53 protein-coding genes (2 of these 53 cut by a window edge) are annotated in these 57,671 nt (G+C 39.3%); 34 read left to right on the plus strand and 19 right to left on the minus strand.

Going from position 1 to position 57,671, the window contains the following annotated elements:
- Nucleotides 1–743 carry the 3' end of a penicillin-binding protein 1B gene (mrcB, locus tag I6E82_RS10130; protein ID WP_197117794.1) on the plus strand. The gene continues 1,600 nt to the left of window position 1, outside the view, so 743 of the gene's 2,343 nt are visible here — the last part of the coding sequence; its start codon lies off the left edge, out of view; it ends in the stop codon at nucleotides 741–743.
- 279 nt (nucleotides 744–1,022) lie between these two features.
- Here mrcB and I6E82_RS10135 read toward each other — a convergent pair whose 3' ends face one another.
- The 5 genes from I6E82_RS10135 to I6E82_RS10155 all read right to left on the minus strand — a co-directional run bounded on the left by I6E82_RS10135 (nucleotide 1,023) and on the right by I6E82_RS10155 (nucleotide 7,620).
- Nucleotides 1,023–2,864: a methyl-accepting chemotaxis protein gene (locus tag I6E82_RS10135; RefSeq protein ID WP_197117796.1), complete on the minus strand. Its 1,842-nt coding sequence runs from the start codon at nucleotides 2,862–2,864 to the stop codon at nucleotides 1,023–1,025.
- Between the two features lie 178 nt (nucleotides 2,865–3,042).
- Nucleotides 3,043–4,323, minus strand: a complete 1,281-nt coding sequence (gene hemL / locus I6E82_RS10140; RefSeq protein ID WP_197117798.1) for a glutamate-1-semialdehyde 2,1-aminomutase — start codon at nucleotides 4,321–4,323, stop codon at nucleotides 3,043–3,045.
- A 33-nt stretch (nucleotides 4,324–4,356) separates the two neighbouring features.
- Entirely contained in the window at nucleotides 4,357–5,373 is a 1,017-nt protein-coding gene (locus I6E82_RS10145; protein WP_007584862.1) for an aspartate carbamoyltransferase, read from the minus strand.
- A 114-nt stretch (nucleotides 5,374–5,487) separates the two neighbouring features.
- Nucleotides 5,488–5,922 (minus strand): CopD family protein, encoded by a 435-nt coding sequence (locus I6E82_RS10150; RefSeq protein WP_007584864.1) that lies wholly within the window; start codon nucleotides 5,920–5,922, stop codon nucleotides 5,488–5,490.
- A gap of 15 nt (nucleotides 5,923–5,937) precedes the next feature.
- Nucleotides 5,938–7,620 (minus strand): chloride channel protein, encoded by a 1,683-nt coding sequence (locus I6E82_RS10155; protein WP_007584866.1) that lies wholly within the window; start codon nucleotides 7,618–7,620, stop codon nucleotides 5,938–5,940.
- A 322-nt stretch (nucleotides 7,621–7,942) separates the two neighbouring features.
- On the opposite strand from I6E82_RS10155, the gene erpA reads away from it, so the two are divergent.
- Nucleotides 7,943–8,281: an iron-sulfur cluster insertion protein ErpA gene (gene erpA, locus I6E82_RS10160; protein ID WP_197117800.1), complete on the plus strand. Its 339-nt coding sequence runs from the start codon at nucleotides 7,943–7,945 to the stop codon at nucleotides 8,279–8,281.
- A gap of 49 nt (nucleotides 8,282–8,330) precedes the next feature.
- Here the strand turns inward: erpA and I6E82_RS10165 are convergent, their stop codons facing one another.
- On the minus strand, nucleotides 8,331–8,519 hold the full coding sequence (locus tag I6E82_RS10165; protein WP_010555198.1) for a hypothetical protein: 189 nt from the start codon (nucleotides 8,517–8,519) through the stop codon (nucleotides 8,331–8,333).
- A 452-nt stretch (nucleotides 8,520–8,971) separates the two neighbouring features.
- On the opposite strand from I6E82_RS10165, the gene I6E82_RS10170 reads away from it, so the two are divergent.
- The gene (locus I6E82_RS10170; protein ID WP_007584874.1) at nucleotides 8,972–9,211 is read left to right on the plus strand and encodes a helix-turn-helix domain-containing protein; all 240 of its coding nucleotides are present in this window, start codon (nucleotides 8,972–8,974) and stop codon (nucleotides 9,209–9,211) included.
- Nucleotides 9,212–9,281: 70 nt separating this feature from the next.
- Here the strand turns inward: I6E82_RS10170 and I6E82_RS10175 are convergent, their stop codons facing one another.
- The 4 genes from I6E82_RS10175 to I6E82_RS10190 are packed head-to-tail and all read right to left on the minus strand — an operon-like array spanning nucleotide 9,282 to nucleotide 13,038.
- Nucleotides 9,282–10,661, minus strand: coding sequence for an AmpG family muropeptide MFS transporter (locus tag I6E82_RS10175; RefSeq protein ID WP_007584875.1), 1,380 nt, complete (start codon nucleotides 10,659–10,661; stop codon nucleotides 9,282–9,284).
- 50 nt (nucleotides 10,662–10,711) lie between these two features.
- Nucleotides 10,712–11,332, minus strand: a complete 621-nt coding sequence (locus I6E82_RS10180) for a peptidylprolyl isomerase (protein ID WP_010555196.1) — start codon at nucleotides 11,330–11,332, stop codon at nucleotides 10,712–10,714.
- 2 nt (nucleotides 11,333–11,334) lie between these two features.
- Nucleotides 11,335–11,895 carry a YajG family lipoprotein gene (locus tag I6E82_RS10185; protein WP_101164209.1) on the minus strand — a complete coding sequence of 187 codons (561 nt, stop codon included), beginning with the start codon at nucleotides 11,893–11,895 and terminating at the stop codon, nucleotides 11,335–11,337.
- A complete protein-coding gene (locus I6E82_RS10190) occupies nucleotides 11,896–13,038 on the minus strand; it encodes a methyltransferase (protein WP_010555194.1) in 1,143 nt (380 codons plus the stop codon). It lies immediately after the preceding gene.
- Between the two features lie 42 nt (nucleotides 13,039–13,080).
- On the opposite strand from I6E82_RS10190, the gene I6E82_RS10195 reads away from it, so the two are divergent.
- The 17 genes from I6E82_RS10195 to cyoE all read left to right on the plus strand — a co-directional run bounded on the left by I6E82_RS10195 (nucleotide 13,081) and on the right by cyoE (nucleotide 29,718).
- A complete protein-coding gene (locus tag I6E82_RS10195) occupies nucleotides 13,081–13,692 on the plus strand; it encodes an alpha-ketoglutarate-dependent dioxygenase AlkB family protein (protein ID WP_197117802.1) in 612 nt (203 codons plus the stop codon).
- A 61-nt stretch (nucleotides 13,693–13,753) separates the two neighbouring features.
- Nucleotides 13,754–14,065, plus strand: coding sequence for a BolA family protein (locus I6E82_RS10200; RefSeq protein ID WP_197117804.1), 312 nt, complete (start codon nucleotides 13,754–13,756; stop codon nucleotides 14,063–14,065).
- A 107-nt stretch (nucleotides 14,066–14,172) separates the two neighbouring features.
- Nucleotides 14,173–15,366: an enoyl-ACP reductase FabV gene (gene fabV, locus I6E82_RS10205; protein ID WP_197117806.1), complete on the plus strand. Its 1,194-nt coding sequence runs from the start codon at nucleotides 14,173–14,175 to the stop codon at nucleotides 15,364–15,366.
- A gap of 363 nt (nucleotides 15,367–15,729) precedes the next feature.
- Nucleotides 15,730–17,073 (plus strand): Na(+)-translocating NADH-quinone reductase subunit A, encoded by a 1,344-nt coding sequence (locus I6E82_RS10210; RefSeq protein WP_010555190.1) that lies wholly within the window; start codon nucleotides 15,730–15,732, stop codon nucleotides 17,071–17,073.
- Nucleotides 17,074–17,077: 4 nt separating this feature from the next.
- Entirely contained in the window at nucleotides 17,078–18,280 is a 1,203-nt protein-coding gene (locus I6E82_RS10215; RefSeq protein WP_007584889.1) for an NADH:ubiquinone reductase (Na(+)-transporting) subunit B, read from the plus strand.
- On the plus strand, nucleotides 18,273–19,025 hold the full coding sequence (locus I6E82_RS10220; protein WP_007584890.1) for a Na(+)-translocating NADH-quinone reductase subunit C: 753 nt from the start codon (nucleotides 18,273–18,275) through the stop codon (nucleotides 19,023–19,025). The genes I6E82_RS10215 and I6E82_RS10220 overlap by 8 nt, the downstream gene beginning before the upstream one ends.
- Complete coding sequence (locus I6E82_RS10225; protein ID WP_007584891.1) at nucleotides 19,025–19,657, plus strand: NADH:ubiquinone reductase (Na(+)-transporting) subunit D; 633 nt, start codon at nucleotides 19,025–19,027, stop codon at nucleotides 19,655–19,657. The genes I6E82_RS10220 and I6E82_RS10225 overlap by 1 nt, the downstream gene beginning before the upstream one ends.
- A gap of 10 nt (nucleotides 19,658–19,667) precedes the next feature.
- Entirely contained in the window at nucleotides 19,668–20,276 is a 609-nt protein-coding gene (nqrE, locus tag I6E82_RS10230) for an NADH:ubiquinone reductase (Na(+)-transporting) subunit E (RefSeq protein ID WP_007584892.1), read from the plus strand.
- A gap of 19 nt (nucleotides 20,277–20,295) precedes the next feature.
- Nucleotides 20,296–21,525, plus strand: a complete 1,230-nt coding sequence (gene nqrF / locus I6E82_RS10235) for an NADH:ubiquinone reductase (Na(+)-transporting) subunit F (RefSeq protein ID WP_007584893.1) — start codon at nucleotides 20,296–20,298, stop codon at nucleotides 21,523–21,525.
- Nucleotides 21,526–21,634: 109 nt separating this feature from the next.
- Complete coding sequence (locus tag I6E82_RS10240; RefSeq protein ID WP_197117809.1) at nucleotides 21,635–22,666, plus strand: FAD:protein FMN transferase; 1,032 nt, start codon at nucleotides 21,635–21,637, stop codon at nucleotides 22,664–22,666.
- Nucleotides 22,667–22,767: 101 nt separating this feature from the next.
- Nucleotides 22,768–22,980, plus strand: coding sequence for a (Na+)-NQR maturation NqrM (nqrM, locus tag I6E82_RS10245; RefSeq protein WP_007376137.1), 213 nt, complete (start codon nucleotides 22,768–22,770; stop codon nucleotides 22,978–22,980).
- 1,175 nt (nucleotides 22,981–24,155) lie between these two features.
- Nucleotides 24,156–24,575, plus strand: a complete 420-nt coding sequence (locus I6E82_RS10250; RefSeq protein WP_007581161.1) for a hypothetical protein — start codon at nucleotides 24,156–24,158, stop codon at nucleotides 24,573–24,575.
- A gap of 319 nt (nucleotides 24,576–24,894) precedes the next feature.
- The gene (gene cyoA / locus I6E82_RS10255; RefSeq protein ID WP_121954119.1) at nucleotides 24,895–25,854 is read left to right on the plus strand and encodes a ubiquinol oxidase subunit II; all 960 of its coding nucleotides are present in this window, start codon (nucleotides 24,895–24,897) and stop codon (nucleotides 25,852–25,854) included.
- Nucleotides 25,855–25,856: 2 nt separating this feature from the next.
- On the plus strand, nucleotides 25,857–27,845 hold the full coding sequence (cyoB, locus tag I6E82_RS10260) for a cytochrome o ubiquinol oxidase subunit I (protein ID WP_007581166.1): 1,989 nt from the start codon (nucleotides 25,857–25,859) through the stop codon (nucleotides 27,843–27,845).
- Nucleotides 27,842–28,468: a cytochrome o ubiquinol oxidase subunit III gene (cyoC, locus tag I6E82_RS10265; protein WP_007581168.1), complete on the plus strand. Its 627-nt coding sequence runs from the start codon at nucleotides 27,842–27,844 to the stop codon at nucleotides 28,466–28,468. Before cyoB ends, cyoC begins: the two co-directional genes overlap by 4 nt.
- Nucleotides 28,468–28,824 carry a cytochrome o ubiquinol oxidase subunit IV gene (gene cyoD / locus I6E82_RS10270; RefSeq protein WP_024589276.1) on the plus strand — a complete coding sequence of 119 codons (357 nt, stop codon included), beginning with the start codon at nucleotides 28,468–28,470 and terminating at the stop codon, nucleotides 28,822–28,824. The genes cyoC and cyoD overlap by 1 nt, the downstream gene beginning before the upstream one ends.
- 9 nt (nucleotides 28,825–28,833) lie before the next feature.
- The gene (cyoE, locus tag I6E82_RS10275; RefSeq protein ID WP_007581172.1) at nucleotides 28,834–29,718 is read left to right on the plus strand and encodes a heme o synthase; all 885 of its coding nucleotides are present in this window, start codon (nucleotides 28,834–28,836) and stop codon (nucleotides 29,716–29,718) included.
- 60 nt (nucleotides 29,719–29,778) lie between these two features.
- Here cyoE and I6E82_RS10280 read toward each other — a convergent pair whose 3' ends face one another.
- Nucleotides 29,779–30,366: an FMN-binding negative transcriptional regulator gene (locus tag I6E82_RS10280; protein WP_197117811.1), complete on the minus strand. Its 588-nt coding sequence runs from the start codon at nucleotides 30,364–30,366 to the stop codon at nucleotides 29,779–29,781.
- Nucleotides 30,366–30,941: a GNAT family N-acetyltransferase gene (locus I6E82_RS10285; RefSeq protein ID WP_024589274.1), complete on the minus strand. Its 576-nt coding sequence runs from the start codon at nucleotides 30,939–30,941 to the stop codon at nucleotides 30,366–30,368. Before I6E82_RS10285 ends, I6E82_RS10280 begins: the two co-directional genes overlap by 1 nt.
- Before the next feature lie 106 nt (nucleotides 30,942–31,047).
- Here I6E82_RS10285 and pdxR point away from each other — a divergent pair, with 106 nt between their 5' ends.
- Entirely contained in the window at nucleotides 31,048–32,505 is a 1,458-nt protein-coding gene (pdxR, locus tag I6E82_RS10290) for a MocR-like pyridoxine biosynthesis transcription factor PdxR (protein WP_197117813.1), read from the plus strand.
- Here pdxR and I6E82_RS10295 read toward each other — a convergent pair whose 3' ends face one another.
- The 5 genes from I6E82_RS10295 to ettA all read right to left on the minus strand — a co-directional run bounded on the left by I6E82_RS10295 (nucleotide 32,506) and on the right by ettA (nucleotide 36,974).
- Nucleotides 32,506–33,171, minus strand: a complete 666-nt coding sequence (locus I6E82_RS10295; RefSeq protein ID WP_197117816.1) for a hypothetical protein — start codon at nucleotides 33,169–33,171, stop codon at nucleotides 32,506–32,508.
- 85 nt (nucleotides 33,172–33,256) lie between these two features.
- A complete protein-coding gene (locus tag I6E82_RS10300) occupies nucleotides 33,257–33,751 on the minus strand; it encodes a TlpA family protein disulfide reductase (RefSeq protein ID WP_197117818.1) in 495 nt (164 codons plus the stop codon).
- 62 nt (nucleotides 33,752–33,813) lie between these two features.
- On the minus strand, nucleotides 33,814–34,722 hold the full coding sequence (locus tag I6E82_RS10305) for a histone deacetylase family protein (RefSeq protein ID WP_197117820.1): 909 nt from the start codon (nucleotides 34,720–34,722) through the stop codon (nucleotides 33,814–33,816).
- 53 nt (nucleotides 34,723–34,775) lie between these two features.
- Complete coding sequence (locus I6E82_RS10310; RefSeq protein ID WP_007581201.1) at nucleotides 34,776–35,144, minus strand: PilZ domain-containing protein; 369 nt, start codon at nucleotides 35,142–35,144, stop codon at nucleotides 34,776–34,778.
- Between the two features lie 156 nt (nucleotides 35,145–35,300).
- Entirely contained in the window at nucleotides 35,301–36,974 is a 1,674-nt protein-coding gene (gene ettA / locus I6E82_RS10315) for an energy-dependent translational throttle protein EttA (RefSeq protein WP_007581203.1), read from the minus strand.
- A 333-nt stretch (nucleotides 36,975–37,307) separates the two neighbouring features.
- Here ettA and I6E82_RS10320 point away from each other — a divergent pair, with 333 nt between their 5' ends.
- The 4 genes from I6E82_RS10320 to metH all read left to right on the plus strand — a co-directional run bounded on the left by I6E82_RS10320 (nucleotide 37,308) and on the right by metH (nucleotide 42,821).
- Complete coding sequence (locus I6E82_RS10320) at nucleotides 37,308–37,955, plus strand: outer membrane beta-barrel protein (RefSeq protein ID WP_197117822.1); 648 nt, start codon at nucleotides 37,308–37,310, stop codon at nucleotides 37,953–37,955.
- A 215-nt stretch (nucleotides 37,956–38,170) separates the two neighbouring features.
- A complete protein-coding gene (locus I6E82_RS10325) occupies nucleotides 38,171–39,118 on the plus strand; it encodes a homoserine O-succinyltransferase (RefSeq protein WP_007376156.1) in 948 nt (315 codons plus the stop codon).
- Entirely contained in the window at nucleotides 39,108–40,181 is a 1,074-nt protein-coding gene (locus I6E82_RS10330) for a homocysteine S-methyltransferase family protein (RefSeq protein ID WP_008167901.1), read from the plus strand. The genes I6E82_RS10325 and I6E82_RS10330 overlap by 11 nt, the downstream gene beginning before the upstream one ends.
- Before the next feature lie 9 nt (nucleotides 40,182–40,190).
- Complete coding sequence (gene metH, locus I6E82_RS10335) at nucleotides 40,191–42,821, plus strand: methionine synthase (protein ID WP_197117824.1); 2,631 nt, start codon at nucleotides 40,191–40,193, stop codon at nucleotides 42,819–42,821.
- A 144-nt stretch (nucleotides 42,822–42,965) separates the two neighbouring features.
- On the opposite strand, the gene I6E82_RS10340 is transcribed toward metH, so the two are convergent.
- Nucleotides 42,966–43,943 (minus strand): DUF4238 domain-containing protein, encoded by a 978-nt coding sequence (locus I6E82_RS10340; RefSeq protein WP_197117826.1) that lies wholly within the window; start codon nucleotides 43,941–43,943, stop codon nucleotides 42,966–42,968.
- A 346-nt stretch (nucleotides 43,944–44,289) separates the two neighbouring features.
- On the opposite strand from I6E82_RS10340, the gene I6E82_RS10345 reads away from it, so the two are divergent.
- The 4 genes from I6E82_RS10345 (at nucleotide 44,290) to I6E82_RS10360 (ending at nucleotide 51,523) form a co-directional block, all read left to right on the plus strand.
- On the plus strand, nucleotides 44,290–45,045 hold the full coding sequence (locus tag I6E82_RS10345) for a hypothetical protein (RefSeq protein WP_197117828.1): 756 nt from the start codon (nucleotides 44,290–44,292) through the stop codon (nucleotides 45,043–45,045).
- A gap of 209 nt (nucleotides 45,046–45,254) precedes the next feature.
- Nucleotides 45,255–48,353, plus strand: a complete 3,099-nt coding sequence (locus I6E82_RS10350) for an FG-GAP repeat domain-containing protein (RefSeq protein ID WP_197117830.1) — start codon at nucleotides 45,255–45,257, stop codon at nucleotides 48,351–48,353.
- 414 nt (nucleotides 48,354–48,767) lie between these two features.
- Complete coding sequence (locus I6E82_RS10355; protein WP_165721286.1) at nucleotides 48,768–49,265, plus strand: (2Fe-2S)-binding protein; 498 nt, start codon at nucleotides 48,768–48,770, stop codon at nucleotides 49,263–49,265.
- Nucleotides 49,262–51,523 carry a xanthine dehydrogenase family protein molybdopterin-binding subunit gene (locus I6E82_RS10360; protein WP_165721287.1) on the plus strand — a complete coding sequence of 754 codons (2,262 nt, stop codon included), beginning with the start codon at nucleotides 49,262–49,264 and terminating at the stop codon, nucleotides 51,521–51,523. The genes I6E82_RS10355 and I6E82_RS10360 overlap by 4 nt, the downstream gene beginning before the upstream one ends.
- A 68-nt stretch (nucleotides 51,524–51,591) precedes the next feature.
- On the opposite strand, the gene I6E82_RS10365 is transcribed toward I6E82_RS10360, so the two are convergent.
- The gene (locus I6E82_RS10365) at nucleotides 51,592–51,789 is read right to left on the minus strand and encodes a CsbD family protein (RefSeq protein WP_007581220.1); all 198 of its coding nucleotides are present in this window, start codon (nucleotides 51,787–51,789) and stop codon (nucleotides 51,592–51,594) included.
- A gap of 280 nt (nucleotides 51,790–52,069) precedes the next feature.
- Between I6E82_RS10365 and I6E82_RS10370 the strand changes: the two genes are divergently transcribed.
- From I6E82_RS10370 to I6E82_RS10390, 5 genes are all read left to right on the plus strand, one after another.
- Complete coding sequence (locus I6E82_RS10370) at nucleotides 52,070–52,483, plus strand: group II truncated hemoglobin (protein ID WP_197117832.1); 414 nt, start codon at nucleotides 52,070–52,072, stop codon at nucleotides 52,481–52,483.
- 83 nt (nucleotides 52,484–52,566) lie between these two features.
- On the plus strand, nucleotides 52,567–54,993 hold the full coding sequence (gene hrpB / locus I6E82_RS10375) for an ATP-dependent helicase HrpB (RefSeq protein ID WP_197117834.1): 2,427 nt from the start codon (nucleotides 52,567–52,569) through the stop codon (nucleotides 54,991–54,993).
- A gap of 91 nt (nucleotides 54,994–55,084) precedes the next feature.
- Complete coding sequence (locus I6E82_RS10380; RefSeq protein WP_197117836.1) at nucleotides 55,085–55,549, plus strand: nuclear transport factor 2 family protein; 465 nt, start codon at nucleotides 55,085–55,087, stop codon at nucleotides 55,547–55,549.
- Between the two features lie 15 nt (nucleotides 55,550–55,564).
- On the plus strand, nucleotides 55,565–55,909 hold the full coding sequence (locus I6E82_RS10385) for a DUF6694 family lipoprotein (protein WP_165721291.1): 345 nt from the start codon (nucleotides 55,565–55,567) through the stop codon (nucleotides 55,907–55,909).
- Between the two features lie 397 nt (nucleotides 55,910–56,306).
- Nucleotides 56,307–57,671, plus strand: partial view of a diguanylate cyclase domain-containing protein gene (locus tag I6E82_RS10390; RefSeq protein WP_231616921.1) — the 5' portion only. 201 nt of this gene lie beyond the right edge of the window; 1,365 of the gene's 1,566 nt are visible here — the first part of the coding sequence; it begins with the start codon at nucleotides 56,307–56,309; its stop codon lies beyond the right edge, outside the window.

Raw genomic sequence — 57,671 nt, forward strand, 5'->3', positions numbered from 1 at the left:
ATTTTGATCATCAATACCGTGGTGCAATACCTCTTTATAAAGCATTTAGTAACAGTATTAATATTCCAGCGGTTAATTTAGGCCTCGATGTAGGTGTTGATAAAGTCGCGAATACACTAAAAGGATTAGGCGCTAAAGGGGCGATAAACGAATACCCATCGTTGCTTTTAGGGGCTGTTGAAATGTCGAGTTTTGAAGTTGCTCAGCTTTATACGACAATTGCTGCAGATGGCGAATATAAAAAGCTTACTGCAATTTCGGCATTAACTGACTCGGTTGGTAAAGTACTTTATAAGCATAAAGTAAATGCAGAGCCTCGTTTTGATAAATCTGCAATGTATATGACTAAATACGCGATGAAACGCGTAACGAAAGACGGCACTGCTAAACGCTTAAATTTACACTTCCCATCAATCCAACTTGCAGGCAAAACTGGCACTAGTAACGATTTACGTGATAGTTGGTTTGCAGGCTTTGATCAAAATACAGTGACGGTAGCTTGGCTTGGTCGAGACGACAACAAAAGCACGGGTTTAACGGGCAGCGTAGGTGCATTAGAAGCATATATTCGCTACTTAAAGCCACTTAATCCACAAGCAATAGCCGATACGCGTCCACCATCAATACGCTGGGCATTTGTAAATGAGCAAACGGGTAAGCAGGCACCACCAGGATGTGGCAAGGTGATTCAGCTACCGCTTAGAGCGAGTGAGTTCGAGCCAAGACCACAATGTATTCGTTAATTTAAGATTACTTTAAACAACAAAGCCGCTTATTTAGCGGCTTTGTTGTTTAAAGTATCGTTAGCGTAATTATACCAATCCGTAATAATACTTAATCAATTTGAGGGGTTAAATCTGACGTTAACTACGTTAAAAATTTCTGATATACAACTGCATGGATGCAGGAGGTAGAGCAATGCAGGAGCAATTGCCGAGAACAGCTAAATAACGAAATTTTTGCCTTGTTATCGACACGATTTTCTTCCCTCAAAATAGATCACTTAATTAAGCGAATTGGTATTAAGATTTAAAAAATTGCATTGATTTGGTTAAATCATTAGATAAGCGACTTAGCTGCTGTGCATCTTGCAGCGTTGATTGAGCTGATGTTAGCGTTTGATCTGCTAAATTACTCACCTCTTGCGAATCATTCAATGCCTGTGTTGTCGCATTTGACTGCTGTTTAACACGCTCTGCAATAACTTCACCTTGATGTTTAATGTCGCCCATACTTTGCTCTGCGCTTTGCAATACTTCATTGGTTTGATTGGCTGCTTTTACTGATTGCTCCATTTTTTCAACACTTGAGCGCATTTTTTGCTGAGTGTCGTCAGATGCTTGTTGTAAGGAGCTAATAATTTGATGTATTTCTTGGGTTTGTGTTTGTGTACGCTGAGCAAGAGTTCTTACTTCATCAGCTACAACGGCAAAGCCTCGACCATGTTCGCCAGCTCGTGCAGCTTCAATAGCGGCATTGAGTGCAAGCAAGTTTGTTTGATCGGCTATCTCACTAATACCTTTACTTACTTTGCTAATTTCTTGGCTATCTTGTGCTAGCTTATCGAGCGCTTGTTGGCTCTCTGCAAATTCAATTTGTAGATCTTGCATATATTTAGCAAGCTCCATTGTATTGTCTGAACCTTGCTTTACATGCGCAGCAGCATCTTGCGCAGTAAGCGTTGCTTGATGCGCTGACTCTTCAACAGCAAGTGCGTTTTGAGCCATTTCGCTGAGTGCATTATAAATGGCATTTACTCGGATTTGCTGTTTTGAAACATCATTGCTTGTTTGGCTACTCGCATGTGATAGCGATTTAGTTGCGCCGCATAGCTCTTCTGTACTTGCTTTAACATCAAATAATAAATGTGAAAATGCATTAAGTAATGCATTGTAGCGCGATGCAATAATTCCCATTTCATCATTAGTACTCGAATCGATAGTGGCATTTAAGTCGCCATTCGCGGCTCTGTTAGCGGCATCAGCAAAGCGATTAATAGTATCAACAACTGCAAAATAAAAACCAATCATTAAATAAAATGCAAATAACAAACTAATCAATGAAGCGGCTAAAACAAGATTTCGAGTCCACTGTTGAGTTTGCAGTTTTGCTTCAATAAGGCTCTCAAGCGTTGGAATACTCTTACTAACAAGTTGATTAATACTGCTGTGAACATTGTTTGTTAGTTTAGTAAATTCTGATTGAGTTAACAAAATATCGTCTGGCTCAAGTAGTTTTTCATCTATCGCTTTTTTAAATGCGCCAACAGCACTGTGTAAATTATCTAACGAGGGCATGAGCGCTTTATTTACTGATTTATCTGCATTGGTGGCTACATTGAGTATTTTATCGAGTTGTTTTTCGTATAAAGGAAGTGACTTACTAAAATTTGAAAGTGCTATAAACGTATCTGGCGTAAAACGATTACTTGCCAAAACAGTGTTTGCGCTTTGCGCTGTCGAGTTTATTTGCATTATAAGTGCAGGAATTGGCGTGACTAAAGAGCGGTTTACATAAGCACTAGCTAACTGACTATCTAATGCTAAGTTAGACTGAATAGAAACAAGTTCAAGTACATCATTTGCTTGATCGTCTTTTATATCAAAACCGAGTGAGCGAGCTATTTTTATATTTTGATTTGCTTCCCCCTGCATTTGATTTGAGAGTATTGACCTGTAGCCTTTTAAACCTTGTTGCTGCATTTTTGAAACAGCGATACTTTCACTTAATAATGAGATTAAAAAAAACAAACTAAGTGCAAGAGGAACGAGTAAAATTCCAAACATTAAGCTGATTTTAGTTTTGTATTTTAAATTTGCCATTAGCTGGATAGCGGGAAAAGAAAATTGGCGTAATCCTGACATAAGGCTCTCTTGTATTTTTGTAATTAGGGTAAAGGTGAATAGACCTTGTTATGCTTAATTATCATTCATTTATAGTACTTTACAAATAAAAAAAGCCCTTTTGGGCTTTTTTCAATCTTTAGTCTTAATTACACACTGTAAAAACAAGCGCTTATAAAATATAAAAAGTAATTTTAACTTAAAGTTTAGCAAACGAGCGTTCTGCTGCCGCTATTGTTTCTTTTACTTCTTGCTCAGTATGCGCAGCACATACAAAACCAGCTTCAAATGCTGATGGAGCAAGGTACACACCTTCTTCAAGCATAAGGTGGAAAAAACGTTTGAAGCGCTCTAGGTCGCATTCAGTAGCTTGTTTGTATGTCGTTACTTTTTCAGCATCAGTAAAAAAGAATCCATACATGCCGCCAGCATAATTAGTTGTTAATGCAATGCCTGCTTTTTTAGCGCCAGCTTCAAAGCCTTCACAAATTGCTTTAGACGTTGCTTCTAACTTATCGTGTAGACCTGGCTCACATAATAGCTCAAGTGATTTTAAACCTGCAGCCATCGCAATAGGGTTGCCAGAAAGAGTACCCGCTTGGTAAACAGGGCCCACAGGCGCAATGTAATCCATTATTTCGGTTTTACCACCAAATGCGCCAACAGGCATGCCGCCGCCAATGACTTTACCTAAACACGTAAGGTCTGGTTTAATGTTGTAATACGCTTGTGCGCCGCCAAGTGCAACACGAAAACCCGTCATTACTTCATCAAAAATAAGTACTGATTTATATTCGTCACACACATCACGCAAACCTTCTAAAAAGCCTAGCACTGGTGGAATGCAGTTCATGTTACCGGCTACTGGCTCTACAATAATACAGGCAATTTCGTCAGCATATTTTGCAAAAATAGCTTTTACTTCATCTAGGTTATTAAACGATACAGTAAGTGTATGCTTAGCAAAGTCCTCAGGAATACCAGGAGAATTAGGTACGCCCATTGTTAGTGCACCAGAGCCTGCCTTAACTAATAACGAGTCAGCATGGCCGTGGTAACAACCTTCAAATTTTAATATTTTATCGCGGCCGGTAAAGCCACGTGCTAAACGAATTGCACTCATTGTTGCTTCAGTGCCTGAGCTAACCATGCGTACTTTTTCGATTGATGGAACCAGCTCTTTTACTTTTTCAGCCATTAGTATTTCGGCTTCAGTTGGCGCGCCATAGCTAAGGCCATTTTCTACTGCTTCGTGCACGGCTTGTTTAATTGCAGGGTGGTTATGGCCCATGATCATAGGCCCCCAAGAGCCAACATAATCAATGTAACGATTACCGTCGGCATCAAATGTAAACGCGCCTTCTGCTTTTGTAATAAATAGCGGCGTACCGCCTACACCGTTAAAAGCACGAACTGGCGAGTTTACGCCACCTGGAATAGAGGCTTGAGCGCGTTCAAATAAGTCTTGGCTAATTGTCATGAAAAATCCTATAAATTGTCACTTAAAGAGGGTTTAGCTGTCGCGTTTGCGGCTAAACCAAGGTACGTCCACTTCATACTTATCGACTTTATTTTCTACGCCGAGTGTTAAAGCAAACAGTGCCATACGAATTAATACGCCATTTTGTACCTGGCGGAATATTGCTAAATTGTCGTTACTGTTTAAGTCGTTATCAAGCTCGTTGGCTTCTAAGCGACTATCACGTGGTAACGGATGCATTAATACAGAGTTAGGTTTGCAATGAGCGCTGTAAATAGATTGGCTAATTCTAAAACCGCCACGGTATTTATTTGCTTCTTCTTGTGAAGGAAAACGCTCTTCTTGAATACGTGTTTGGTAAACAATATCGGCGGCTAAATTACCTTCCATCTTGTTCACTAGCTCAATTTTGTGTCCTGCATTTTCTACGGCATCTAAAATGCTCGTTGGCATTTGTAGGCCATCAGGCGCGACCATCGAAAACTTTACGTTTTTATAATGGCACAATAGCTTTGATAGAGAATGCACTGTGCGACCATATTTTAAATCACCCACAAGCGCTATATGCATGCCATCAATATTTTGATCAAAACGGTGTAATTCACGCTCAATGGTTAATAAATCAAGTAATGCTTGAGTCGGGTGCTCATTTGGGCCGTCGCCGCCATTAATAACTGGCACAGTACAGCCATCAGCAAATTCACTTACTGAGCCTGCATCGGGGTGGCGCATAGCAACAGCATCGGCGTAAGCTGAAATAACGCGCGCGGTATCGTAAAGTGATTCACCTTTTGCAAGCGCTGAGCTTTGCATACCTGTAGTTTCACGTACACCACCGCCTAGTAAGTTAAAGGCTGTACCAAAGCTAACTCGCGTGCGAGTACTTGGTTCAAAAAACAAATTAGCTAAAATAGCGCCTTTAAGCACCGTTGTTTGCTTTTGTTTTTTAGCATAAGGCTCCATTTTTTTAGCTACTGCAAAAATACGTTCAATGCAGTCTCTGTCTAGCTGATTTACAGACAGTATATGTTCGCCTTGGAAACTTAACATGGGGTAATTCCTAATCAATCAAATGGGCGCGATAATCCATAAATGGAGCACGCAATCGCGCGTGTTATAGCAAGTATTGTAAATTGCAGCGCAGTTTAACATGCACCGAAACGCTTATAAATTAGGTTTTATTACCGCAAGTGCCACTATGATAAGCAGCGCAATAACAGGGAGCTCATTAAAAATACGGTAAAAGCGGTCTGTTTTAGTGTTTCGGTCATGTTTAAAGTCACTTAATAACTTAAAACAGTAGCCGTGGTATAGGTATAAAATAATTACCAGTACAAGTTTGTAATGTAGCCACATACTGTATTTAAACCAATCACGACCATATTCAACAATGGTTAACACACCAAATACAGCCGTTAAAACAGCAAATGGGGTTACGAAATAAAGTAACCTGCGCTCCATAACTTTAAGCATAGAGTTACATGATCTTTCTTCGCTCATTGCGTGATATACAAATAATCGAGGCAAGTAAAAAATACCGGCAAACCACGCAATCATAAAAAATATGTGGAGTGTTTTATAAATCAATAATGCGCTCATAATAGTCCTTATTGCTTAAAGTAAGCTGTTACGAATGGTTAAAATATGATGAATTTGATCCCAGCGTAATAGCCCCATAATTTGTTGATTATCTAAAAGGTTATAAACGTAAAGCGCGCCACTTCTTTTATCTTTTAGTATATCGAATGCATCGGCTAGAGTGGCTTGGCTGCTGATGCCCTGCAAGCTAATGTAATTTATATTTATTGCTTCATCAGACATTAGCGTTAAATCGTATTCAGCGAGGCGATAGCCATTTTCTTCGTCAAAAACAATCAAGGGTGTTTGGCTATCCATGGCATCAAGCGTATTTTTTATTTGCTCTTTATCGTCTGAGTAAAGCAATTTAAAGTCTTCATCCATATCATCCATTATTCCCACTTTTTGTAATGCTTCGGTAGCGGGAGATACATGGTACGGCAATCCCTGAAAATCTAATTGCTGCAAAAATATGGAGCGATTTCCAAAAAATTGTAATGCAGTTACATATGCAGTGGTTATAACTATCATCGCAGGAACGATTATTTCAGGTGATGATGTAAGCTCCATTACTGTTGTTAATGCAGCAAGTGGTGCATGCAGTGTAGCCGCTAATAATCCAGCCATACCTAAAACCCCATACGTACCCGCAATATCAGTACCCGGGCTAATATATTGAGCAAAAAAGGCCATTAATGTCCCAATTAATACACCAAGCCCAATTACAGGACCAATTAAACCACCAGGAATACCCAAACCAATAGCAAACAATGTGGCAAGTAGTTTAGCGATTAAAATGGTAGTAAGCAGCTTTACGTTATCAGGAGATTCAACCGCGATAGTAATCGCACTCATACCAGAACCCATAGCATGAGGCACCGCGTAAGCTATCAAGCTGGCAATACAGCCTGCGATTAGTAAACGAGGAAACATACTTAAAGGTTTAAATGTTTTAATAATTAGCATTAAGTTTTGGTTAAAGCTAAATGCTATAGCGCCCAGCGCCATACCGCATAATATTAAATAAGGGTAATGCCAACCACTTAATGGCGCTATTGTAATGAGTGCAAGTTCAGAGCCTTCACCAAAAACAAACTGCGTAGCGAGTGCACCAGTAACAGCAGCAAGCATTATTGGCACAAATATGTGTACTTTATATTCTCGAAGTACCACTTCCATTACAAAAATAACGGCTGCAAGTGGGGTATTAAACGAAGCGGCTATACCTGCTGCAACGCCGCAACCACTTAAAGTACGCATGGCGTTATGCGGTAAATGTAGTTTATCCGCTAAAATACTCGCACCTGTTGCGCCCATATGTACGGAAGGCCCTTCTCGGCCAACCGAAAAACCGCTAATGAGTGCAAGTGCGCCACCAACAAATTGATTAACCGTATTGTATAAAGGCATTTGCCCGTAATGGCGTTTAATACGATGAATAACAAAAGGAATGCCTAAACGGTAATGTTTAAAGCCAGTAAATGCAGCAAAGCACGCAATTAAAAATGCGGCTATTAATGGCATTAAAACGCGTTCAAGAGTGGGTAGGGTAGTAAAGTCGTCAGGTGTTTCCAAAAATAAGCTTTGAAAAAACAAAATAGTTAAGCGAAATAAAATAATAAAAAATGCAGCAATTAATCCGGCAACTACGCCTAATAAGCATAATTGTACAGATGTTTTAGGTTTTGCCAGTCGACGCCTGAGTTGCTCAAGCCACATGCATTATTTCCTCGCCGCATTTTTCAGCAGCATTTTAGCAAAAGAGTTTAGTTAAGTCCTTGTGATTTTGAATTTTTCGTAACTTATATTAACAATTTGCAGTAAAGATTAAGACCTATTTTTTATAACTAAAATTTTTAATGAATTTATAGTTTACAAGGGTCGCTTTTAGTTTGCTTAAGTATTATTTTAGTGAGCTAATGTTTAACCACTTTTTTACTAATTTATAGGTATAACTTAGAGTAAAGAGTTGTTTTACTATACTTGATTAAAACACTCGGGTATTAGATAATCACGCCATTGCGATATTGAGGGTTTTAAAATGTCTGAAGAATTACCAATTAAGTTCAGCGATGCAGCTGCTGTTCGCGTTAAACAGTTAATCGACGAAGAAGAAAATCCAGATTTAAAACTGCGTGTTTATGTAACAGGTGGTGGTTGTTCTGGTTTTCAATATGGTTTTACTTTTGATGAAAAAGCGAATCCTGGCGATTTAGAAATTGTAAAAAATGGTGTAATACTCGTTATCGATCCAATGAGCATTCAATATTTGGTTGACGGTGAAGTTGATTACACTGAAGGATTAGAAGGCGCACGCTTTTTTGTATCTAATCCTAATGCAACAACAACCTGTGGTTGTGGTGCAAGCTTTAGCGTTTAACAGCCAAACGCTAAATAGAATGAAGCCGCTTTTGCGGCTTTTTTAATGCCTACAAATCGGTTGGGGCGTATTCGGTTATTTGCATTATCAATACAAAAAACCCAAGTACAAAAGCAGAAAACGCTAAAATGTATATGAAGCCTTTTTTGCCTTGTTTAATTGGTACGCCGTTGTGGCGCAAAAAAAAGTACCAACCCAAGCACAACACAATCGGTAATAAAAAAAGAAGTCTGAACATTATTCGGCCTTTTTGGTGCTAATTATTGCTTAATCATAAACATGTGACGATAAATTGGAACAAAATTGTTATAAAAATTCATTTAAATATTTTATAACTAGAAATTAATTTATTAATACTTTTTGAGTACTTAGGTCAATATTCAGCGTTTATAAATATTCACTCGTGTTCATATTTGTACCGAGTATGTAATTAGTTATTTAACCAAAGTGTTAATAGTATATAATGTATCCAAGAATGAGACGGGCAAAATTTCATTCTCAATAAAAACAAATCTTTACCACATTATTAGCGTAGTTTTTTAGCTATATTGGTGGAGTGAGTAGCAACACATGCTTTGTTAAGCAATAGCTTGCTATTGAAAATATGGTATGACTGCTTACTTGCCTACAGCTATTGATAGAGACTACTGCTTTAATAGGTACGTCAAATCATCTAGTAGGAGATGTAAAATGATGGGCAAAACAGTTTCTTCTGAAGAAAATGCAAAGCTAACAAAGTGGCTTAAAAGTAAGCGCCACGAAAAGGGTCATACAATGCGAAGCCTAGCACAAGTGCTGGGAACGCCTCATTCGTTTATCGGCAAGATTGAAAATCAAGAACGCCGTTTAGATGTGATTGAGTTTGTTCGTTATTGTACAGCTCTAGAAGTTGATCCACATGAAGCACTTAGCTTGCTAAAAGTAGATTAACTCAAACATTGCTTAGTACACTTTAAGGGGCACTTGATAGTGCTAAGCAATATGTTAATGCAGGGATGCATTAAATATTTTTATGATAATTTTTCTCAAGCTCATATAATTTATGCCTAATCAGGTATAAAAATATCAGCGAAGGTATAACCATCAAGGCTGTTAAAACAAAGAACAGCGACCAATTTCCCATTAACCAATCATCAATTACTACACCACTGTAGCTCGAAAGTAACGTTCGTCCTAAATTCCCTAATGACGCCAGTAATGCATAGTGTGTTGCACTAAATGCTCTATCGCATAACATCGATATAAAGGCCACCATAGCGACCAGCGACCATGCTTGCGTAAACCCATCAATAACAATAGCAAAGGCATACAGTCTTAAATCAGGGCCAACTAAAGCAATCCACGAAAAGGCTAAGTTTGAGGCCGCCATCGCAATGCCACTAACAAATAAACCCTTAACAATGCCATATTTTTGATTAAATAAACTGCCAACAAAGGTAAATATGATTGTAAGTACGGCAGTACCTACCTTTGAAAATGTAGCTATATCGCTATTGCTAAAACCAATTTCTTTATAAAAAACAATCGACATTCGCCCTAAAAACGCTTCGCCTATTTTAAATAAGAAAATAAACGCAAGTAATGCCAGTGCCGTTTTAACGCCATTTTTAGTAAAAAAAGCTCTAAAGGGATCAATAACGGTTACCGCGAGCCACGCAACAGTTTTCGTAAGAGGGGTTTGTTTTGTAGAGGACAGTTTTTCAAGGTACACACGTTCAAGCTCTGCATGTACCGCTTCTCTATTTGATTCAGGTTCTTTTGCAAACAATGCTCCACTCATTAGCAGCAGCATTACAGCAGCTAAAAAGTAATAAATTTGTGGCCAGTCGAGCGAGGGGATATCAGCCATATAAAATGGAATTGCACCTAAAAGCGCATAACCTGTCCACCAACCAGACGTTGCCATAGCGGCTGCAGCTGTTGCTTTGTGAGATTCGTTTGCTTTAAGTGTATCTATTCTGAATGCATCAATAGCAATGTCTTGCGTTGCAGAAGCAATGGCAATTAACAAACAAATTGCAGCAACAATTGCTAAATTAGCTTTTAAATCAAGCCCTGCTAATAATAAGGTGCCAATAAAAATAAAGCTCTGGCAAAATAGTATCCAACTACGACGTTGGCCTAGCCATTTATATAAAATAGGGAGTTTTGTACGGTCAATGAGCGGCGACCATAAAAAATTTATACTGTAAGCGCCAAATACAATGCCGAATAGGCCAATCATGCTGCGGCTTAGCCCTTCATCCTTTAGCCAAGCCGACATAACAGAGCCAATTAATACCCACGGAAAACCGCTACTCATACCAAATATAAAAATATGGATTAAGCGTTTGTCTTTAAAGTAAGAAAAATATTCGCTAATAGAGAGAGATTTGCTCATAGGGCCTTCATTGGCTTTGATGCAGAGCAGCTAAGCTGCTCTTAAATAAATTACAGTGGAACTTGTTCAAGCATTTTAATATTTAAGATGATCACCGGTTTTTTAGGAACAAAATCGTAACCAATCTTTTCATTAAACCCTGTTTCAACAGCCATGATCTTATCAAGGGTATCGTAGCCATCCATTACATTACCAAATACTGCAAAACCCCAATCTTTCCCTGGATTTAAGTGATCATTATTATCCATGTTAAAAAAGAATTGGCGTGTTCCCGAGTGCGGTTCACGGTCTTGATACGCCATAGCAATGCTGTACATATCATTTTTTAAACCATTGCCGCTTTCATTAAAAATAGGGTCATTTTCGTGTAAGCCGTCGTAATCTTTATCGTAGCCACCACCTTGAATAACAAAGTCGCGGTCATTTTCCACATCGCGCTCAATACGATGAAAAACACTGCCTTGATAGCTCTTATCTGACACGTAAGTTAAAAAGTTATTGACCGTAATGGGTGCTTTTGAACGGTCCAGTTCAACAACAATACTGCCCATCGTTGTTACGATTTCGACGCGTGGAAAAATATTGTCTTTTTGCACAAAGCGGCCTTCTTGGGCTGCCAAGCTACTTACACTAAAAAATAGGCCTAAGCAGATTAAAAAAAGTCGTTTCATAGTTAACCTTCTAAAAATTCTATTAATTCAGGGTCAGATACAATGCGGGTAATAATTTGCTCAGTCAACTTATTGAGCTGACCTTCTATTTTTACTCGCTCGTGACTAAACGGACCTTCTAAATTAGCACTGCCTCTATACACTTTACTAAAATTACTTGAGGCGCGAATAACGCGCACGCCAAGCTCTATATGGGCTTCGCTGGTATGGCTCACTAGTTTTTCGGTTACCACCGCTTGTAGTGCATGAATATCTACTTCAAAGCGTACAGACGCTAAATTAGAAATACTGGCACCATTGCGGCTAAGGGCGCTGTCTAAAACACTTTTAACTGATTCAGTAAGGCCTTGGCTTGCAAAGGTTTTAGTTTTGTCTGATTCAATAAGTTTAAGTGTTGACGAATCGCCACGTAAATCAATTACACTGGTGCTTAAGCTACTATTTATAGTGCTTATTTGACCACTTTTATAAACAGGATTGAGTATTACTTGGCTAGGCTGATTCGCACAGCCACCAAGTATTAGTAATACACAACACCCAATTATAATGTTTGTTAATTTCATTTATAGCATTCCACTATTTTTAGTTGCACTTAGAACGACAAACTTTTTGTTTGAGCCTAATAACTTACAGTTTCCGAACATACGGTTTAATTTATCGTGATAATCTAAATGACGATTACCAATAATACGCAGCTCGCCGCCTTCTTTTAAAGTATCTTTTGCTTGTTTAAACATTTGCCAAGCAATGTGATCGGTAACAGCCTGAGCTTGGTGAAATGGAGGATTACAAAGCACCATATCCACACTGTCTCTTTCAAAGCCTGTTAAACAATCGTTTTCGATGAACTCACAGTTATCAAACTTATCGCCTAGGTTAATTTCTACATTTAACCGGGCTGACTCTACTGCCATGTAAGACTCATCAACAAAGGTAATTGATGCATTAGGGCAACGAGCAAGCGTCATTAATCCAACAACGCCGTTACCACAGCCTAAATCTATAATGCTTTTAGCTTTTGGTGTTTCTGGTAAGTAGTTAAAAAAGAAGCGCGCACCAATATCCAACGAATCACGCGAAAACACATTTGCATGATTTGTTATATTAAACTCAGTACCTTCAAGCTCCCATGTTATAGGGAAGTCTGCTGCTTTATATCCGCCTTTAGCTGTGCTTAATATAAGACGAGACTTTTTAACTGCTAGGCTTGTTGTTGTTTCACCAATAAATTGCTCAAATGATTTTATTGTTGAATTATGAATTTCTTTTGTTTTACCTGCGGCAATTACTGGCGTACCAGGTGCAAGTACTTCACTGAGTTCACTTAATTGGAACTGTAAAAAACCTACATTACGAGGGATTTTAATAAGTACTAAATCTACATCCTCTGGTAATGCCGACAAACTATCTACTTGCGTAAACTCTGCTGTAGGCAGCTTGTTTTCTTGTAAGTTATAAGCCGCAGCTTGGTGGCTAATATAAGAATCATTAACTGAACAAACCGTTAACTTATTAAAATAACAAGCAAGTGCACCAAAGCTATCGTTTAAAATAAGCAATGAGCGACAATCTGGGTGATGTTCGTTAACATAATTGATAAGGTACTCATCTGCCGAATCCCACGCTTGTAAGCTGCGGTTTTTTTGATCCAATGGAAAGCGTTCAAGAGTAAAGGTTTTATCGCCTAGCTGGGCTTGCGTCGTCATAATGGTTCGTTGATCAGTAATCTAATGTAGGTAAATTCTAACATGCAACGGCAAAACGCCAACCCCCAACAGTTACCAAATGGCTTTTCTTATCAAAGTAGGGCACTTAGTGCACAAAAAAGCCTCGATCTATTTTATTATTTGCAAAAAAACCTACGTTGGCAGCAACCCGATGTAACCGTTTATGGCAAAACGGGGCCTATTCCACGACTGCAATGTTTCATGAGTGATTTAAATATTGAATACGGCTATTCAAGTAGTAAGCAAATAGTAGAACCATGGGATGAATTGTTACTTAATATGAGAAGGCGTTTAGAGGCGCACTTAAATCAGCCTCTAAACTCATTACTCGTTAATTATTACCGAGATGGTAATGATACGATGGGATGGCACAGTGATGATGAAATAGAGCTTGGTGATAAACCAACAATTGTGTGTGTCTCTCTAGGAGCTGATCGGGTTTTAAAGTTAAAGCACAAGGCGAGCAATAAAGTAACCGACTTGAAATTACAAAGTGGCAGCTGTTTAATAATGAGCGGACATAGCCAGCGAGACTTTCAACATGCAATACCTAAGCAAACAACGCTTGCACATCCCCGAATAAGTTTAACTTACCGATTTATTAAGCACATTAAACAAAAGCAATTTAGTTAGCCAACCGCTGCGTTAAATTGTTATAGTAAGTGTATAAATTAGCTAATTAAAACGGTCTTTTATGTCAATGCAGCAACAGATCCAAGAAAAAATAAGCAACGCTATTGCGTGTAAACATTTAAACGTAATCAACGAAAGCCATATGCACAGTGCGGGCACTGAATCACACTTTAAAGTAATAGTGGTTAGCGAAGGTTTTGCGGGTAAGCGTTTATTACAACGTCATCGCGAAATTAATGAAATTTTAAAAGATGAGTTAGCAAATCATATTCATGCACTCGCTATTCATACATATACACCCGATGAGTATGCAGAGCAGGGCGGTGAAGCGCCTGATTCACCTAATTGTATGGGTGGCTCTAAAATTAGCTAAGTAATGTTTTAGAGTATTTGATGAGTGTTTAACTGATCAGATCAGTGTTTTTAGTATTAGCCTTTAAACTAGCGCTAATTTTTATTGTAAAAGATATAGGATGATCAATGGTCATTAAGCCTAAAATTCGTGGATTTATCTGCACAAACGCACACCCAGCTGGTTGTGCAGAGCATGTTCAAGAACAAATTAACTATGTAAAACAACAAGGCGCATTAAAAAGTGCACCAAAAAATGTATTAGTTATTGGCGCATCAACAGGCTACGGCTTGGCATCGCGCATTACTGCTGCGTTTGGTGGTGGTGCTAAAACATTAGGTATTTTCTTTGAAAAAGAAGGTACAGATCGTAAAACAGGTTCTGCTGGTTGGTACAATACCGCTGCTTTTCAAGAAGCTGCAGACGAAGCAGGTCTTTGGTCTAAAAATATTAATGGCGATGCGTTTTCTAACGAAATCAAGCAAAAAGCAATCGACACTATTAAAGCAGATTTGGGTAAAGTAGATTGTATTATTTACAGCCTAGCGTCTCCTCGTCGTACTGATCCAAATACAGGCGAAGTGTTCTCATCTACACTTAAGCCAATAGGTAATGCAGTAACCACTAAAAACTTAAATACATCAAAGCGTGAAATTGATGAAATTACGGTTGAAGCTGCAAATCAAGACGATATCGACAACACTATTAAAGTAATGGGTGGTGAAGATTGGGAAATGTGGATTGATGCATTAAAAGAAGCCGGTGTACTTGCCGATAACTTTAAAACTACAGCGTATACTTATATTGGTAAAGAGCTAACATGGCCAATATACGGACACGCTACTATTGGTAAAGCTAAAGAAGATTTAGACCGTGCAACGGCTGCTATTAAAGAATCGACAAAAGATTTAAATGGTGAGGCGTATGTTTCATCACTTAATGCAGTAGTGACACAAGCAAGTTCTGCTATTCCTATTATGCCGTTATATATTTCTGCTTTATTTAAAGTTATGAAAGCAGATGGCACGTATGAAGGCACCATTGAGCAAATTCACGCATTATTTAGTGAAAACCTATATGGTGAATCGCCTCGCTTTGACGACGGTGGGCATTTATTCCAAAACTATAAAGAGCTAGAAGACGATGTGCAAGCACGCGTTCAAGCTGTATGGGATAGTGTTGATACAAGCAGCATTGATGAGCTAACAGACTATGTTGGTTACCATAATGAGTTTTTACGCTTATTTGGTTTTGGTGTAGACGGTGTTGACTACGATCAAGACATAGATTCAGTTAAGCCAATTGCCAATATGATTGACTAACAGAATTTAGTTATAAAAAGCCGCAATAGCGGCTTTTTTTGTATTATGCGATTTGTTTAATTTGCGATGAAATCAGGAACGATAATTGCTTAGGCTACCACTTTGGTCTACCTTGATTTTTATTTAAATCACTTAACAAAACTAAATAAGTGTTTCTGTCGTATAATTTTCATAAATACACTCGCATAGTCATCTAAAATGATGTTAAAATCTCGACAATATGTGATGAGTTTTACTACGTTGCTTGTTTGATATTTCTAGCAAGCTGCTCTTTTGTACCTTGATATAACTTGGAATAACTCAAATGGCGACGTGGTTGATACGATTTTTCAGTTTCTTTCCTTTAATGTAATGCAAGTGCGTATGATCAATATAAAAAAAGGTCTGGATTTACCCTTAGAGGGCGCGCCACAGCAAGTTATACATGACGGTTCTGCTGTCAAACGTGTAGCTGTGCTTGGCGAAGAGTTTATCGGTATGCGTCCAACCATGCATGTTCGTGTGGATGACCAAGTCAAAAAAGGCCAGGTACTTTTTGAAGATAAAAAGAACCCAGGCGTCCTATTTACTGCTCCAGCTTCTGGCACAGTAAAAGAAATAAATCGTGGTGCTAAACGTGTGCTGCAATCTGTTGTTATTGAAGTAGCAGGCAGTGAGCAAATCACCTTTGACTCTTTCAAAGCAGACGAGCTTGCGAGCTTAGAGCGTGAAAAAGCCAAAGAAGTACTTATCCAGTCTGGTCAATGGACAGCACTTCGTGTTCGCCCATTCAGTAAAGTAGCGGCTGTGGATGCAAATCCTAGTTCTATTTTCGTGACCGCAACTGACACAAACCCATTAGCTGCAGATCCTGCAGTGATAATTGCCGAAAATGCGCAAGCATTTGAAGCGGGTCTTGCTGTTATTTCGCGTTTGACCGATGGAAAAGTATTTGTGTGTAAAAAAGCAGGTAGCCAAGTTCCTAGCTCATCTATAGCTCAAGTAGAAGTACATGAGTTTGGTGGTGTGCATCCGGCTGGCCTCGTTGGCACTCATATCCATCATCTTGATGCAGTTTCTGTTAGCAAACAAGTTTGGCATATTGGTTACCAAGACGTTATTGCGTATGGTCACCTATTCCTTACTGGTGAAATTTACACAAATCGTGTTATTTCGCTTGCAGGTCCTCGCGTTAAAAACCCACGCTTAGTGAAAACACAATTAGGTGCTTCATTGGATGATTTAGTGGCTGGTGAGCTAGAAGACGGAGATAACCGCGTTATTTCTGGTTCTGTTCTATCAGGTTCTATTTCAAACGGTGTTCATGCATTCTTAGGTCGTTACCACGTTCAAGTATCTGTTTTACTTGAAGGTCGCGAAAAAGAATTGTTTGGCTGGATTGCACCAGGTAGTGATAAATTCTCTGTAACGCGTACATTCCTTTCTCACCTTGCGCCGAGTCGTTTATTTAAAATGACAACGTCAACAGGTGGTTCAAAACGTGCCATGGTACCAATTGGTAGCTACGAGCGCGTAATGCCGCTAGATATTTTGCCTACTCTATTATTACGTGACTTAATTGCACGCGATTTAGACAGTGCAATTTCATTGGGCGCGCTTGAACTTGATGAAGAAGATTTAGCGTTATGTACCTTCGTTTGTCCAGGCAAATACGAGTATGGTTCTATCCTACGCGATTGCTTAACTACGATCGAGAAGGAAGGCTAGAGAGATGGGTTTAAAAAAATATCTAGAAGATATCGAGCCGAATTTTGAAGCCGGTGGTAAATATGAGAAGTTTTATGCACTGTATGAAGCAGCTGCAACTATTTTTTATACACCAGGCTACGTAAATAAAGGCGCGACACACGTACGCGATAATATCGACCTAAAACGCATGATGATTTTAGTGTGGATGGCGACGTTCCCAGCTATGTTTTTTGGTATGTTCAATATCGGTCATCAGGCCGCAGGTGCTTTAGCACAAGGTTTTGAACTAGCAAACACGTGGCAAGTTGGTTTGTTCCAGTTATTCGGTGGTGAATTAACCGCTGATGCAGGCTGGGGCGCTAAGATGTTCTATGGAGCATGTTTCTTCCTACCTATCTACGCGGTAACATTTGCAGTAGGTGGTTTTTGGGAAGTAATATTTGCTTCTGTGCGTAAGCATGAAATTAACGAAGGTTTCTTCGTTACTTCAGTATTATTCGCACTTATTTTGCCTGCAACGATTCCTTTATGGCAAGTTGCGTTAGGTATTACGTTTGGTGTAGTAATCGCTAAAGAAATCTTTGGTGGTACTGGCCGTAACTTCTTAAACCCTGCTTTAGCCGGTCGTGCGTTCTTATTCTTCGCATACCCAGCTCAAATCTCGGGTGACACAGTATGGACAGCAGTAGATTCTTTCTCTGGTGCAACTATGCTAGGCCAAGCTTTCATCGGGCAACTAGACTTTGCAAACATGGAGTTATGGTGGAATGCGTTTTACGGTTTCATTCAAGGTTCTGTAGGTGAAACATCTACACTTGCATTGTTAGTAGGTGGTTTGTTCTTAATTTACGTTCGTATCGCTTCTTGGCGCATCGTACTAGGTGTATTCCTAGGTATGGTAGCAACTGCATTTTTACTAAATGCTGTTGGCTCAGAAACTAACCCTGTATTTGCAATGCCTTGGTATTGGCATTTAGTACTAGGTGGCTTTGCGTTTGGTATGTTCTTTATGGCTACTGACCCTGTATCAGCTGCATTTACTGACAAAGGTAAATTGGCATATGGTCTATTAATTGGCTTTATGGTGGTTATGATACGTGTTGTGAATCCTGCTTTCCCAGAAGGTATGATGCTAGCAATCTTATTTGCTAACTTATTCGCTCCACTGTTCGATCACTTTGTAGTGCAGGCTAATATTAAGCGGAGGTTGGCACGTAATGTCTAGTAATAACGAATCAATCGGTAAAACGTTATCAGTTGTTGTAGCACTATGTTTAGTGTGTGCAATCATTGTATCGTTTGCTTCTGTACAGCTTCGTCCTTTACAGCAAGCTAATAAAAACAAAGATATTCAAAGCAATATCTTGGCTGCTGCGGGTATCGATAAAGTTGAAAATGTTTTAGAAACATTTGATGCAAAAATCGAAGCGCGCGTTGTAAACATGACTACAGGTGAGTTTGTAGATACAGACCCAACAATTTTTGATTTTGAAAAAAGCAAATATGATGCAGCGCTAAGTGTTTCTCTTCAAGAGAAAGGCGTTAAAGATATTGCTGGTATTCAACGTGTGACTAAAGAGTCGCCGGTGTATATCTCTAAAAAAGAAGATGGCTCAGTTGATGCAATTATTCTTCCTATCCAAGGCTACGGCTTATGGGGCTTAATGTACGGTTTTATCTCGCTTGAAAGCGACGCTGAAACAGTTAAGAGCATTATCTTTTATAAGCATAATGAAACCCCAGGTCTAGGTGGCGAAATCCAAAATCCACAGTGGACTGCTACATGGGAAGGTAAAGAACTTCCAATTCAAATTGTTAAAGGTACTGCGGGCAATGATGAGCATAAGATCGATGGTCTTTCAGGTGCTACATTAACGTCTAACGGTGTTGATCATGCAGTTGACTTTTGGACTGGCGAAAATGGCTTTGGCCCTTTCCTTGCGAAAGTACGTAAAGGAGCGTTGAAATAATGGCTGATACTAAAGAAATGAAGGCGGTCCTATTTGGTCCGGTTTTAGCTAACAACCCAATCGCACTACAAGTACTTGGTATTTGTTCTGCGCTAGCGGTAACGTCTAGCTTAAAAAATGCGTTAATCATGTCAATCGCATTGACATTAGTAACTGCATTTTCGAGCTTCTTTATCTCGCTTATTCGTAACCAGATCCCATCATCTGTTCGTATCATCGTACAAATGACAATTATTGCATCGTTGGTAATCGTTGTTGACCAAGTATTACAGGCATTCTCTTACGCTACGGCAAAAGAGCTTTCTGTATTCGTTGGTCTAATTATTACTAACTGTATTGTAATGGGTCGTGCTGAAGCATATGCGATGAAGTCGCCACCAATTATGTCTTTCCTTGACGGTATTGGTAATGGCTTAGGTTACTCTGTAGTACTACTTACTGTTGGTTTCATTCGTGAGCTATTCGGTAAGGGTTCACTATTCGGTGTTGATATTATCCCATTAGTACAAGATGGCGGTTGGTATCAGCCTATGGGTCTATTGATCTTACCACCGAGTGCATTCTTCATCATTGGTTTATTCATATGGGTACTTCGTACTTATAAGAAAGACCAAGTAGAAGCTAAAGCGTAAGGGGCAAATAGTGGAACATTATATTAGTTTATTTGTAAAAGCCGTTTTTATTGAGAACTTAGCGTTGTCATTCTTCTTAGGCATGTGTACTTTTTTAGCAGTATCTAAAAAAGTAACTACATCAATTGGCCTAGGTATAGCGGTTATAGTTGTATTGGGTATTTCTGTACCTGTTAACAACTTGGTTTACCATGCGGTACTTGCACCAGGTTCACTTACTTGGTTAGGTTATCCAGATGCGGATCTTAGCTTTTTACGTTTCTTAACTTTCATTGGTGTTATTGCAGCACTTGTGCAAATTCTTGAAATGGCATTAGATAAGTTTTTCCCTGCACTATACAACGCATTAGGTATCTTCTTGCCACTTATCACAGTTAACTGTGCAATATTTGGTGCGGTATCTTTCATGGTTGAGCGTAACTATGACTTCGGCGAGTCTGTTGTCTATGGTATTGGCGCTGGTGTTGGTTGGGCGCTTGCAATTACATTACTTGCAGGTATCCGTGAGAAACTGAAATATTCAGACGTACCAGATGGCTTACGTGGTTTAGGTATTACCTTCATCACTGTTGGTTTAATGGGACTTGGCTTTATGTCATTCTCTGGTATTTCACTGTAAAGGGTAGCGAGGATAAATCATGGATTATCAGATTTTCTTAGGCGTTGGTGTTTTTATCGCTATCGTTGTACTACTAGTTTTAGTGATCATTGGTGCTAAATCTCAGTTAGTTGCAAGCGGTGACATCATCATCGGTATTAATGGCGATAAAGACAAAGCCATTACTACATCAGCAGGTAATAAGCTTTTAAGTGCATTATCTGAGTCAGGTATATTTGTATCATCTGCTTGTGGTGGCGGTGGCTCTTGTGGTCAATGTCGTGTACACATTAAAGAAGGTGGTGGTGATATTCTGCCAACTGAGCTTGATCACATTTCTAAAGGTGAAGCCCGTGAAGGCTGTCGTTTAGCGTGTCAGGTAAATGTTAAAAACGACATGGAAATTGAACTTGAAGAGTCAATTTTCGGTGTTAAAAAATGGGATTGTGAAGTTATCTCTAACGATAACAAAGCAACGTTCATTAAAGAACTTAAACTGCAAATCCCTGGTGATGAGTCAGTGCCTTTCCGTGCGGGTGGTTACATCCAAATCGAAGCGCCACCTCATCATGTTAAATATGCAGATTTCGATGTTCCTGAAGAATATCGTGGCGATTGGAACCATTTTGGTTTCTTCGATCTGGAGTCAAAAGTAGACGAAGAAACAATTCGTGCATACTCAATGGCTAACTACCCAGAAGAAGAAGGCATCATTATGCTTAACGTGCGTATTGCTGCTCCGCCTCCAAGAAACCTAAGCTTGCCATGTGGTAAAATGTCTTCGTACATTTGGTCACTTACAAAAGGCGACAAGGTAACTATTTCAGGTCCATTTGGTGAGTTCTTTGCTAAAGACACAGATGCAGAAATGATCTTTGTTGGCGGTGGTGCTGGTATGGCGCCAATGCGTTCACATATCTTTGACCAACTTAAACGTTTGAACTCTAAACGTAAGATGAGCTTTTGGTATGGTGCACGTTCTGAACGTGAAATGTTCTACGTAGAAGATTTTGACGGCCTAGCCGCTGAAAATCCTAATTTCGTATGGCATACAGCACTTTCAGATCCACAACCTGAAGATAACTGGGAAGGCTATACTGGCTTTATCCATAACGTGTTATTCGAGAACTATCTTAAAGACCACGAAGCGCCAGAAGATTGTGAGTACTACATGTGTGGTCCTCCAATGATGAACGCGGCAGTTATTACTATGCTTAAAGATTTAGGTGTTGAAGACGAAAATATCTTACTAGATGACTTCGGTGGCTAACACTAATACCAAAACAGTTTAGTTTTGGTTAAAATACCAGCCTCGTAGCACTTGTGTTACGAGGCTTTTTTTATTCTTTAATTTTATCAATCTATTAAGTAGAGCTGTTATGAATCGAGTAAGTACTTCACAAGGCATAATGGCCTTTTTACTAATCACACTGACCTTATTACTGTCTGGGTGTGGCGAAAAACCAGAGTCGAGGGAAACCTTTTTAGAAGGTAAGACTATGGGCACCACTTATCATATTAAATATTACGATGAGCAGGGCCAGCTATCAGCTTCACAATTACAGCTGCAAATAGACGCTGTTTTAAAAGATGTGAATCAGTCTATGTCTACTTACATAGAAGACTCTGAAATAAATACATTTAACAGATTACCAGCAAATCAAGTTATGCCAATTAGCGAAGATTTTAGGGCTGTTATCAGCGAGTCTATTCGCTTAGGCGAATCAACTAAAACACTCGATGTCACTATGGGGCCTTTAATTGATTTATGGGGCTTTGGTCCTGATAAAAAACCAACCAATCGCCCAACAGATGAAGAGCTTGCTTCAATGGTTGAAAAAATAGGTATTGATAAGCTTATTTTAAATGAACAGGGTTTAGCTAAAACAGTTAATGGGTTAGAGCTTTCGTTTTCAGCAACGGCTAAAGGCTACGGTATCGACAAAGTAGCGCAGTTATTAGAAAGCCACAGTATTACCAATTACATGGTTGAGATTGGTGGTGAGCTACGTATAGCGGGTGAAAAGCCAAATAACCAGGATTGGAAAATTGCGATAGAACAACCAGATGCACAACCTGGAGAGCGTAAAGTACACCGTGTTTTATCACCAGGTACAAGTGGGATCGCAACATCAGGTGATTACCGTATTTTTTATAAAATGGATGGGGAGATCTATACTCATTTAATTGACCCTGTAACCGGCATGCCTATTAAGCACGACTTAGTGTCGGTAACTGTGCTTCATCCAAGCGCTATGACAGCAGATGGTTTAGCGACTGCTCTTACTGTGATGGGTATGGAGAAAGCTCAGGCATATGCTCAGCAGCACGATTTGCCAGTGTATTTAATAGGTAAATCAGAAGAGGGTTTAGTTACTTATTCAAGTCCTGCATTTAAACCTTATTTGTAGTATGGTGCTGGCTTGTTTATTTTCGCGTTATTTGGGTATATAATAGCAGTCGCTCAAAAATGTTTGAGTTTAATTAATTGCTGATCAATAGGGGCTAAGCAATGTCACTTTTTCTTCTTACTTTTGGCTTACTAATTTTGATAGTTTCGGCTATGGCCGTTGGTATGATCGTGCAAAAAAAATCTATGGCAAGCAGCTGTGGTGGTTTAGGTTCGGTTGGTATTGATAAAGCCTGTGATTGCGATGATCCATGTGATAAACGCAAAAACCGTTTAGCAAAAGAGCAAGCCTGGAAAGAAAACCAAATTATTTAAGCCCGCCTTAAATATTAAAAAGCGCTTTATAGCGCTTTTTTTGTGTCTGTAAAACTGCTTAACTCGATAGCTTCTAAAGTAATCCAATCTTAATGTATTAGACAAACGTCTATAGTTTAGTTTTTTTCACCTATTAGGTTTATTTTTCTCGTTTGTCAAATTGGAGCTAACACTCTAAAGTTTAACCATAGACACAGAGCAAGGCTCTCGTCATAAGCTTGAGGCAAGTTAGCCTCGCTTAAAAGAATCTTTATATTGTGTGTGAAGATGTTGTCAGTGTGAAAGACAACTCAAGTTCGGTGGATTCACTTCCATAAAGAACGAGTTTGAGTTGTTTTTATTCCCTTTCAATACCACGTAATGTAAACCAAGAATCTTTATATTGTGTGTGAAGATGTTGTCAGTGTGAAAGGCAACTCAAATTCGGTGGTGACTGCATTTGAGTTGTTTTTATTTCCCTACAATGCCACGCAGTGTAAACCAAGAATCTTTATATTGTGTGTGAAGATGTTGTCAGTGTGAAAGGCAACTCAAATTCGGTGGTGACTGCATTTGAGTTGTTTTTATTTCCCTACAATGCCACGTAATGTAAACCAAGAATCTTTATATTGTGTGTGAAGATGTTGTCAGTGTGAAAGGCAACTCAAATTCGGTGGTGACTGCATTTGAGTTGTTTTTATTTCCTTACAATGCCACGCAGTGTAAACAAAAAATCTTTATATTGTGTGTGAAGATGTTGTCAGTGTGAAAAGCGGCTCAATTTCGGTGGTGACTGAATTTGAGCTGTTTTTATTTGTGCCACACAATTATTATTCCTTCCAAAAAAACCTATAATTTTATTAAATATTCTACTTTAAATTATTTTTAATTCAAGCTAACTCATTGTTTTTATGTTGTTATTTTTTATTAACAAAATAGCTTTGAAAGCTTAACCAAAATTAATTGATTTTTAGTTGAACAGAAAATTCTCTTTGTTATACTCACGTTCAAACTTTCAGTAAGTTTTGAAAGTTTGATTGATACGGATCAATTTTCACAAGGTAAATATGTGCTAGCTGGATTTGATTGTATTTAGCACCTGGTTTTAGGGCTTACAACAGCAATGTTTTTTAAATTTTCCATTGCAAACTGTATTCCTCTAATTTTGTTATAGTCATTTTAGTAGGTTAATGTTTTTGAACACACTTTCTTTGCATCATACAAATACGGATCTTGCCTCTGGCGAGCCGCAGACGTGTGAGCGCTTGAATAAAGCAGGCAAGGGCGTGTGTGTAGCTATAACTTTATTAGTGTTTAATACTGTAATGTTGCTAAGCGGTGCACTAGAGGATGCCTTCAAGCTTGAAGCGCTATTAAGTGATGGGTTTATTGTAGAGCCGCTGTTACTTACTATTGTGCAATTTTTAGCTCATCCGATCATATCAAGTCAGTTACTTATTGGCCTTTGCTGGCTATTGTTCCATATTTTTCCAGCGCGTCGTGCTGGAATTATCCTCCGTAAAGCAGCCTTTGCTTTTAGCGAGGCTAAAGTTCTTCAGCCAGTGCAAGTTGCACACGGTTGTCGTGCTCCACCTAGCTTTACAGGTTGTCTGTAAGGCTGCATTTTGTTGCTGGTTTTAATTATTTGTTCTTGCTGTAAATAATTAAGGTTAGCTAAAACAAAGTAGCTCAGTGTTTTTTAAACACATTTCAGCCAACCACCACTCACCCAAGTTAACTTTTATTACGTTATATAAATGCGTTTAGAAAGCTGGGTTTGTTGCTAGGTCATTATTGGCATGAGCTTTAGGTTTTGAATAGCCCCCTTATTTTTTATAATTTAATTCTAGTTAACTTGGGTTTTACCGAAAAATCGTTGCTTTGTTTTTTATTTAAAGCAGCAAATTAGAACTTTTAGGTTTGTAGGATACTCCCTTGTTAATTCGTAACCTTTGTAATATTGCTTTAGCTAGTACAGTGCTGGCGTTGTCAGGCTGTAAAGGCGGGATACTCGATCCAAAAGGGCAGATAGGCATAGATGAGAAAAATTTAATCATCATCGCAACCGTGCTTATGTTGCTTGTAGTCGTTCCCGTTATTGTGATGACTTTGTATTTCGCATGGAAATATAGAGACACGCAAACTCATGAAATTTACGCTCCAAAATGGGCTCATTCAAATAAAATTGAAGCTGCAGTTTGGGCTGTCCCTATTGTTATTGTGATTATTTTAGGTGTTATTACCTGGGTGTCTACCCAAGAGCTAGACCCTTACAAACCAATTGAAGGTAAAGGTAAGCATCTTACTGTTGAAGTGGTTTCATTAAACTGGAAGTGGCTATTTATTTATCCTGAGCAAGGTATTGCTACGGTTAATGAATTAGTGTTTCCGGCTAATGTACCTGTTGAATACAAAATCACTTCAGAGAGCACAATGAATTCATTTTTCATTCCGCAATTGGGTAGTCAAATATACTCAATGGCCGGTATGGAAACCAAGCTTCACTTAATTGCTAATGAGCCAGGTACATTTAAAGGCTTTTCGGCAAATTACAGTGGTGCAGGCTTTACTGGTATGAAGTTTAATGCCATTGCTACACCTACTCAAGCTGGTTTTGATAAGTGGGTGAGTGATGTAAAAGCGAATTCAAGCGCTAATAATCTTACTCATGCAAATTATGTTGAGCTTGCAAAAGCAAGCGAAAATAACCCAGTTGCTTATTACGGTAAAGTTGATGACGGCTTATTTCATACCATCGTTATGAAATACATGCAGGCACATGGCGATATGAACAAAAAGCAACATGCAATGGGCGAACATGGGCAAATGAGTAAGAAGCATCAAGTAATGGATGAACACTCAATGCCATCATCTCACAGCCAGGGCGAGGAATAATAATGTCGTTATTAGGTAAACTAACAATAGACGCAATTCCGTTTCATGAGCCAATTCTTGTGTTCACGATGTCGGTTATTGCTATAGCTGGGCTTATTATTGCCGGGCTTATTACAAAGTATAAAAAATGGGGCGTGCTTTGGCGCGACTGGATCACGTCTGTTGATCATAAACGCTTAGGCGTAATGTATATTCTTTTAGCACTAATAATGCTGTTCCGTGGTTTTTCTGATGCCATTATGATGCGTGCTCAGTTAGCGCTTGCTACCAGTGGTGCGCCCGGTTATTTACCACCTGAACACTACGACCAAATATTTACTGCCCACGGCGTAATTATGATCATATTTATGGCTATGCCATTTATGATTGGTTTAATGAACATTGTTTTACCACTGCAAATTGGTGCTCGCGATGTTGCATTCCCATTTTTAAATAACTTAAGCTTTTGGTTTACAGCCAGCGGTGCCATTTTAATTAATATGTCGCTAGTGTTTGGTGAGTTTGCTAAAACAGGTTGGGTGGCCTATCCACCGCTTTCGGAGTTGACCTTTAGCCCTGGGGTGGGGGTAGATTATTATATTTGGGCCTTGCAAATATCCGGGCTCGGTACACTTCTAACAGCAGTAAACTTTTTAGCAACCGTGTTTAAAATGCGTGCACCAGGTATGACCCTAATGAAAATGCCAATTTTCACATGGACATGTACGTGGGCAAACATCTTAATTGCAGCATCATTCCCAATTTTAACTGCTGTACTTGCAATGCTAACGCTTGACCGTTATCTCGATTTCCACTTCTTTACCAATGAATTGGGCGGTAACGCCATGATGTACATCAACCTATTTTGGGCATGGGGTCATCCTGAGGTATACATATTAGTATTACCAGCATTTGGTATTTTCTCTGAAATTATTTCGACCTTTGCCGGTAAACGTTTATTTGGTTACAAATCGATGGTTTACGCCAGCGGTGCAATCTCAATTTTAGGCTTTATTGTTTGGTTACATCACTTCTTTACGATGGGGTCGAGCGCTAACGTTAACGCGTTCTTTGGGGTAATGACCATGGTTATTGCCGTACCAACTGGGGTTAAGTTGTTTAACTGGTTATTTACTATTTACCGAGGTCGTTTACGTATTAGCGTACCGGTACTTTGGACTCTTGGCTTTATGGTTACCTTTACCGTAGGCGGTATGACCGGTGTATTACTTGCTATTCCTGGTGCCGATTACGTACTGCATAACAGCTTATTCTTAATTGCACATTTTCATAACACCATTATTGGTGGTGCTGTATTTGGCTACCTTGCTGGTTTTGTATTTTGGTTCCCTAAAGCAATGGGCTTTAAACTTAACGAAAAATGGGGCAAAGCATCATTCTGGTGTTGGATTATCGGTTTCTTCGTTGCATTTATGCCGTTGTACGTACTTGGTTTCTTAGGTATGACACGTCGTTTAAACCACACTAACAACCCAGATTGGAACATTTGGTTATACATTGCCGCAGGCGGTGCTGTAATAATTATGTTTGGTATTGTTAGCCAAGTAATTCAATTATATGTGAGCTTTAGAGACCGTGAAGCGCTTGACGATACAACAGGCGATCCGTGGAACGGCCATACACTTGAGTGGGCTACAAGTTCACCTCCGCAAATTTATAACTTTGCAACAATTCCACACATCGATGATATTGATGCATGGACCGACATGAAAGAAAAAGGCCAAGCATACCAAGATAAAGCAAACTATAGCCCTATTCATATGCCTAAAAACACATCAGCTGGCGTGTTAATGGCAGCAAGCTTAACAGTATTCTGTTTTGCAATGATTTGGCATATTTGGTGGTTAGCTGTTGTTGGGCTAGTAGGCGCAATTGCCATCTTTATCAAACGTTGTTACACCAGCGATGTTGATTACTATATTCAACCTGATGAAATTGCACGCACTGAAGCTGCGTATAATTCAAGTGGCATTAAGGAGCTAAAAGCGTGAGTACACTTTCTGCAAATTTAGAATCAGTATCGCACGATGATCATGCCCACGCGCATGATCATCACGATACATCGGGTGACACCATATTCGGTTTTTGGTTATACCTAATGACCGATTGCCTATTATTTGCCTCGTTTTTTGCCACTTACGCTGTGTTATTTATGAACACAGCCGGTGGTGTATCGGGTAAAGATATTTTTGAACTCGACTTTGTAGCAGTAGAAACTGCTGCACTACTTATTAGTAGTATTACCTTTGGCTTTGCCATGATTGCCGCTCAAGGGCAAAAAAAGGCACTAACACTGACTTGGTTATTTGTTACGTTTTGTTTAGGTGCTGTGTTTATTGGTATGGAAGTATACGAATTTCATCACCTAATTGTGCACGGTAATGGCCCACAACAAAGTGCCTTTTTAACATCGTTTTTCTCATTAGTTGGCTTACATGGATTACATGTAACGGCTGGACTAATTTGGATGACCATAATGATGATTGAAGTTGCTAAACGTGGTCTGGGTAAAGCAACCGTAACGCGTTTAAGCTGCTTAAGCCTATTTTGGCACTTCTTAGACATTGTTTGGATTTGTGTATTTACCGTTGTTTATTTGATGGGAGCAATGTAATGAGCCACAGCGAAACGCATGCGTTAAAACAAGCGCAAAGTGATCATCATGATGAATCTCATGGAAGTGTTAAAACTTACTTAATTGGCTTTGTGCTATCGGTAATTTTAACTGCTATACCGTTTTATATGGTTATGGAAGGTGACTTCTCAAAAGCAACAACGCTTTGGAGCATTGTTACTTTTGCAATCGTACAAATTTGGGTGCATTTAAAGTACTTTTTACACCTTAATTTTACCACCGAAAATGGCCGTGCAAGTACTTTCTCATTCCTATTCAGTGCTCTGATCATCGTAATGGTTGTTGGGTTATCTGTTTGGATCATTTATGAATCTAACGCAATGATGATGTACTAGGAGTTGAAGATGTTTCGTCGTTATTTATCAGTGACAAAGCCGGGTATTATTATGGGCAATTTGATCAGCGTAGCGGGTGGGTTTTTACTTGCCTCGCGCGGTGATATAGACCCATGGTTAATGATTGCCACATTAATTGGTTTGTCGCTAGTGGTTGCATCAGGTTGTGCTATCAACAATGTTATAGATAGAGACATTGATGTAGCCATGGCACGTACTCGTACGCGGGTAACAGTAACTGGCGAAATGTCGGCCTTTGCTGCACTTAGCCACGGTGTTTTATTGGGCGTTATTGGCTTTGGTTTACTTATCGCCTATACCACTCAAGCCGCGGTATTTTTTGCAGCCTTTGGCTACGTAATTTATGTAGGGGTTTATAGCCTCTACATGAAACGCAACTCAGTATATGGCACTTTTGTAGGCAGCCTTTCTGGCGCTGTACCGCCAGTAGTAGGTTACTGCGCCGTAACAGGGCAGTTCGATATGGGCGCATTAATACTGCTAGTTATGTTTAGCTTGTGGCAAATGCCGCACTCTTACGCCATCGCTATTTTTCGCTTTAAAGATTACCAAGCTGCAGGTATTCCAGTATTACCTGTGGCGCAAGGTATTGATAAAGCAAAGCGCCATATCGTACTTTACATCGCTGTATACGCATTAGTTGTGATGTTACTGCCAATTACTGGCTACACAGGTGCTGCTTTTATGGCTGTTGCTTGTATTACCAGCTTTTGGTGGTTGCTAATGGCGCTACGTGGTTATCGTCGTAATATTGATATGAGCAGTTGGGCACGTAAAGTGTTCGCATTTTCAATTATTAATATTACAGCGTTAAGCATTGCTATGGCTGTTGATTATCATAGTGTTGCTCCACAGCTATTAACGCTTACCTAATTTAAAATTTTTAACTATTCCAAAGTTAATCCAAAGGCTCGAAAGAGCCTTTTTTTATGCCTAAAATAGCTGTGCAATAGAGCGCTTATTGGCAAGTTCTAGGCTTTGTTTTATACGTGCTCTTACCTCAGGTGATTTATTTTGGCTTAGCTTAAAGTTTCCACTCCAATGAGTGGGAGTAAATTCTATAAAGCTTAATTGTTGATACATTGCTTGGCGATTGCTTTTGGGCACGTCAGTAATCTTCCACATTGGCGTAAAGCCTTGCTCAAAATGGCTCGTTAATTGCCGCATTATTTTGTCTTTCTCATTATCGCTTTCAATAATATTCACATTTGCAGTTACTTGTACTGATGAATAAAGCCAGCTCGGCAGTGTTTTATTATTACTATACGAGGGCGATAAATAACAGTTATCGCCACTAAATAGTAATTTTACTGACTGTTTATCACATTGCGCTAGCGGGTTATGTTTTGCTACGTGAGCCATAAATACATTACGTGAGGACTCATATAATACAGGTACTTGGCATATATTATTTAAGTCACTTTGCGAGCAGGGCATTAAAATACTCGCTAGAGGGAATTGCTCAACTAATGTCTGCAAACGTTCAATATGATGTTCTTGAAAATGTGTAGGTGGGTACATTAAAGCTTCTCCTCTAACTGTAATTTAATACTCTGCCAATGCTCGTCAATAATGCTAAATTTTGCAGTGCTTCTGTAACTCCCATCACTAAGGAGCCTGTCTTTATAAGCTATACCTTCAAATAGGGCTCCTAGTCGAGTAATTGCATTTCGAGATTTTTGATTTTGTTCGTGAGTATTAAATGTTATTCGCACTAAATTCAACGCGTCAAAAGCATAGCTAAGCAGTAAATATTTAGTGTGAGTATTAATATAAGTTTGCTGCCAGTGATTGCTTATAAATGTATGACCAATTTCAGCACTTAAGTTATGTGCATCTAATCTAAATAGTCGTGTAGTGCCTGCAACCTCTTTGCTGGCTATGTCTATTATGGCAAATACAATTTGTTCTTTTTTATTAAATTGTGCACTTGTAGTAAACCATTCCTTTAACTGTTCGGGTGTTTTTGTATAGTTGCTTAATACCCATTCCCATATTTTTGGATGTTGCCCAGCTTTATATAAGCCTTTTAAATGCTCATAATTTAATGGCTCTAATATGACCTTATTTGTTTTATGTATCTGTTGAGTAAACATGTTGCCTCTAAGCTTTGCTATTTACGAGCAACAAATGTACGCTTATTTGGTTTGGTAAAAACAACCAGAATTGGCTTTTTAGCTATACCAGTTTTAAAGGAATAACATGCAACCGCTTAATATTGAATTTAATAACTCAAACAAAGCTAAGTACTTACAAGTTGCAGATGCTCTGCGCGGTTCTATCGTAAAGGGAGATATTGCACCTGGTACAAAACTAAGTTCTGCTCGAGTTATGGCGCAAACGTATCAGTTAAACCGTCATACAATAATGAACGCATTGCAGTTATTAGTAGCCGAAGGATGGCTAGAGTCCCATGAACGCTCTGGGTATAGCGTCACTCAAACACTTCCAATTCAAAGCAGTGTTAACTGTGAGCACACGCCAGTTTTAACACCAAAACCTTATAAATTTGCTACAGAGTTAGCCGTGCCTGTTCCAGCAATGAATTTAAAAGACTACGTATATAATTTCGCAGGTGGACTTCCTGATTTAAATAGCTTTCCCTATAAAGAATTTAAACGCTCTGTAAGTCATATATTTAATCATTTAGATACCAGTAAACTTCATTATGGCGATATAGCTGGAGTGAGTGAGCTAAAAACTCAGATAGGTGATTACTTACATAAAACTAGAAATTTAAAAGTATTAGACTTACTTGTATGTAATGGCTCACAAGAAGCTTTATTTTTAATTTCAAAGGCATTTATAAGTAAAGATGACTTCGTAGCCGTTGAGACTTTAGGCTACCCGCCAGCACGTAAAGCGTTTGCTGCTTGTGGCGCGCAATTAATAGATATAAAACAAGATGAATATGGTTTATGTGTTGATGATTTAAAAGCGCAACTTAAACGATATCCAATAAAAATGCTCTACTTAACCCCGCTACATCAATACCCAACTACCGTTACGCTTTCGCCTACACGGCGCATGCAAATTTATCAATTATGTTATGAGTATGGCGTAATGATTGTAGAGGATGATTACGATCACGAATTTCATTATCGCTGTCAGCCATTACAACCTATGGCTGGGGACGATCCCGCTGGGATTATTATTTACTTATCTACATTTTCTAAAATCATGTTCTCAGGCGCTAGAATTGGCTACATTTGCGCAGCCCCTGAAGTATTAGCACAGTTAACCGCATGGAAGCAGTTAATGAATCATAAAAATGATGTGGTTATGCAGCTAGCCGTTGCGCACTTTATGCAAGAAGGTGGATTTGAGCGACACTTAAAGCGCATGACTAAACACTATAAACAACGTTATGAAGCAATGGACAATACGTTAGCGTTACTGCAAGCACAAGGCTCGCCAATAGAATATAAAAAGCCAGATGGTGGCATGGCAATGTGGGTTAACTTAAATAAAAATACGAGTAATATAAAACAAGCAATGCAAAGTAAAAGCGTATATTTACAAGCAGAATCTGAGTTTTACTTTGCTGATTCAGTGAGAAGTTTAATGCCTAAGCAATATAGTTATGTTCGCTTAGGCTTTGCAGGACAATCAGTTGAGGCAATGAAGCAAGGGCTCAAACTAATAACTGAATATAAATGACTATTTCATAAAATCATCAGCATTGTAATAAAGTGGTTTAAGGGTGCCGCAATTAATAAATTTATAAGTAAGCTCATTTTCAGCTGGGACACGTTTTGAGGTACGAAGCTTTTGCATACACGCATTCACTAAATCGACAAAAATAAGATGGTTATAGCTCGGCGCTTTTTGAATTTTATGAATATAAATACGCTCAGTGCCGTTTAGTGTGATCATGTCGTAGTCTTGCCATTGTGATGATTCACTCAACTCTTTTAGTTCTCTGGCATACAATTGCTTATCTAAGACCAGTTCTTTTTTTGAGTAAATTAAACGACCACCTTGTTGATAATCACCCTCATAAATATCAGCAGTAATTGTAATTTCCTCACCACGCATTAAATGCTGAATATTAAACGCTTGTGGTTTTACAGTGATTAACTCGGCATTTCTAACAAAGCCTAAAAATGGAACATCGGGGTTTCCTATTTTATAAACAACTTGCACATCATTGGGTAAATTATAGGTGGGTAAATTCATTGCAATAATAGACGAGCCTTGATTAACCAACACCATAGGGTGCTCAGCATTGTAAGCGGGGTCTACCGGTGGAAGTTCTGCTTTTTCTTCTTTAGCTGCGGCAAAGCCACTTAAAGTGATTAGTAATAAAGTAAGTAGTAGGCGCATTATAATCTCAATTAATTTATGAGCTTAAATTGTAGTATAAAGTTTATATTACTTATATTTTTAAACTAAATTTAGACCTATATTATTACTCAGGTATAGAGTGCAACAATGTTCGTGCCTTTAAATGTAGGTTTGCGTCCTCTGGGTTTGACGTATTAGTCAGCCACATTACATTGCCTTCTTTATTTACAAACAATGTAGTAGGTGTGCCTCGTATACCTAATTGCTGTGCTATTGCATCGGCTTTTACGGCTGTTTTAAAAGTATAACCTCTATCGCTAAGCGCTTTAGCGGGAGTAGCATCGTCATCTTCTTTAAAGCTCACGGCAATAACTTTTAATCCCATATCATCAATTTTTTGAAGTGCTGGCTGCAGCTTTTTACAGTACGGACACCACGTTGCCCAAAAGTGTAAAACGTAAGGTTGACCTAATAAATCTTGAGTATTGAGCGGCGACCCATCAGCCATTTGTAAATTTAATGTAGGTAGCTTAGGGTATGTTTCTTGCGTGCTTTCTTCTTGCGAATAGCTTGTAAAGCTTATAAAAATTAGTGCGATGGCAATAAATAGTTGTTTCATAATATGTTCGTTCTTATTTTACATATTAAATAAGAACGAGAATTTAACATTTTTATTTCAAACTAAAAGCGAGCGGCTTGCTCAACAACAATAGCGTGGCGTTTAGCGAGACGAAGATGGTCTTTATCGTAGCCACCACCTATTACTGTAGCAACGGGTGTGTTGTGTTCAAGGCAGCGTTTTAGCACTAAATGGTCGCGCTTAACTATGCCATCCCAGCTGATATCTAATTTACCCAAGCCATCGCCTTGCCAAATATCAACGCCAGCATCGTAAAGTACCAAGCTTGGGTTTAGCTCTTTAAGTAAATAACTCAAGGTGTCGTCAACTACGGCAAGGTATTCGTCGTCTTTCATATTATCAGCTAAGCCAATATCTAAATCGCTAGCGGACTTTCTAAAGGGGAAGTTTTTTTCACAATGGATAGAACAGGTATAAGCGTATGCTTGATGCTCTAACATTGCGGCTGTGCCATCACCTTGGTGCACGTCTAAATCAAAAATAAGTACGTTAGTTACTTCACCCGATTCAATTAAAGTTTGCGTGGTAAAGGCTAAATCGTTAACCATGCAGTAGCCCGAGCCAAAATCGGTATGCGCATGGTGTGTACCACCGGCTAAGTGACACGCTATACCATGTTTAAGTGCTAAACGGGCTGTTTGTAAAGTACCTTGAGGAGCTGTAAAGGTACGTGCCATCAGCTCTTTTGACCAAGGTAGGCCAATGCGACGCATTGCTTTTTCATCTAAGCGGTTATTCCACAAATCGTGTATGTAATTCTCGCAGTGTATTAGCTCAAGTGGCTCTGGCGTGCCTAATATTGGCTCAACCAGGTTATCGCCAATCAAACCCAGCTCTGCAACATACTGATATAAATGTGCAAACTTACTCATTGCAAAACGATGCTTTGGATCGAAATTAAACGAGTAGTTAGGGTGATACACCAAAGGTAAATGTGGATTTAAAGTCATGTTTGCACAAGTTAAAAAATTTGCACTATAGTAATCAACTAATCCAAATGAGTCTATTCTTGCGTGTCGTGAATCAACATAGCGAGTTCGCGATGTAATAGTTCGTCATCAGCTAAGTTTAGCTCTATTAAACGCTTTAAATAAGTAATGCTGTCTATATCAATATGGTGGCATTTTAAACCAATATGATCTGCTTCTATATGGCACACCACAACCTCCATTTTTATTTCTATTTCGCTTTGAGGCAGCGAAAAACGCAGAACAGCTTGGCTATTTTGGTTGCCAATAAAAGCATCACATTTAGTGATTAATGCGCCATGTAAAGATACATCAAGTAACTTACATGGGTATTGGTGATCATTAAAAATTACTTGTGCATCGGTTGAAAATAAAACACGAGAAAACTGACGACGATTTTGCATAACCTAATTTAGCCTTACTGTTTTTATAATAAATTAAGCATAGCGGGTAATTCTCTACATGCTAGCAGGATATGCTCCTGTAATGCTGGTGGCATAAAAAAGCCCCGCATAAATGCAGGGCTTAGTATTACTGTAATAAATTAGCTACAGTAAATATTAACCAATTTTTTTGTACTTAATACGTTTAGGTTCAGTTGCTGCTGCACCTAGTGTCTTTTTAAGCCACTCTTCGTATTCAGTATAGTTACCATCAAAGAAGTTAATTTGACCTTCGTCGCGGTAATCTAAAATGTGCGTAGCAATACGGTCAAGGAACCAACGGTCATGCGAGATACACATTACACAACCAGGGAACTCTAAAATAGCGTTCTCTAGTGCGCGTAGTGTTTCAACGTCCAAGTCATTGGTTGGCTCATCGAGTAGTAACACATTGCCGCCAGCTTTTAATAACTTAGCAAGGTGTAAACGGTTACGCTCACCACCTGATAGGTCTTTAACAAACTTTTGCTGATCGTTACCTTTAAAGTTAAAGCGACTTACATACGCACGGCTTTGGAACTCAAAGTTACCAATTTTTAGTACGTCTTGACCGTCTGATATTTCTTGGAAAACAGTTTTGCTTTCGTCCATACCGTCGCGGAACTGATCAACAGTAGCAAGGTGTACGCTTTCGCCAACGGTAATGCTACCGCTGTCTTGCTTTTGCTCACCACTGATCATTTTAAACAGCGTTGATTTACCCGCGCCATTAGCACCAATAATGCCCACAATGGCACCTTTTGGCATGCTAAAGCTTAAATCGTCAATTAAAACGCGGTCACCAAAACTCTTACGAAGATTAGTTACTTCAAGTACTTGATCCCCTAAGCGCGGGCCAGGTGGAATAAACATCTCGTTAGTTTCGTTACGTTTTTGGTAATCAGACTGCTGCATTTCAGTAAACTGAGCCATACGTGCTTTTGACTTAGCTTGGCGACCTTTAGGGTTTGAACGAACCCATTCAAGTTCTTGCGCAATTGATTTTTGACGTGCTTTTTCAGATTTTTGTTCTTGCTGTAAGCGCGCATCTTTTTGTTCAAGCCAAGAAGAGTAGTTACCTTCCCATGGAATACCTTCACCACGGTCAAGCTCTAATATCCAACCCGCTACATTATCAAGGAAGTAACGGTCATGCGTTACCGCCACAACAGTGCCTTCGTAATCGTGTAAGAAGCGCTCTAACCATGCAACCGACTCTGCATCCAAGTGGTTAGTTGGTTCATCGAGAATAAGCATGTCTGGTTTTTCAAGCAGTAATCGACATATAGCAACACGACGACGCTCACCACCTGAAAGGTGCTCAATTTTAGCATCCCATTCTGGTAGGCGAAGTGCATCAGCAGCACGCTCTAAAACGTTGTCGATGTTGTGACCATCGTGCGCCTGGATAACAGCTTCAAGCTCGCCTTGCTCTTTTGCAAGTGCGTCAAAGTCAGCGTCTTCCATGGCGTATTCGTTATACACTTCGTCAAGACGTTTAAGTGCGTGTTTAACTTCGCCAACAGCTTCTTCAACAATTTCACGAACTGTTTTGCTTTCGTCTAAAACAGGCTCTTGCGGTAAATAACCAATTTTTGTACCAGGCTGAGGATGTGCATCACCTTCAAAATCTTGGTCAACACCGGCCATAATACGTAGTAACGTAGATTTACCAGAACCGTTTAAACCAAGCACACCAATTTTAGCGCCAGGAAAAAAGTGTAACGAAATATCTTTTAAGATAGTGCGCTTAGGTGGCACAACCTTAGATACTCGACTCATCGAGAATATAAATTTATCAGGTAAAACCATGGAGGAAAGCCTTCAAATAATAATAAAAATTTCAATGTTGTATTGTAGTGGCTGACAGGTGAAACAGTCAACGAATGCTGTATAGAACTATACGCTTACCTAAGTAGTACTTTGTTTTGATTGCTCGTTTAAAACACTACTATTACAGGGTTTCTATTATGTAAAATTCTGTAATCTATTGTTTTATATTGTTCAAATACATTTCATTTTTAACAAAAGTGGTACAGTATATTTACAAGCTGTAAAGTATAAGCAAGTTATATAGGCAGGCCACACTTAGTTTGTTGTTAGACATCATATTATTAAATATTACAAAGATTTAAAGGAATGAACATGAAAATAGTTACAAAGTTAGGAGCGTTACTTTTAGGTTTATACTCATTTTCGAGCGAAGCAGACATACTCCATGTAAATGGTTATTACCAAGGAATAGGGATAGGGTCTACGCAAATTGATGTATACGAGAGTGATAGCATACAGTTTACAACGCTTTATGGCCGGTTTGGATATCAGTTTTCGCGATACTTTGCATTAGAAGGGCGTATCGGTTTTGGGTTAAATGATGAGTCAACTCCTCTAAACGGAATTGTTTACACTCAGAACCCGCAGGACGGTTCGCTTAGCTCAGAATTCATTAAGAGCGAAATCGATTCAAGCCTTGATTTGCAAACAAGTATATTTGTAAAAGCTAATTATCCAATTTCATCTCGAGCTGATGTGTTTTTATTTGGTGGCTATGGTAGAAATAAATTAAGTTACAATGAAGGCGACTTAAAAAACCTTGCAGAATCAATAACTGGTACAGATACAAATTCTACGTTAATAACTGAGCAAAACTACGACGAAGGCGGCGTAACGTATGGATCTGGCGTTGACTTTAGGTTAACTCAACGCTGGCAATTAAGCGCTGAATACCAATATTTTGATACAGATGAAGGCGATATTTACGCACTTAATTTATCTGTGGTTTACCGTTTTTAACTGTATATGCGCTACTCGTTTTTAGTAGCGCTACTTCAAAATATTAAAGCAGGTTATTTTATAATAGAGGCGTTTTTCCTCATACATACCACCTCGGTAAATCCTAATTTAATAGAATGAATAAATTTCATTTAGACATCTATACATCTAGAGGTTGATATTTTTTACTTTCAGTTCATAATTAAGCTTCGGTTTTTATGAGCAGGAATAAAAATATGCCAATTACAGTAAAAGACGAGTTGCCGGCAATTGCACGTTTACGTCAAGAAAACGTATTTGTAATGCCAAAAACACGTGCAAAAACGCAAGAGATACGCCCAATGCGTTTGGCTATTTTAAACTTAATGCCTAATAAAGTAGAAACCGAAGTTCAGTTTATTCGCTTGCTTGCCAACTCGCCTTTGCAAGTAAACGTAGAACTACTGCGGCTCGACACTCACCGCAGTAGCAGCAATTCAGAAGAGCACCTTGATACCTTTTATCGTTATTTTTCTGAGGTTAAAGACAACAATTACGATGCATTAATAGTAACTGGCGCGCCACTTGCGCATTTAGAATACGACGATGTAGCGTATTGGGATGAGCTAAAGGTCATTATTGATTGGGCTGAGCAACACGTTACCTCTACGTTATTTTCGTGTTGGGCAGCGCATGCAGCGTTATATCACCGTTACAATTTAAAGCGCGATTTAAAAGACGACAAACTGTGTGGCGTATTTACTCACCAATGTTACTTTGATCACGGCGCACTGACTCGCGGATTCGACGACACCTTTTTAGTACCGCACTCACGTTATGGCCACATTGATATAAATAAAATAAACGCCTGTGATGAGCTAGTTGTACTGGCAGGTTCTGAGCGAGTAGGGGCTTACTTACTTAAAAATAAATCGGGTAGCCAAGTGTTTATAACCGGTCATCCTGAGTACGACGCCGACTCGCTAAAAGCAGAATACGAGCGCGATTGTAAAAAGAGCCCTAATGCACCAAAACCCGAAAATTACTTTCCGGATGACGATGCAACCAAACAACCTTCAAAAACGTGGCAAAGCCATGCTTTTTTACTTTTTTCGAACTGGTTAAATTACTACGTGTACCAAACCACACCGTATGATATTAATTTAGTTAGCCAAGACGTGAGGACTAACAACTATGCCGAATAACGCTCCTACAAATAATAAGCAAGCCGAAATAAGCGCCGCATTAAAAGAACGCATTTTAATTTTAGATGGCGCTATGGGCACCATGATCCAAGATCATAAGCTAGAAGAAGAAGACTATCGCGGAGAGCGTTTTAAAGACTGGCATGTATTAATTAAAGGCAATAACGATTTATTAAGCCTAACCAAGCCCGATTTAATCACTGATATTCATCGTGGTTTTTTATCAGCGGGCGCCGATATTATCGAAACCAACACGTTTAACTCGACCACTATTTCGATGGAAGATTACGACATGGCAAGCCTAAGCCGTGAAATAAACCTAGAGTCGGCTAAATTAGCACGCGCCATTTGTGATGAATTTACGGCTAAAACGCCAGAAAAACCGCGCTATGTAGCCGGTGTTTTAGGGCCGACATCTAAAACGTGTTCAATTTCGCCAGACGTAAACGATCCGGGTTACCGAAATGTCACCTTTGATAAGCTGGTTACTGCGTATATTGAATCAACACTTGCATTAATGGAAGGCGGCGCCGATTTAATACTAATCGAAACTATATTCGACACTCTTAACGCAAAAGCCGCCTCGTTTGGCGTAGAAGAAGCCTTTGAGCAAGCAGGACGTAAATTACCAGTTATGATTTCGGGTACTATTACAGACGCCTCTGGTCGTACGCTTTCGGGGCAAACAACCGAAGCATTTTATAATTCTATTCGCCATATTAAGCCTATTTCGATTGGTTTAAACTGTGCGCTTGGTCCTGATTTACTGCGCCAGTATGTAGAAGAGTTGTCGCGCGTGTGCGAAACGTTTACATCGGTACACCCTAATGCGGGCTTACCAAATGAGTTTGGTGAATACGACTTAGAAGCGGACGATATGGCAACCGAAATTATCGATTGGGGTAAATCGGGCTTTATTAATATAGTAGGCGGATGCTGTGGCACCACGCCTGCGCATATTCGCGCTTTTGCAAAAGGTTTAGCGGGCGTTAAACCACGCCAACTACCAGAGCTTGAAGTACGCATGCGTTTATCAGGCCTTGAAGCCTGTAACTTAAATTAAGGAGCCAGCATGACCCAACAAATAGCAGTATTTACTAATGTCGGCGAACGTACCAATGTAACGGGTTCTGCCATGTTTAAACGTTTAATCATGGAAGAAGACTTTGAAGCCGCGCTAACAGTGGCACGTGAACAAGTAGAAAACGGCGCACAGGTTATTGATATAAACATGGACGAAGCCATGTTGGACTCAAAAGCCGCCATGGTTAAGTTTTTAAACTTAATAGCCTCAGAGCCTGATATTTCTCGCGTACCAATTATGGTCGACTCCTCAAAATGGGAAGTAATAGAAGCAGGCTTAAAGTGTATTCAAGGCAAGGCAATTGTTAACTCAATATCGCTAAAAGAGGGCGAAGAGCCGTTTATTCGCCAAGCTAAAATAATAAAACGCTTTGGTGCAGCCGCTGTTGTAATGGCATTTGATACCGACGGACAAGCCGACACGGCAGACCGTAAGTTCGCAATATGTGCGCGCAGTTATAAAATATTGGTAGAAGATATTGGCTTTGCGCCAGAAGATATTATATTCGACCCTAATATATTTGCCGTAGCCACCGGTATTGAAGAGCACGACAACTACGCCGTAGAATTTATTGAAGGCACACGCCGCATTAAGCAAAATTTGCCGCACTGTAAAGTGTCGGGCGGTGTATCAAATGTATCGTTTTCGTTTAGAGGTAATAACCCCGTACGTGAAGCTATTCACTCGGTGTTTTTATATCATGCGATTCAAGCTGGTATGGACATGGGTATTGTAAATGCGGGGCAACTCGCCGTTTACGATGATATACCAGAAGAATTACGTAAAGCAGTTACAGACGTAATACTTAACACCGACTCAGGCGCAGGCGAGCGTTTAGTAGAGCTTGCACCAAAATACTCGGGTATGGCGCAAGCCGAGCGAGTAGAAGATTTAGAGTGGCGCACATGGCCTGTTGCAAAACGCCTTGAGCACGCGCTTGTTAAAGGTATTACTACATTCATAGATGAAGATACCGAAGAATGCCGCGCCGCAGCAGCTAAACCTATTCACGTAATTGAAGGGCCGTTAATGGACGGCATGAACGTAGTAGGCGACTTATTTGGTGCAGGCAAAATGTTTTTACCACAAGTTGTTAAATCGGCGCGCGTAATGAAGCGAGCCGTAGCCTACCTAGACCCATACATTGAGCTTGAAAAAGAAGAAGGCTCAACTAATGGTAAAATAGTAATGGCGACCGTAAAAGGTGACGTACACGACATAGGTAAAAATATTGTGGGTGTTGTACTGCAATGTAATAACTATGAAGTAATCGACTTAGGTGTAATGGTACCGGCTGATAAAATACTACAAACCGCCATCGACGAAAAAGCCGATATTATTGGGTTATCGGGCTTAATTACCCCATCGCTTGACGAAATGGTACACGTAGCAAAAGAAATGAAACGCCGTGGTTTTGAACTTCCGCTACTAATTGGTGGCGCAACTACTTCTAAAGCGCACACCGCAGTAAAAATTGAGCCGCAATATGACAAAGGCGTAGTGTATGTTAGTAATGCCAGCCGTGCGGTAGGTGTAGTATCTAATTTATTATCAAAAGAGCATAAACCTGACTTTTTAGCTAAAACTAAAGCTGAATACGTAAAAGTGCGCGAGCAACAAGCGCGTAAAAAACCACGCTCTAAGCCTGTTACTATTCAGCGTGCCCGCGATAACGCAGCGGTGCTTGATTGGGATAACTACACGCCACCAGTGCCTAAAAAGCTCGGCGTGATCGAGTTTAAAAACGTATCCATTGCCACTTTGCGTAAATACATAGATTGGACGCCATACTTTATGACGTGGTCAATCGCCGGTAAATACCCGCGCATAATGACCGATGAAGTCGTAGGCGAGCAAGCGCAAAGCTTATTTAAAGACGCTAACGACATGTTAGACGACCTTGAAAAAGCAGGCAGTTTGCAACCACTTGGCGTAATTGGTTTATTCCCTGCTAACCGCGTTGGGGACGACATAGAAATATACACCGACGAAACACGCAAAGAGCTGTTAACGACCTCGTGCCATTTACGTCAGCAAACCGAAAAAACCGACTTTGCTAACTACTGCCTAGCCGACTACATAGCACCCAAAGGCACACCAGACTATTTTGGTGCGTTTGCTGTAACAGGCGGTCTTGAAGAAGACGACTTAGCAAATGCGTTTGACGCACAGCAAGACGACTACAATAAAATAATGATTAAAGCGGTTGCCGACAGGCTTGCCGAAGCGTTTGCAGAATACCTGCACGAAAAAGTACGTAAAGAGTATTGGGGTTTTGCACCAGACGAAAACCTAGCAAACGATGAGCTAATACGCGAAAACTACCAAGGTATTCGCCCAGCGCCAGGTTACCCTGCGTGCCCAGAGCACACCGAGAAAAAGAAAATTTGGCAGTTGCTCGATACCGAAAAACGCATTGGTATGCAGCTAACTAGCTCGTACGCCATGTGGCCAGGTGCTGCTGTTTCAGGTTGGTACTTCTCACATCCAGAAGCTAAGTACTACGCCGTAGCAGCAGTACAACGCGATCAAGTTGAAGATTACGCTAAACGAACCAATATGACGCTGGAAGAAGCTGAAAGATGGCTATCGCCTAATTTGGGTTATGATCCGGAGTAGAGAGGAGTGATCAGTTTTTAGCTGTCAGTTATCAGTAAAACAAAAAACGAGCCCAGTATGGCTCGTTTTTTGTTTTAAAATTAGAGCTATATGGTTACGAAAAGTTAATAAGATCTAACTTCGGTATTACCGTTTCCTACCGAATTAACGTTCATATAGCTTCAATACTTCAGCCTTGTTTGAAATAATATGAAAATGAGCACCCTCAGCCATTTTTTTATTAACTTCTTTCACAAATGACTCGTTAACTAAGCTTGTGCTGTTTACAAATCTGTCTGACCACCCTATAAAATATGCTTTAGTAGGTGATAGAGGGTAAAAATACTCAGTTTCGTGTTTTAATGGTGATGTACCCATATTAGGTCTGGGATGGATGTTTACAACAGGCGCGTCAGCTGTAATAAATGGGATGCTAGTATTATTTTCTAAAATTGATTGATAGCAGTAACCTCTATTAATACACAAGCTTTTCCCTAAATTAGTGCCATAAAGAAAAGAAATAAACCACCAACTTTCCTCCATTAGTTCAGCTATTTGAGGGTCGCAATTCTTAGCAAAAGATTTAATAAATGTTTCTTTAAAAGCTTTAGTTCTAGTTAATTGATGCCCTAAAAATAATAAAAAATCTGTCATTTGATCAATGTTTTTTAAGGTGTTTACATCTAAATTTCTAAGTTTATTTGAAACACTTAAGGCATCGCGCTCAAGTTGAGAGTGTCTATCTTCGATCGAGTTATTTTTAGCGGCATTAAATAATTTATCACCATATTCGCTTTTAACATCCAAAGACGTATAATATTTATACATTTTTTGTGTGTCTAAATAGCTTTTAAGGACTTTTTCATGGTGCTTTTTTAATTCCATATCATTACTCATAGCTATGAGTTTTTCAATTAGGTAAACGTGTTTTTCTGTTAATGTATTAACACGATAGAAATACTTTTCCACTGCCACACTTTTTATGCTGTCTAGAGCTATCCCTCCTTTTTTCTTTGTGTAATATATGTCTCGACCGTTTGTAGACCAATGCTTCATGTAATTGGCCCATATATAATGATGCTTTTGTTTTACTTCCAATTTCTTATTATTAAGCCAATCCATGTCTTGCTCACTTTTATTCATTAAGTCGCATTTAGTAATGTCGAAAACTATTTCACATTAATACAAATACATATTTAAATAGTGGTTAATTATATTTTAGATTAACATCAAACAACCAAATAATAGGTGGTAAAACTTAGGTAATTACCTGACTTGTCTAGGCCTACTAAACAATGGATAGCTATTTGGCGTAGGGCCTACAAATGATAATGAAATCAAAGAGCCTAAAGCAAGTTATCATTATGAATTAATTGATTTTTATATTAAATATGTTCATCTATAACATCGGTAGGAATTATCCACTTTATAATTTTATCTCATGAATTTGTTGCATACATTTCTGATTATTTTAAATAAAGGACTATAAATGAAACATCTAAACCACATCCTACTGTGCCTATCTCTACTTTTTACATCTAGCACATTTGCTCTTGAGCAAAAATATCACGAGTTCGTTTTACCTGTTATTGCAGCCTTTGAAAGTGACGATAAACCTGCAATTGCTACACTTATTCGTTACCCATTAAAACGACGATACCCCATACCTGACATTAAAAATGAAGCTGAGTTTATTAACCGCTTTGATGAAGTATTTAATGATGAGCTAATAGCAGTTATTGCCAGTTCAAACATTAATACCGATTGGGATAAAGTAGGTTGGCGCGGCATTATGCTAAATAACGGCGTTATGTGGGTAGATACCGAAGGTAAAATTATTGCTGTAAATACACAAAATACTAAAGAGCAGGCACTTGCTAAAAGACTAATCGAACAAGGTAAGCAATCCTTGCACGCAAGTATTAATACTTTTGAAAAACCAGTACTCGATTGGAAAACGGCTAACTACCATATCCGTGTTGATGATTTAGGTGATGGAAATTACCGTTATGTAGTGTGGGGTATTAATAAAAAGCCAAGTGACAAGCCTGATATGGTTTTACTAAATGGCGATATTACATTTGAGGGCAGCGGCGGGAATCATCACTATACGTTTAAAAATGGTCGTTATAGTTATGTGCTACAAGTAACCATTATTGGCTGCGATACATCACCACCAGGTTGGCTTGAAGTTTATAAAGACGATGAGCGATTGTTGTCTGAAGATGTTATAAGCACTCATTAATCGCTTTTTATTAGTAAGTATGCGGATAAAATTTCTATAAAAGTAGCTTTAGCTGCAAGTTAAATGTTATTACTTTATTCTTCTATCCCTTTGTAAAACTTTGTTAATCGCCTCTTTATTTCCGGTTGGTACTCTATATAATGCCGTGTTAATGGAACGTTGCAGTTGTAGTGACGTGATTAAATAAAGAAATACAAAGGATTATGGAATTGATTAAACTATCTTGCCTTACGTTGCTCATGATGAGCGCGTATTCAGTGAATGCCAATACTCACGCTCAGCCTATAAAAAACACTCAAGAAAATACTTACGGTGATGCTGTTTTAATTAACGATCAAAAAATAAATTTTGATAAAGCTCATTTTGAAAGTTTATCTAAAAAACCTCTACTCGCGCCAATTATAAAAAATAATAGCCTTACTCAAGCTGCCTCAGACGAGGAAAGCATAGAGCTTAGTAGCGTATTTCGTGAGTTTTCGTTAGGCAACTCAACAGGTCGAAAAGGCTTGTACGTGGCACCTTTGTCGGGTGTGGGTAGTAAGCACATTATATCCGCCCAAGAGAGCAATTTTAATATTATAGAATATGTGAAAGGTGCGTATGAAGTAACTGCTCGCTACGACTTTGATGACTATATTGAAGATACCACGCTAATTAAAGATACAGTGGCAGATACATACTACTTATATGTTTTAGAAAATAACGCAGTACATAAAGTTAATTTAGTCACTCAAGAGATAGAGCTAAGTAAAGAGTTTTATTACCCAAGAGCAGCAGATAAGTTTGATATAAACAACGATGGGCAAGATGAGCTTTTTGTTTATCAAAGTAGTAAGCTTTTTGTACTTAACTCGCTCGATTTATCTGAAATTGCGGTGCTTGAAAATGTACCACAAAATTTTGTGACAGGCTCGTTTACTGAGGCTAATGCAAAAGAAGTTTTATTTAGTGATGGTGCGGTTTATAGATTCGAAAATTCAGAATTTGTACTGCACAAACAACTTAGTGTAAGTATTAATGGCGAGCATTTAATTGCTGTTGATATTAATAACGACGGCTTAGATGAAGTGATTAATGGGCAAAGTTGGTACAGCATAGAAATGCTAAGCCCAAGCACTGAAAGCATTTTATGGACAGCCCAAAGCGACTTAGATATTGATAAAGTAATAGTTGCAGATATTGATAATGATGGTACCGACGATTTAGTTTACGGCGATGGTCAGTGGGGGAGTTTATACGCGCTTTCACTCACAACAGGTGTTGAGTTTTGGAGTATTAATAATCCAGAGCATGGTGTGTCGGGCATTGTCGTAGATGACCTTAACGGCGATGGCAAACAAAATATTGCTTGGGGCTCAGGTTATTCTTCGTCAGGTGAAGATGGTTTTTATATTCACAACACGGATGACAAAACTCAACAGTGGGCTAAAGGCATTAAGTACTATTCAAATAAAGCGTTAGCACTTGCTGATATTAATAATAACGGAAGCTTAGATATACTTTATTCCGAGCGTGATAGTAACGCTTTGCACATAGTAGATACACAAACTAATGAAAAAATACTTACAAATATAAGCGTTAATAACGATTGGGATAATAACAATTTAGTTACTACTGCTCAGCTGTTTGATGATGGTAAGAATTATATTATTGCTGGTAGCTCTGCTATATACGACGCGAATGTACAGGTGTTTTCACCTGAAACGGGTGAAGAGCTATTTCAAACATATCTTGGCGGCGGAGACTACATTAGTACCTTAACAACGTTAGATATTAATAACGATGGCAAGTTAGAAATAATAGTAGGTAATGGCGCTGAGCATACAGGAAGTGAAGGTACCTTTTTTAAAGTATTAAATGGGCAAACTGGAGAGTTATTAAAAACATCGCCTCGCTTAGGATTTTATTGGGGCGGTATGAGTTCAATAGTAACTGGAAGCTTTCTTAATAACGAAAATATAGATGTGGTTAGTCTCGTTAGTGACTACCTCATTAGTTATGACTACTCTGAAAACACTATCTCTAAAGTTGCTTTAGAACAAAGTTTTAACGGCTTGGTTAATACTGTAATTAATGGAGAAGAAACTTTAGTTGCATCTACCTATAATGGCTCACTTTATAAAGTGGCTTTAAATGGGCAGACAACATTAATTAGTGAAGTGTGCCAAAACTCTTTAAATAACATTGTGTCTGTAAGAGCTGGGTTTGTGCAGTATTCGTGTTCAGATCAGTTTGGTGAATATAACCTAGATAGCAATGTGGTTTCATACACTGTTGAGCGTAATAATAATGACAGTTGGTTAGCAACGTCTACGTATAATAATGTTGATTATACCTTGTTGGCGGGTCGGTCATTGGAGGTGTTTTCTAATCAAGTTACTGAGCCTTTAGCTAAGCCTGAAGCTGTAAGCTACTCTGATCATGTTTTAAAAAGCATACAAATAGATTTACCTGTATCAGATGATATTGATTATGTAGTTTTAAATAAGAGACCAACTCTGGGTAGGGTCGAGTTTACCGACAGACAGGCGGGTCTACTAACTTATATACCTTCGGGGACTGTAGGCATTGACGAGCTTAGTTACTACACAGTAAAAGATCGTTCACGTTCAGCGTTATCAAGCTTAACGTTAGAGCTAAAAAATACAGCACCAACAGCAAATAATATGACACTGCAAACTCATTGGAGTACACCGCTTAACTTTAATCTAGAAGGTATGGATGAAGACGCAGAGCAATTAGTATTTCAAATTAAAAATTCGCCTGCTCACGGGCAAATTCAGTTAATGGATTCTGCCTTAGGTAGCGTGACCTTTTCACCAAGTGGTGACTCGGTTGAGCCAGTATCAGTTAGCTTTACAGTGAAAGATTCTTTAGTTGAATCTGAGCTTCATAATGTTGTTATTGAACTAACAAATACAGCCCCACAAGCTCAAAATGTAACATATAACACCTCTTACAAGAGTGAAGTGAATGGTCGCTTTTCAGCATTAGATAGCGACAACGATACACTTGAGTTTGAAGTGGTAACCGAGCCAAACTCAGGAACTTTAACATTTGAGCCTGATACTGGATTGTTTAAACTAACTCCTACGAGCGAATCCGATCATGTAGTAACGTTTAGCTATGTAGCTAAAGATAAATTTGATAGTTCAGCAGTTCAAACTGTGACTATAAACGTTGAAGGTAAGCAAGGTGCTGCGCTAGCGACTCCTTCATCTGATTCAGGCTCTAGCTCAGGTGGCAGTATTTATTACTTACTTACGCTGCTATCAGTGGTTTTATTTGGTAGACGCCGTTTTAATTAATAGTTAAAAGCTTATTTACACTATCTAAAACCGCCAAATGGCGGTTTTTTTTTATTAATAGTCTTTTTAAACTTTTATTTAGGGCCTGTTTATCTTTCGAGGTTTAACATGCGCTGCCCCAAGGGTTCTGCATAGGGGCAATTTACGCTTTGTTGTTTACAAACCTCCCGCCGCGATTAAATCTCCCCTAGATTGAGTGAACTTCAATCTAAAAAGGTCTGCAGTCCCTAGTCTAATACTAATAATCAGACGTTAATAATTTCAATGTGGTTTAAACGTTCTAATAATTAGTATTTTTATAAAATAGATCTAAGTGGTAGGCTAAAAGTAGTAAGTATAAAATAGTAAGTAATTAAAAATAGTTCTCGCGCAACAAGGAACCCTCCTGTAAAGCGCTTTGCCAAGGAGTTTAGTATGATCACGCTTACCATTAATGGTAATAAACATGAGTTTTCTGGCGATCCGTCAACGCCAGTATTATGGTATCTCCGAGACGAATTGAATTTAACCGGCCCTAAATTTGGCTGTGGTATGGCTCAGTGCGGTGCGTGTACTGTGCATATTGATGGGGTAGCTCAGCGCTCGTGTGTATTACCTGTAGCGGCAGTAGCGGGTCTTTCAATTACAACAATTGAAGGGTTAAGCGAGCAGGGCGACCATCCAGTACAACAAGCATGGGTTGAGCATAAAGTACCGCAGTGTGGTTTTTGCCAGTGCGGCCAAATGATGCAAGCTGCAAGCTTATTAGCTGCCAATCCAAACCCTACCGATGATGAAATAGTAAGTAATATGTCGGGAAATATTTGCCGTTGTGGTACATACCCGCGCATTCATAAAGCAATTAAATCAGCCGCTAAAACAATGGCGAGTGTTCAGTATTTTGACCCAAATGAACAAGGGGAAGAAGTATGAACCAAGATAATAAATATTTTGATTTAAACCGCCGTAAGTTTTTAAAAACTAGCGCAATAGGTGCATTGGTACTTGGTACTTATTTTGTAGGCAGTGCGCCAAGAGCGATTGCGGGTGTGTTAGAGCAGCCATCTGAGCTGGCAAAACGCGCAAACTTATTTATTGCACTGCGCCCAGACGGCATGGTTGAAATAACGTGCCATCGCTCTGAAATGGGTCAGCAAATTCGCACCGCGATTGCACAAATAGTTGCCGATGAAATGGAAGCCGCGTGGGATAAGGTTATTGTTATTCAGGGTAAGGGCGACCCTAAATACGGCGATCAAAATACCGATGGCTCGCGCAGTATTCGCTACAACATGCAGCGCCTGCGTGAAATGGGCGCAAGTGTACGTTACATGATGCAGCATGCTGCCGCTAAGTTTTGGAAAGTTGATCCACGAACCTGTACTGCTAATCAACACGTTGTTACACACAGCTCAGGTAAATCGCTTACTTATAAAGATTTAATCGACTTAGCGCTTACAATAACGCCACCAGAAGCTGACAAACTAACACTTAAAACACGCAAAGAATGGCGTTATATTAATACCGGCATGGCGCACATAGATTTAGCCGATTTAGTAACAGGTAAAGCTATATTTGCAGCCGATGTACGCGAACCACAAGCGCTGGTGGCTATAATTGAACGCCCGCCGGTAGTAGGCGGTGTTGTTAAGTCGTTTGATGCCAGTGCTACAAAAGCGATAAACGGCGTTATAGATGTTATTGAAATACCTGCACCAAAAGGCGCACCGCAGTTTCAGCCAAAAGGTGGCATTGCGATTATAGCTAAAAACACATGGGCTGCATGGCAAGGGCGTAAAGCATTAAAAGTCGTGTGGGATGATGGCAAAAATGGCGATTACAATTCAGAAGAATTTAAAAAGTCATTATTACAAACAGTACAAACTCCACAGGCAAACATACGTGATAAAGGCGATGCCATGGGCGTGTTGGCTAAATCGAGCAATAAATTGGTAGCTGATTATTACGCACCGCATCTTGCTCAAGCACCAATGGAGCCGCCTTGTGCAACAGCTATGTACAACAAAGACAGTGTTGATATATGGGCTGCTACGCAAAATCCACAAGCCGATATGAAAACAGTGGCGGCAATGCTTGGCATGGATGAGAGCAAAATTAATGTTCACGTTACCATGTTAGGAGGCGGTTTTGGGCGTAAGTCAAAACCTGACTTTTCAGCAGAAGCAGCTTACCTTTCAATGAAAGTAGGCAAACCTATTCGCGTGCAATGGACGCGTGAAGACGACATACAACATGGTTTTTACCATGCGGTTTCGGCTCAGCACATTGAAGCATCGCTAGATAAAAATGGCGCTATAGAATCTTATTTACACCGCACCGCGTTTTCACCGATCACCTCTACCTTTTCAGAAGGGGCGACTACGCCAGGAAGCTTTGAACTGCGCTTAGGATTTACCGATAACCCTATTAACACACCTAATATGAAGTTAGAAAACGGTGATGCGCCTGCTAAAGCACGAATTGGTTGGATGCGTTCTGTATCAAATATTTTTCATGCCTTTGCTATTCAGTCATTTATTGGTGAAGCAGCGCACAAAGCCGGTCGCGACCAAAAAGACTATTTACTAGACACTATAGGTCCGAGTCGTATTGTTGATGTAACAGAGCAAAATGCTACATACGATAATTACGGTGGCGATAAAGCGGTTTATCCTCTAGATATTGGCAGACTGCGCCATGTTATTGAAAAAGTAGCTGACATGAGTAAATGGGGGCGAGAGCTTCCTAAAGGTCGAGGTTTAGGCATAGCAGCACACAGAAGCTTTTTAACTTATGTAGCTACGGTAGTTGAAGTAGAAGTGTCGGATGCTGGCGATTTAAAAGTAATTAAGTCGTGGGTTGCCATTGATGCGGGTACGGTTGTAAACACCGACACCGTTAAAAACCAAACCCAAGGTGGCTCTATTTACGGTATTACAACTGCAATCAGCGATGGTATTACCTTTGATAAAGGGCGCGTACAGCAAAGTAATTTTCATGATTATCGCGTACCGCGTATGAGCGACGCACCTCTTGAGATTGACGTTGAAATTGTACAAAGCGATGCACCACCAGCAGGGGTAGGCGAGCCGTCTACACCAGTTTATGCGCCAGCATTATGTAATGCTATTTTTGCAGCGTGCGGAAAGCGTATTAGGCAGTTACCGATTGGTAACCAATTAAAAGCGTAGCTAAATAACCTACAGCTTAAACAAAAAAACCGCCAAATGGCGGTTTTTTTAAAAGCGGTTAACGCGGTTTAACGACCTTTTTCAAACTCATCAACTTCACGCTCTGCTTCTTCTTTAGATTTACCGTATTGCTGCTGAATTTTACCAACTAGCTCTGTACGGCTACCTTCAATTTTATCTAAATCGTCGTTGGTAAGATCGCCCCATTTTTGTTGAGCCTTACCTTTAAGTTCTTTCCAATTACCTTCGATACGATCGCTGTTCATAAGTTTATCCTTACTTTAGGTTAGTGAATTAACTGTCAGTTATAAAGTAGCAAGCCTTGTACCAAGGAATAATAATGGTTTTATTGTTTTTATTATCAGTTGGTTATATTTTCATGTTGAGCGATTTTGTTTTTAATATTGCGCTATTTATTAAAAAATATACATAGCAGCCTGTAATTATTGCTGACATAAGTTACGCCGCTTTGATGTAACTCATTCTTAAATTTTTGTTTTAAGCTAATATGCAGGTATTAAACAAAGTAGTTAACCTGAGTGAGTTATGAATACAAAAACGTGTGAATACGGAGTGGATGACTGCTCATACAAAATGGCAGGTGAGTTAGCAGGTATTACACAATTGGTGAATGCGTTTTACGACAATATGGACGCTTTAAAAGAGGCTGAAAATATAAGGAGTATGCATTCAAAAGACTTATCGGCATCGCGAAAAAAGCTCGCTTATTTTTTGTCGGGCTGGTTAGGTGGTCCTAAATTATACGCTGAACATTTAGGTAGTATTAACATACCTCAAGCGCATAAACATTTACATGTAGGAATTGAGCAAAGTGATGCATGGCTTTTATGCATGCAAAAAGCGGTTGATGAGCAACCTTACGAAGCACCATTTAAAATTTACTTAATGCAGCAATTACGAGTGCCTGCAGATCGAATTAGAATGGTGTCGGGTAGTTAATAGCAATTATTAATAAACATCTACCGCAGCTAGGCTTTGGTTTTTTGTTACAATGCCTGCAAAGCAATTTAGGGTAAATAGCTGTGCTGCCGGTTCAAGACATATATCAACAACTCGTTACTACATTACAAAGTAATCCTATTACGTTATTACAAGCGCCGCCTGGTGCGGGTAAATCTACGTGGTTGCCGCTGCAACTAATGCGCGATGGGCATTTTAAACGTATTGTAATGCTAGAGCCTCGCCGTTTAGCTGCACGTAATATTGCCAGTTACCTAGCAATGTGCCAAAACGAGAGTGTTGGGCAAAGTGTGGGCTTGCGGATTAGGGGCGAGAGTAAAGTAAGCGCTAATACGCGCCTCGAAATAGTCACCGAAGGCATGCTAACGCGCATGCTGCAAAACGACCCCGAATTAAGCGATATAGATTTACTTATATTTGATGAATTTCATGAGCGTTCAATTGCAGCCGATACCTCACTTGCCTTTGCGCTCGAGACCCAAAGTGCGCTGCGTGAAGATTTAACCATTATGCTTATGTCGGCAACGCTTGATACTGAGCGTTATACAGCGTTTTTTGACTGCCCTGTAATTCAATCGAGCGGTCGCAGCTACCCAATAGACGAAATATACATACCCATAAAAGATGAAAGCCGTTGGCTTGATGCAATTCCTAGCATAATAAAACAAGCACTTAATGAGCAAACAGGTAGCGCATTGGTATTTTTACCTGGGCAATTTGAAATACTACGCGTGCAACAAGCACTCACCGATTTACCTAGTAACTGCCAAGTCGCAACGCTATTTGGCGAGCAAGATAAAGCTAATCAGCAAGCCGCTATTGCTTCTGCACCAAACGGTATGCGCAAAGTAGTGCTTACCACCAATGTAGCCGAAACCAGTTTAACTATTGAAGGCATACGCATTGTAATTGACAGCGGCAAGCGCCGTGCAGCTACCTTTAATTTAAAAACAGGGGTTACTGAGCTCACAACACAAAGTATATCGCGCTCATCTGCTGTGCAGCGTGCAGGACGTGCAGGGCGAATAGAGCCGGGCATTGTTTATCGAATTGGCTCAAAGCAAACCTTTGAGCGACGTAATAGCCACGACAATCCCGAAATACTCACATCAGACATAAGCCAACTTATGCTTGAGGCAAAGCAATGGGGAGCCAGTATTGATGAGCTAACCTTGCTCGATAAGCCCACTGAGCAACAATGCAAGCAAGCAAGTAACCTGCTTAATATGCTTGAAGCTATTGATAGCAAAGGTAAGCTCACACCGCTTGGCAGTAAAATGCTAGGTTTTGGTGCTGATATTCGTTTGGCGCATATGCTACTAAAAGCCCAAATACTTGATGACCAACTCCCTGGTATTTTTAAGCTCGCTATTTATTTAGTGGCATTACTTGAGAGCCGAGTAAATAGTGCAAACGAGTTGAGTTTAGCGCTGCATAGCCAACAGCAACGTCCGCATCCGGTATTTAAACAACAGTTAAAATATTGGCAAAGCCGCTTAAAAGTAAAAGACGAAAACAGCGAATTAAATACGCATTATATTAGTTTGCTAGTGGCATTGGCATACCCCGATCGCATCGCTAAAAAACGTGGTAATGGTTATTTACTTGCCAATGGTGCAGGTGCTGAGTTAAATGCCGATTACTGGCACAACGACGATTACTTAGCTATAGCAACCATGGGCGGGCACAAAGGAGGGCGTATATTTGCAGCCACCGCGCTTAACCCATTTGAGTTACAAGACTATTTACCGCATTTATTTAGTGAACTTACTCGCTGTGAGTTTGACGAAAAATCAGCACGTTTTATTCATCAAGATGAAGTAAAGCTCGGGGCTATAACGCTCAGCAGCCAGCCTAGTAAACAAAAACTAGATAAGAGCGAGCGCGCTAAAGCGTGGCTAAACTTATTTGCTAAACACGGTTTTGCATTATTTAACGAGCAACCTGATGCGCAGCAATTGCTGATACGTATGAGTCTAGCAAGTAAGTTATTACCCGATAAATTTCCAAAAACAAATGAGCAACAACTCATTCAAAATGCAGCGCAGTGGCTAAGCGTGTTTTTAGAAGATATTAAAACGCTCACGCAGCTTAAAAAGTTTAACTACTTTGAAGCATTACAAAACTGTTTTGATTGGCAACAACAAACCGCTTTAAAAGCACTGTTACCACTGCGCTTAACGGTGCCAAGTGGCTCAAATATAAAAATAGAATACCAGCTTGATGGCCCCGCAAAGCTAAGCGTGCGTATGCAAGAAGTTTACGGCTTGACCAGTACGCCTATGCTTGCCAACGGTAAACTGCCACTGCTTATGGAGCTGCTATCGCCAGGTAAACGCTCATTGCAACTTACTCAAGATTTAGCCCACTTTTGGGCTAGCAGTTACCGCGATGTGCAAAAGGAAATGAAAGGTCGTTACCCTAAGCATTTTTGGCCAGACGACCCTGCCAACAGCGTTGCAACAAATAGAGTAAAGAGCAAAATGTAGGTGTTAATTCACTTAAAACTGATTTTGTTTGATTATTGAACTTACTAAGGTAATGTACCTATAAAATATTTTTAACTACAGGGAATAGTCAATGAGGTTACTTTTAACGTTAGGTTTGGCTCTAGTAGCTGCTTTTTCGGTTCATGCCCAAGAGTCACTCGACTTGAATGCGTTTGCGCAGCAATACTATAAAACAATGACCGCAACACAAGCACCTAACGCAGGTGCTAAAGAGCTTGAGGCTTACCTTGCATTGTTAACCGATGATATTGGCAATCAGCATATTCCGTATCAACCGGATGACTCACGTACTCCTGATGGTAAAAAGCAGATGCGCAAAGGTATGAGTTTTTACTTAGGTGCGCACACGTTGTTTGAAAGCACACTGCTTAATACATTTGTGTTTAACGATACAGGCTTTGCTATTCGTTATAAAAACTATGTAAAAGGTATTCATCCGCAAAATAAACAGCCAATTGAGTATACCTCCACAATGATGGAAGTGATTGAAATTGAAAACGGCAAAGTGGCGATGATCCGCAAGTATCACGAATAACAAATAAGGATATATATGAAACATTTACTTATCGCACTATCAATATTAATGCTTAGTGCATGCGCTAGTACAAAAAGTGATTTTAGATTTGATGGCTCTACACCAGAGACAACTCAAATGGGAGTTAATAAAATTTTAAAAGCATTAAAGCCTCAAGATTCCATGCGTTTTTTAGGCGCTTTAATCGCAATTCAATTTTCTGACGTGCAAAGCTTAGACGATATTATGGGCGACCCGACCATGATGGGGGAAATGAATTATTTTATTATTGGCAAAAAAATAGATGGTTTAAATTATTACGAAGTACTGGAGCTTGCGAGTTCGTCTCCATCAAAAGTTGAATTTTCTGTAGTGGAATAATTTCAGCTTTTTGTACTACTTTAAATGTGTAATACCAATCCGCAATAATACTTAATCATTTTGCGGGGCTAAACGTGTCGCTACCTGCGTTAAAAAATTCTCATTTAGAACAACTAAATAGCGAATTTTTTGCCTAGCTATCAACACGTTTTTCCGCCCTCAAAATAGACCACTTAATTAAGCGAATTGGTATAATTTTATGTCTATATTAAATATATTATTGAAAGGGCTAAAGTTTTAACGCTATAAAATTTAATAGTAAACTTTGTTTATTCCTGCTCATGAATTTATACTACGCTTTAGTAAGAAGCTAATTATTTATTATTTAGTTACAGGGAGTCTAAAATATAAAAATGTAAGCTACTTTGACTTAATTTTACACGATTAGATAGAGACTATGACATTAAGATTTTTTGTAATAATAGGTACTTTGATTTTAATGTGCTTTGTAACAAGTTTATTAGTAGGGTACCGCTATTTCTTTAGCCTGCCGACCATAAACACTAGTATTGAAGATTATCAAAATCGTGAATTATTAAGTCTTAAAATTGCGCTTGATAGAGAGTTTATATTTTTAGAAACACTCAATTATGACTACGCCGTATGGGACGATACCTATAATTACATGGCTGATTTTGACGTAGAATATGTAGATTCAAACTTTGTAGGTGACACCTTCTACTCTCTCAAAATTGATGGTGTGTTTATTTACGATATAAACTTTAATATGGTTTACGGGCAAGCGTATAATTATATTAAACATACTGAGTTTGATGCGCCTGATTTAGATTTACAGGTTAATAAATTAAACCGCGCAATTATTCCTAATTCAAAAGCCTCTGAAGACGACAACAGTTTAAGCCATTCTGGTTTTTTGCAAACAGCGGACGGCCCTGTCATGTTTGCATCGCATGTAATAAAGCGAACAGATAAAACAGGTGAGCCTGTTGGTAGTATTGTTTTTATAAAAAAAGTAAGACCGTCGTTGATCAAGTCCTTAGCTGAGATTGCACAAGTGGAGCTTAGCTACTCACAAATAGAACAGGCTAGTTCTTTAAACTATATTGCGACGCTTAAAGGGAGCCTCCAAGGAGAGGACATTGCCACTCAAAGGAAAAGGGTGATTCTAGATATAAACGGTAATCCACTTATTGCTTTGAACATTAAGCACCACCATCAAACACTGCCAGTTTTATTTGATCACTATTTAAAACTTATTTTGTTAATGTTTTTTGTAATGTCACTTTTGAGTTTCTATATTGTAAATCGTTACTTTATTGAACCACTTATTAACGGTGCGTCCGCTATCAATTCAATGTTGGTTAAAAACGATTTACAGCCTCTGAGATTCAGTAATAAATTTTTAGAAATGCGCGTTTTAATTAGCGGGTTTAATGCATTAATTAAACAAGTTAAAGATCAAAATTTTAAGCTTGAAAAAATAAGTAAAATTGATGGGTTAACCCAAATTTACAACAGGCGTGCCTTTGACGAAATTATTGCGGCGCAATGGGAACAGGCTCAACAGCAAAAAAATGCCTTTGGAATAATATTACTTGATGTAGACCATTTCAAAAATTATAACGATTTTTATGGTCACCAAGGCGGAGACAACGTTTTACAAGCTCTTGCCCAAAAGCTAAAGCAAGTAGCTAAGCAAAACACAGGTACAGTGGCGCGCTATGGCGGCGAAGAGTTCATATTATTCTTTAAACAGCTTTCTTATGAAGAGTTTGTAGATATATCTCAGCAATTGCTTTTG

The sequence above is a fragment of the Pseudoalteromonas sp. NZS11 genome (assembly GCF_015864765.1).
GTDB classification, from domain to species: Bacteria; Pseudomonadota; Gammaproteobacteria; order Enterobacterales; family Alteromonadaceae; genus Pseudoalteromonas; species Pseudoalteromonas arctica.

Excerpts from the sequence above, each read along its gene's own strand:
- I6E82_RS10135 (WP_197117796.1), bottom strand. The coding sequence starts at position 2,864 with ATGTCAGGATTACGCCAATTTTCTTTTCCCGCTATCCAGCTAATGGCA.
- hemL (WP_197117798.1), bottom strand. The coding sequence starts at position 4,323 with ATGACAATTAGCCAAGACTTATTTGAACGCGCTCAAGCCTCTATTCCA.
- I6E82_RS10145 (WP_007584862.1), bottom strand. The coding sequence starts at position 5,373 with ATGTTAAGTTTCCAAGGCGAACATATACTGTCTGTAAATCAGCTAGAC.
- I6E82_RS10150 (WP_007584864.1), bottom strand. The coding sequence starts at position 5,922 with ATGAGCGCATTATTGATTTATAAAACACTCCACATATTTTTTATGATT.
- I6E82_RS10155 (WP_007584866.1), bottom strand. The coding sequence starts at position 7,620 with ATGTGGCTTGAGCAACTCAGGCGTCGACTGGCAAAACCTAAAACATCT.
- erpA (WP_197117800.1), top strand. The coding sequence starts at position 7,943 with ATGTCTGAAGAATTACCAATTAAGTTCAGCGATGCAGCTGCTGTTCGC.
- I6E82_RS10165 (WP_010555198.1), bottom strand. The coding sequence starts at position 8,519 with ATGTTCAGACTTCTTTTTTTATTACCGATTGTGTTGTGCTTGGGTTGG.
- I6E82_RS10170 (WP_007584874.1), top strand. The coding sequence starts at position 8,972 with ATGATGGGCAAAACAGTTTCTTCTGAAGAAAATGCAAAGCTAACAAAG.
- I6E82_RS10175 (WP_007584875.1), bottom strand. The coding sequence starts at position 10,661 with ATGAGCAAATCTCTCTCTATTAGCGAATATTTTTCTTACTTTAAAGAC.
- I6E82_RS10180 (WP_010555196.1), bottom strand. The coding sequence starts at position 11,332 with ATGAAACGACTTTTTTTAATCTGCTTAGGCCTATTTTTTAGTGTAAGT.
- I6E82_RS10185 (WP_101164209.1), bottom strand. The coding sequence starts at position 11,895 with ATGAAATTAACAAACATTATAATTGGGTGTTGTGTATTACTAATACTT.
- I6E82_RS10190 (WP_010555194.1), bottom strand. The coding sequence starts at position 13,038 with ATGACGACGCAAGCCCAGCTAGGCGATAAAACCTTTACTCTTGAACGC.
- I6E82_RS10195 (WP_197117802.1), top strand. The coding sequence starts at position 13,081 with ATGCAACGGCAAAACGCCAACCCCCAACAGTTACCAAATGGCTTTTCT.
- I6E82_RS10200 (WP_197117804.1), top strand. The coding sequence starts at position 13,754 with ATGTCAATGCAGCAACAGATCCAAGAAAAAATAAGCAACGCTATTGCG.
- fabV (WP_197117806.1), top strand. The coding sequence starts at position 14,173 with ATGGTCATTAAGCCTAAAATTCGTGGATTTATCTGCACAAACGCACAC.
- I6E82_RS10210 (WP_010555190.1), top strand. The coding sequence starts at position 15,730 with ATGATCAATATAAAAAAAGGTCTGGATTTACCCTTAGAGGGCGCGCCA.
- I6E82_RS10215 (WP_007584889.1), top strand. The coding sequence starts at position 17,078 with ATGGGTTTAAAAAAATATCTAGAAGATATCGAGCCGAATTTTGAAGCC.
- I6E82_RS10220 (WP_007584890.1), top strand. The coding sequence starts at position 18,273 with ATGTCTAGTAATAACGAATCAATCGGTAAAACGTTATCAGTTGTTGTA.
- I6E82_RS10225 (WP_007584891.1), top strand. The coding sequence starts at position 19,025 with ATGGCTGATACTAAAGAAATGAAGGCGGTCCTATTTGGTCCGGTTTTA.
- nqrF (WP_007584893.1), top strand. The coding sequence starts at position 20,296 with ATGGATTATCAGATTTTCTTAGGCGTTGGTGTTTTTATCGCTATCGTT.
- I6E82_RS10240 (WP_197117809.1), top strand. The coding sequence starts at position 21,635 with ATGAATCGAGTAAGTACTTCACAAGGCATAATGGCCTTTTTACTAATC.
- nqrM (WP_007376137.1), top strand. The coding sequence starts at position 22,768 with ATGTCACTTTTTCTTCTTACTTTTGGCTTACTAATTTTGATAGTTTCG.
- cyoB (WP_007581166.1), top strand. The coding sequence starts at position 25,857 with ATGTCGTTATTAGGTAAACTAACAATAGACGCAATTCCGTTTCATGAG.
- cyoD (WP_024589276.1), top strand. The coding sequence starts at position 28,468 with ATGAGCCACAGCGAAACGCATGCGTTAAAACAAGCGCAAAGTGATCAT.
- cyoE (WP_007581172.1), top strand. The coding sequence starts at position 28,834 with ATGTTTCGTCGTTATTTATCAGTGACAAAGCCGGGTATTATTATGGGC.
- I6E82_RS10280 (WP_197117811.1), bottom strand. The coding sequence starts at position 30,366 with ATGTACCCACCTACACATTTTCAAGAACATCATATTGAACGTTTGCAG.
- I6E82_RS10285 (WP_024589274.1), bottom strand. The coding sequence starts at position 30,941 with ATGTTTACTCAACAGATACATAAAACAAATAAGGTCATATTAGAGCCA.
- pdxR (WP_197117813.1), top strand. The coding sequence starts at position 31,048 with ATGCAACCGCTTAATATTGAATTTAATAACTCAAACAAAGCTAAGTAC.
- I6E82_RS10295 (WP_197117816.1), bottom strand. The coding sequence starts at position 33,171 with ATGCGCCTACTACTTACTTTATTACTAATCACTTTAAGTGGCTTTGCC.
- I6E82_RS10300 (WP_197117818.1), bottom strand. The coding sequence starts at position 33,751 with ATGAAACAACTATTTATTGCCATCGCACTAATTTTTATAAGCTTTACA.
- I6E82_RS10305 (WP_197117820.1), bottom strand. The coding sequence starts at position 34,722 with ATGACTTTAAATCCACATTTACCTTTGGTGTATCACCCTAACTACTCG.
- I6E82_RS10310 (WP_007581201.1), bottom strand. The coding sequence starts at position 35,144 with ATGCAAAATCGTCGTCAGTTTTCTCGTGTTTTATTTTCAACCGATGCA.
- ettA (WP_007581203.1), bottom strand. The coding sequence starts at position 36,974 with ATGGTTTTACCTGATAAATTTATATTCTCGATGAGTCGAGTATCTAAG.
- I6E82_RS10320 (WP_197117822.1), top strand. The coding sequence starts at position 37,308 with ATGAAAATAGTTACAAAGTTAGGAGCGTTACTTTTAGGTTTATACTCA.
- I6E82_RS10325 (WP_007376156.1), top strand. The coding sequence starts at position 38,171 with ATGCCAATTACAGTAAAAGACGAGTTGCCGGCAATTGCACGTTTACGT.
- I6E82_RS10330 (WP_008167901.1), top strand. The coding sequence starts at position 39,108 with ATGCCGAATAACGCTCCTACAAATAATAAGCAAGCCGAAATAAGCGCC.
- metH (WP_197117824.1), top strand. The coding sequence starts at position 40,191 with ATGACCCAACAAATAGCAGTATTTACTAATGTCGGCGAACGTACCAAT.
- I6E82_RS10340 (WP_197117826.1), bottom strand. The coding sequence starts at position 43,943 with ATGAATAAAAGTGAGCAAGACATGGATTGGCTTAATAATAAGAAATTG.
- I6E82_RS10345 (WP_197117828.1), top strand. The coding sequence starts at position 44,290 with ATGAAACATCTAAACCACATCCTACTGTGCCTATCTCTACTTTTTACA.
- I6E82_RS10355 (WP_165721286.1), top strand. The coding sequence starts at position 48,768 with ATGATCACGCTTACCATTAATGGTAATAAACATGAGTTTTCTGGCGAT.
- I6E82_RS10360 (WP_165721287.1), top strand. The coding sequence starts at position 49,262 with ATGAACCAAGATAATAAATATTTTGATTTAAACCGCCGTAAGTTTTTA.
- I6E82_RS10365 (WP_007581220.1), bottom strand. The coding sequence starts at position 51,789 with ATGAACAGCGATCGTATCGAAGGTAATTGGAAAGAACTTAAAGGTAAG.
- I6E82_RS10370 (WP_197117832.1), top strand. The coding sequence starts at position 52,070 with ATGAATACAAAAACGTGTGAATACGGAGTGGATGACTGCTCATACAAA.
- I6E82_RS10380 (WP_197117836.1), top strand. The coding sequence starts at position 55,085 with ATGAGGTTACTTTTAACGTTAGGTTTGGCTCTAGTAGCTGCTTTTTCG.
- I6E82_RS10385 (WP_165721291.1), top strand. The coding sequence starts at position 55,565 with ATGAAACATTTACTTATCGCACTATCAATATTAATGCTTAGTGCATGC.